The 57,671-nt window shown below is 64.7% G+C and carries 41 protein-coding genes and 1 CRISPR repeat array (1 of these 42 running past the window's edge); of the genes, 6 read left to right on the top strand and 35 right to left on the bottom strand.

The window, feature by feature from the left end; translation table 11 throughout:
* From dnaG to alr, 4 genes are all read right to left on the bottom strand, one after another.
* On the bottom strand, window positions 1-263 hold the 5' portion of the coding sequence (dnaG, locus tag BSTEL_RS02720; protein ID WP_034526834.1) for a DNA primase. It extends 1,837 nt beyond the left edge of the window; only the first 263 of its 2,100 coding nucleotides appear in the window; the start codon lies at window positions 261-263; its stop codon lies beyond the left edge, outside the window.
* A 110-nt stretch (window positions 264-373) separates the two neighbouring features.
* The gene (locus BSTEL_RS02715) at window positions 374-1,684 is read right to left on the bottom strand and encodes a deoxyguanosinetriphosphate triphosphohydrolase (protein WP_051922792.1); all 1,311 of its coding nucleotides are present in this window, start codon (window positions 1,682-1,684) and stop codon (window positions 374-376) included.
* A gap of 44 nt (window positions 1,685-1,728) precedes the next feature.
* Window positions 1,729-2,181, bottom strand: a complete 453-nt coding sequence (locus BSTEL_RS02710; RefSeq protein ID WP_034526832.1) for an HTH domain-containing protein — start codon at window positions 2,179-2,181, stop codon at window positions 1,729-1,731.
* Between the two features lie 396 nt (window positions 2,182-2,577).
* Window positions 2,578-3,936, bottom strand: coding sequence for an alanine racemase (gene alr, locus BSTEL_RS02705; RefSeq protein WP_034526829.1), 1,359 nt, complete (start codon window positions 3,934-3,936; stop codon window positions 2,578-2,580).
* Window positions 3,937-4,242: 306 nt separating this feature from the next.
* Here alr and BSTEL_RS02700 point away from each other — a divergent pair, with 306 nt between their 5' ends.
* Window positions 4,243-5,703, top strand: coding sequence for an amino acid permease (locus BSTEL_RS02700; protein WP_034526827.1), 1,461 nt, complete (start codon window positions 4,243-4,245; stop codon window positions 5,701-5,703).
* A gap of 86 nt (window positions 5,704-5,789) precedes the next feature.
* Here the strand turns inward: BSTEL_RS02700 and BSTEL_RS02695 are convergent, their stop codons facing one another.
* From BSTEL_RS02695 to BSTEL_RS02655, 9 genes are all read right to left on the bottom strand, one after another.
* Window positions 5,790-6,275: a histone acetyltransferase gene (locus BSTEL_RS02695; RefSeq protein ID WP_051922797.1), complete on the bottom strand. Its 486-nt coding sequence runs from the start codon at window positions 6,273-6,275 to the stop codon at window positions 5,790-5,792.
* A gap of 271 nt (window positions 6,276-6,546) precedes the next feature.
* A complete protein-coding gene (locus tag BSTEL_RS02690; protein WP_034526894.1) occupies window positions 6,547-7,038 on the bottom strand; it encodes an S-ribosylhomocysteine lyase in 492 nt (163 codons plus the stop codon).
* 178 nt (window positions 7,039-7,216) lie between these two features.
* Complete coding sequence (locus BSTEL_RS02685) at window positions 7,217-9,325, bottom strand: RecQ family ATP-dependent DNA helicase (protein WP_034526825.1); 2,109 nt, start codon at window positions 9,323-9,325, stop codon at window positions 7,217-7,219.
* A 119-nt stretch (window positions 9,326-9,444) separates the two neighbouring features.
* Window positions 9,445-10,629 (bottom strand): cystathionine gamma-synthase, encoded by a 1,185-nt coding sequence (locus BSTEL_RS02680; RefSeq protein WP_034526823.1) that lies wholly within the window; start codon window positions 10,627-10,629, stop codon window positions 9,445-9,447.
* Between the two features lie 44 nt (window positions 10,630-10,673).
* Window positions 10,674-11,696: a pyridoxal-phosphate dependent enzyme gene (locus BSTEL_RS02675; RefSeq protein WP_034526821.1), complete on the bottom strand. Its 1,023-nt coding sequence runs from the start codon at window positions 11,694-11,696 to the stop codon at window positions 10,674-10,676.
* Between the two features lie 506 nt (window positions 11,697-12,202).
* Window positions 12,203-13,093, bottom strand: a complete 891-nt coding sequence (locus BSTEL_RS02670; protein WP_156963136.1) for a hypothetical protein — start codon at window positions 13,091-13,093, stop codon at window positions 12,203-12,205.
* Between the two features lie 134 nt (window positions 13,094-13,227).
* Window positions 13,228-14,235, bottom strand: coding sequence for a hypothetical protein (locus BSTEL_RS02665; RefSeq protein ID WP_034526814.1), 1,008 nt, complete (start codon window positions 14,233-14,235; stop codon window positions 13,228-13,230).
* Window positions 14,236-14,269: 34 nt separating this feature from the next.
* Window positions 14,270-15,229, bottom strand: coding sequence for an ATP-binding cassette domain-containing protein (locus BSTEL_RS02660; RefSeq protein ID WP_051922790.1), 960 nt, complete (start codon window positions 15,227-15,229; stop codon window positions 14,270-14,272).
* A complete protein-coding gene (locus BSTEL_RS02655; RefSeq protein WP_034526804.1) occupies window positions 15,226-15,594 on the bottom strand; it encodes a GntR family transcriptional regulator in 369 nt (122 codons plus the stop codon). The genes BSTEL_RS02660 and BSTEL_RS02655 overlap by 4 nt, the downstream gene beginning before the upstream one ends.
* Window positions 15,595-15,884: 290 nt before the next feature.
* On the opposite strand from BSTEL_RS02655, the gene BSTEL_RS02650 reads away from it, so the two are divergent.
* Window positions 15,885-16,205, top strand: coding sequence for a type II toxin-antitoxin system Phd/YefM family antitoxin (locus BSTEL_RS02650; RefSeq protein WP_420796387.1), 321 nt, complete (start codon window positions 15,885-15,887; stop codon window positions 16,203-16,205).
* Window positions 16,198-16,509 carry a type II toxin-antitoxin system RelE/ParE family toxin gene (locus BSTEL_RS02645; protein WP_034526802.1) on the top strand — a complete coding sequence of 104 codons (312 nt, stop codon included), beginning with the start codon at window positions 16,198-16,200 and terminating at the stop codon, window positions 16,507-16,509. The genes BSTEL_RS02650 and BSTEL_RS02645 overlap by 8 nt, the downstream gene beginning before the upstream one ends.
* Before the next feature lie 41 nt (window positions 16,510-16,550).
* Here the strand turns inward: BSTEL_RS02645 and BSTEL_RS02640 are convergent, their stop codons facing one another.
* The 5 genes from BSTEL_RS02640 to BSTEL_RS02620 all read right to left on the bottom strand — a co-directional run bounded on the left by BSTEL_RS02640 (window position 16,551) and on the right by BSTEL_RS02620 (window position 22,025).
* Window positions 16,551-17,360 carry an ABC transporter ATP-binding protein gene (locus tag BSTEL_RS02640; RefSeq protein ID WP_034526887.1) on the bottom strand — a complete coding sequence of 270 codons (810 nt, stop codon included), beginning with the start codon at window positions 17,358-17,360 and terminating at the stop codon, window positions 16,551-16,553.
* 68 nt (window positions 17,361-17,428) lie between these two features.
* Complete coding sequence (locus BSTEL_RS02635; protein ID WP_051922789.1) at window positions 17,429-18,289, bottom strand: ATP-binding cassette domain-containing protein; 861 nt, start codon at window positions 18,287-18,289, stop codon at window positions 17,429-17,431.
* The gene (locus BSTEL_RS02630) at window positions 18,279-19,157 is read right to left on the bottom strand and encodes an ABC transporter permease (RefSeq protein ID WP_051922796.1); all 879 of its coding nucleotides are present in this window, start codon (window positions 19,155-19,157) and stop codon (window positions 18,279-18,281) included. Before BSTEL_RS02630 ends, BSTEL_RS02635 begins: the two co-directional genes overlap by 11 nt.
* Window positions 19,158-19,330: 173 nt before the next feature.
* Window positions 19,331-20,296 (bottom strand): ABC transporter permease, encoded by a 966-nt coding sequence (locus tag BSTEL_RS02625; RefSeq protein ID WP_034526798.1) that lies wholly within the window; start codon window positions 20,294-20,296, stop codon window positions 19,331-19,333.
* 7 nt (window positions 20,297-20,303) lie between these two features.
* The gene (locus BSTEL_RS02620; RefSeq protein WP_034526795.1) at window positions 20,304-22,025 is read right to left on the bottom strand and encodes an ABC transporter substrate-binding protein; all 1,722 of its coding nucleotides are present in this window, start codon (window positions 22,023-22,025) and stop codon (window positions 20,304-20,306) included.
* Window positions 22,026-22,263: 238 nt separating this feature from the next.
* Between BSTEL_RS02620 and BSTEL_RS02615 the strand changes: the two genes are divergently transcribed.
* On the top strand, window positions 22,264-23,532 hold the full coding sequence (locus tag BSTEL_RS02615; protein ID WP_156963135.1) for a hypothetical protein: 1,269 nt from the start codon (window positions 22,264-22,266) through the stop codon (window positions 23,530-23,532).
* Window positions 23,533-23,546: 14 nt separating this feature from the next.
* On the opposite strand, the gene BSTEL_RS02610 is transcribed toward BSTEL_RS02615, so the two are convergent.
* From BSTEL_RS02610 to BSTEL_RS02600, 3 genes are all read right to left on the bottom strand, one after another.
* Window positions 23,547-24,200, bottom strand: coding sequence for a peptide deformylase (locus BSTEL_RS02610; RefSeq protein ID WP_034526792.1), 654 nt, complete (start codon window positions 24,198-24,200; stop codon window positions 23,547-23,549).
* 157 nt (window positions 24,201-24,357) lie between these two features.
* Entirely contained in the window at window positions 24,358-25,746 is a 1,389-nt protein-coding gene (gene glmM, locus BSTEL_RS02605; RefSeq protein WP_034526791.1) for a phosphoglucosamine mutase, read from the bottom strand.
* A gap of 184 nt (window positions 25,747-25,930) precedes the next feature.
* Complete coding sequence (locus tag BSTEL_RS02600; RefSeq protein WP_051922795.1) at window positions 25,931-27,187, bottom strand: Nramp family divalent metal transporter; 1,257 nt, start codon at window positions 27,185-27,187, stop codon at window positions 25,931-25,933.
* A 497-nt stretch (window positions 27,188-27,684) separates the two neighbouring features.
* On the opposite strand from BSTEL_RS02600, the gene BSTEL_RS02595 reads away from it, so the two are divergent.
* On the top strand, window positions 27,685-29,058 hold the full coding sequence (locus tag BSTEL_RS02595) for an ATP-binding protein (protein WP_034526789.1): 1,374 nt from the start codon (window positions 27,685-27,687) through the stop codon (window positions 29,056-29,058).
* A 29-nt stretch (window positions 29,059-29,087) separates the two neighbouring features.
* On the opposite strand, the gene BSTEL_RS02590 is transcribed toward BSTEL_RS02595, so the two are convergent.
* The 3 genes from BSTEL_RS02590 to BSTEL_RS02580 all read right to left on the bottom strand — a co-directional run bounded on the left by BSTEL_RS02590 (window position 29,088) and on the right by BSTEL_RS02580 (window position 32,693).
* The gene (locus tag BSTEL_RS02590; protein WP_034526788.1) at window positions 29,088-29,846 is read right to left on the bottom strand and encodes an HNH endonuclease family protein; all 759 of its coding nucleotides are present in this window, start codon (window positions 29,844-29,846) and stop codon (window positions 29,088-29,090) included.
* Window positions 29,843-30,712: an aldo/keto reductase gene (locus tag BSTEL_RS02585; protein WP_034526787.1), complete on the bottom strand. Its 870-nt coding sequence runs from the start codon at window positions 30,710-30,712 to the stop codon at window positions 29,843-29,845. The genes BSTEL_RS02590 and BSTEL_RS02585 overlap by 4 nt, the downstream gene beginning before the upstream one ends.
* A 178-nt stretch (window positions 30,713-30,890) precedes the next feature.
* Complete coding sequence (locus tag BSTEL_RS02580; RefSeq protein WP_034526786.1) at window positions 30,891-32,693, bottom strand: proline--tRNA ligase; 1,803 nt, start codon at window positions 32,691-32,693, stop codon at window positions 30,891-30,893.
* Window positions 32,694-32,832: 139 nt separating this feature from the next.
* Between BSTEL_RS02580 and BSTEL_RS11325 the strand changes: the two genes are divergently transcribed.
* Entirely contained in the window at window positions 32,833-35,115 is a 2,283-nt protein-coding gene (locus BSTEL_RS11325) for an SCO7613 C-terminal domain-containing membrane protein (protein WP_156963133.1), read from the top strand.
* 406 nt (window positions 35,116-35,521) lie between these two features.
* Window positions 35,522-38,823: direct repeats of the CRISPR family, unit length 33 nt; unit sequence ATTTCAATCCACGCCCCTCGTGAGAGGGGCGAC.
* A 309-nt stretch (window positions 38,824-39,132) separates the two neighbouring features.
* Here the strand turns inward: BSTEL_RS11325 and cas2 are convergent.
* The 11 genes from cas2 to BSTEL_RS02520 form a co-directional block, all read right to left on the bottom strand.
* Complete coding sequence (gene cas2 / locus BSTEL_RS11690) at window positions 39,133-39,423, bottom strand: CRISPR-associated endonuclease Cas2 (protein ID WP_084686069.1); 291 nt, start codon at window positions 39,421-39,423, stop codon at window positions 39,133-39,135.
* Between the two features lie 60 nt (window positions 39,424-39,483).
* Complete coding sequence (gene cas1c, locus BSTEL_RS02565; RefSeq protein ID WP_034526783.1) at window positions 39,484-40,515, bottom strand: type I-C CRISPR-associated endonuclease Cas1c; 1,032 nt, start codon at window positions 40,513-40,515, stop codon at window positions 39,484-39,486.
* Window positions 40,499-41,197 carry a CRISPR-associated protein Cas4 gene (cas4, locus tag BSTEL_RS02560; protein WP_034526781.1) on the bottom strand — a complete coding sequence of 233 codons (699 nt, stop codon included), beginning with the start codon at window positions 41,195-41,197 and terminating at the stop codon, window positions 40,499-40,501. The genes cas1c and cas4 overlap by 17 nt, the downstream gene beginning before the upstream one ends.
* Before the next feature lie 98 nt (window positions 41,198-41,295).
* A complete protein-coding gene (cas7c, locus tag BSTEL_RS02555; RefSeq protein WP_034526778.1) occupies window positions 41,296-42,225 on the bottom strand; it encodes a type I-C CRISPR-associated protein Cas7/Csd2 in 930 nt (309 codons plus the stop codon).
* Complete coding sequence (cas8c, locus tag BSTEL_RS02550; RefSeq protein ID WP_034526776.1) at window positions 42,218-44,017, bottom strand: type I-C CRISPR-associated protein Cas8c/Csd1; 1,800 nt, start codon at window positions 44,015-44,017, stop codon at window positions 42,218-42,220. The genes cas7c and cas8c overlap by 8 nt, the downstream gene beginning before the upstream one ends.
* Complete coding sequence (gene cas5c / locus BSTEL_RS02545) at window positions 44,014-44,670, bottom strand: type I-C CRISPR-associated protein Cas5c (RefSeq protein ID WP_156963132.1); 657 nt, start codon at window positions 44,668-44,670, stop codon at window positions 44,014-44,016. The genes cas8c and cas5c overlap by 4 nt, the downstream gene beginning before the upstream one ends.
* Window positions 44,671-44,954: 284 nt before the next feature.
* Window positions 44,955-47,396: a CRISPR-associated helicase/endonuclease Cas3 gene (locus tag BSTEL_RS02540; protein WP_051922787.1), complete on the bottom strand. Its 2,442-nt coding sequence runs from the start codon at window positions 47,394-47,396 to the stop codon at window positions 44,955-44,957.
* A gap of 233 nt (window positions 47,397-47,629) precedes the next feature.
* On the bottom strand, window positions 47,630-50,926 hold the full coding sequence (ileS, locus tag BSTEL_RS02535; protein ID WP_034526772.1) for a mupirocin-resistant isoleucine--tRNA ligase: 3,297 nt from the start codon (window positions 50,924-50,926) through the stop codon (window positions 47,630-47,632).
* 458 nt (window positions 50,927-51,384) lie between these two features.
* Window positions 51,385-52,371, bottom strand: coding sequence for a nucleoside hydrolase (locus tag BSTEL_RS02530; protein WP_034526770.1), 987 nt, complete (start codon window positions 52,369-52,371; stop codon window positions 51,385-51,387).
* 34 nt (window positions 52,372-52,405) lie between these two features.
* The gene (locus BSTEL_RS02525; RefSeq protein ID WP_034526768.1) at window positions 52,406-55,807 is read right to left on the bottom strand and encodes an AAA family ATPase; all 3,402 of its coding nucleotides are present in this window, start codon (window positions 55,805-55,807) and stop codon (window positions 52,406-52,408) included.
* Window position 55,808: 1 nt separating this feature from the next.
* Complete coding sequence (locus BSTEL_RS02520) at window positions 55,809-57,152, bottom strand: metallophosphoesterase family protein (RefSeq protein ID WP_051922786.1); 1,344 nt, start codon at window positions 57,150-57,152, stop codon at window positions 55,809-55,811.
* Window positions 57,153-57,671: the final 519 nt, after the last annotated feature.

Genomic DNA, 57,671 nt, shown 5'->3' with positions numbered 1-57,671 from the left:
TCGACGGCCTCGCGGAAGTCGATGTTCTCCTGCTGTTCGACGAATTTGAACACGTCGCCGCCCAGGCCGCAGCCGAAGCAGTGCCAGACGCCGAGCGCGGGGCGCACGTTGAAGCTGCCGGTCTTCTCGTCGTGGAACGGGCATAGGCCGACGTACGTGCCGGTGCCCGAGGGCTTGAGCGACACGGATGCGGATACGATGTCGTAGAGGTCCGCGGCTGCGCGCACCTTCTCGATGTCTTCCTTCTTGATCATTCCGGCCATGACACACTACCCTACCGCCTTGCCGCGGCACCGGTACGGGTATGCCGGTTTCCGCCGTCGGCGTGTGTCCGTCTTCCGTCAGGCGCGGCGCGCGCCGGCCGGCGGGGCGTTCAGAACAGGATCGAGTGGAGCGCGAGCGCCGAGGAGTCGGTGAGGGAGGCGACCTGGTCGACGGCGACGCGCAGGCGCTCGCCGTCGTTGGCGGCGGTCTCCCAGTCGTCGAGGAACTGGCTTTCGAGGATGTCGCTGGGGCGGGGCGAGTCGGCCATGAGCACGTCGACGAGGTCTTCGACGATGCGGCGCTCCTCCTCGTGCATCGGCTCCTTCTCCCCCGGCGCCATGACGAAATGCACGGCGACGCCCTTCAGCGCGACGATCTCGTACGAGGTCTCCTCGGGGATGACGAGGCTCGCCGAATAGCGGGTGAGCGGACCGGCGCCGTAGGTGTCGCGCGTCGCCTCCTCGACGCTCCACGCGAATCGGCCGATCAGGTCGGAGGTGATGTTCTTGAGCTGCGCCAAGGCCGATCGCGACCCGTTGAAATGGTCGGGGAACATGTCGAGCCGTTTCAGGCGCGCGAACGCCTCGACGAGCCGGTCCGCGTCCCATTGCGGGCCGTACCACGCGCGCGTCTGTCCGACGATCGCGTCGATCGTGCGCGGGTCGGCGAGCGCGATCGGGTTGAACGCGCCGGTGGCGATGGCGTCCTCCACGTCGTGCACCGAGTAGGCGATGTCGTCGGCGAGATCCATGATCATGCATTCCATGGGGCGTGCGGTCGGGTCGGCGAGGCCTTGTTTGAGCCATCGGAAGACGGGTTCGTCGTCCGGGTAGACGCAGTATTTGGCGCTGCGTTCGCCTTTGGGGTGCTTCGCCGCCTCGGCGAGCGTCCACGGGTATTTGACGGCGGCATCGAGCGAGGCGCGCGTGAGGTTCACGCCGGCGGAGCGGCCGTCCGGGTGGAACACCTTGGGTTCGAGGCGGGTGAGGAGGCGCAGCGTCTGCGCGTTGCCTTCGAATCCGCCGATGCTCCGGGCGATGCGGGCGAGCGTCGCCTCGCCGTTGTGGCCGAACGGCGGGTGGCCGAGGTCGTGGGAAAGGCAGGCGCAGTCGACCACGTCCGGGTCGCAGCCGAGGAGTTTGCCGATCTGCCGTCCGATCTGGGCGACTTCGAGCGTGTGGGTGAGGCGGGTGCGGGCGAAGTCGTCGGTGCCGGCGACGAGGATCTGGCTTTTCGCGCCGAGCCGGCGCAGCGCGGACGAGTGGATGAGGCGCGCGCGGTCGCGTTCGAACGCGGTGCGCGACTTCGATTTGGGCGGTTCGGGCGCCCACCGCTCCTCGTCGGAGGCGGTGTAGCCTTCACCGCTCGGGATGCGTTCGACGCGGCTTTCCGGTTCGTCCCCGTATCGGCTGGATTCCATGACGCACCTCCCCTGCCCTCCAGCCTAGCAAGCCCGGCGGCCGTCTATTTCGCGGGCCGTTCGCCGACTTCGGCGCGGAGCCGTTCGACCTCGGATTCGAGGTGTTCGATGAGCAGCACCTGCTGGGAGATGAGCAGGTCGCGCAGGTCGCGTTTGCCGGCGCGCACGTTGAGTTCCGGCGTGAACGGCTTCGCGAGGCGACCGTCCGCCCGCGCCGCTCCCGGTTCATTCCCATCCGCGCCCCCGACGGTTTCGGGGGCGTCCGGCATCGAACGCCATCGCGCGATGCAGCGTTCGATGCGCTTGTAGCCGATCAGGGACGCGTCCAGTCCGGCGTCGCGGAAGATGCGGACGGGCGATTCGCCGGCGTGGTACCGGCGCATACATTCGCGGCGGAACGCCTCGGAGTAGCGTATCCGCCCGTTGGATACGCGCGCGACGGCGGGCAGTGACCGCAGGTATGCGATCTCCTCGTTGGTGAACGTTCCGGTTCCCATGACGGCCTCCTTTCGACGTATCCGATCGCCGTGCCGCCGTCGGCACGGCCTCGACGGCATGGCAATACCATCATTGATAGCTTGCGATGCGGAGTACCGGTACATATCTACCGGAAAATTCCCCGCATCGCGACACGCCGCGAACAATGGCTCTTCTTCGTCGCATGGTATCGGGATTTCCCCCGTAACGAACACCCCCGTAACACCCGTATTGGAAGCGCTTATACCCCCGTTATCACTATGGATTCCATGAACGCTCTATGGTTCACACACATACCCCCGAATAAGGGGAAACACCGAAAAAGAATGGGGACTCCCCCTTCACGTAAGGGGGAGTCCCCGGAAAAGTCGCGGACCGTGCCGAACGTCACGGGACAGCCCGCGCCGCCCGCGGCGCTACAGCAGCGAGGCCGGATCGAGCTTGGCGAGATCGGCCTCGGGCAGCACCTCGGCGGCATGCTCGTACAGGCGCGGGATGCGGTTGCGCAGGCAGGTGAAGATCTCATAGCTGATGGTGTCGGCGGCGCGGGCCCAGTCGTCGGCGGTCGGTTCGGCGAACTCCTCGCCGCGGCCCGGTCCGAACAGTTCGACCGTGTCGCCCTCGCGCACGCCGAGCGTGGCGGCCGAACCGTGCAGGTCGAGGATGAACTGGTCCATGCACACGCGGCCGGAGACGCGGTACAGCTTCGGGCCTTCGGCGGTCATCACGCGAACCGGGCCGCCCGGCTTCTCCACATGCTTGGCGCCCTGCATGTCGAATCCGGAGGCGGAACGGTGGATGCCGTCCGCGTAGCCGAGCGGCACGATCGCGGTGGACGTGTCGTCGGGGGTGAGGTAGGTGCGGCCGTAGGAGATGCCGTGGCCGGCCTCCACGTCCTTGACGGTGCCGAGCTGCGCCTGAAGCCGCATCGCCGGCTTCAGCGCGTAGCTGGACGGCGTGCCCATCGCCGGGTCCGGCTCGTAGCCGTACAGGCCGATGCCCGGACGGGTGAGCTCGAAGTGGATCTCCGGGCGGGACAGCGTGGCCGCCGTGTTCGCGAGATGGCGGATCTCGGGGGCGATGCCCGCGGCCTCCATGCGGGCGGTGAACGCCTTGAAGTTCTCGATCTGACGGTCGGTGGAGGCGACGAACTCGGGCACGTCCGGGCTGTCGGCCACGGCGAGGTGGCTCCACTGGCCGACGATGTGCAGCACGCCATCCTTGGCGAGCGGGACGAGCTTGGCGAGCGCCGCGTCGAAGCCCTCCGGCGTGAAGCCGTTGCGGCCGAAGCCGGAGTCGACCTTCACGTGCACGCGCGCCGTCCTGCCGAGCTTGCGGGCGGCGGCGGCCACCGCGTCGATGCCGGGCAGGGAGCCGACGGACACGTCGATGTCGTTGGCGATGAGCTCGTCGAACGGGACTTCGGTGCCGTTGTAGACCCACGTGAGGATGTGGCAGCGGTCGGGGCCGATGCCGAGCTTCCTCAGCAGCAGCGCCTCATGCGACTGGGCGGTGCCGAGCCAGGTGGCGCCGCCGGCGAGCGCCGCGAGCGCGGCGGGCAGGAGGCCGTGGCCGTAGGCGTCGGCCTTGACGACGCCCATCACGGCGGTGCCGGAGTGGGGGCCGCCGACCACACTCACCAGGTGCGCCATGTTGTCGCGCATGGCCTTGAGGTCGACGATGGCCTGCGCGGGGTAGCGGCGTCGGGCGGCCGCGTAGTTGGCCCTGCCCTTCTCCGAGCTGAATTCGATTTCGGGAGCTGCGTTCATACTCATGGTGCCCCATTGTCGCGCGGCATGGTGACGTGCCCGTTTCCTCGCCCACATGGCGACCGTCGCGGTGGCTCCGGGCGACGAACGACCCGCACCGCCCATCCATGTTCCGCACCGTATCGTGAGACGCGCCACGCCGTTTTCCGGCAGTCCATGTACACTCGCTTTCCACGGTTTGTTTGCCGTTTTCCCGCCCGTAACGTTCGGGGGCAACAATCGACCGTGTTCAAGACTCCCGGCGTTGAGGCGTGCCGGGGTCCCGGAATTCCGTCCGGCCAAGCCCATTCCACGTGTTCATGAGAGAAGACCATGAATCTGTTCCGTAAGAAAACGGTGGATCAGCTTGTCGCCGATTCCACCCCGCTCAAGCGCACGATGCGCACGTTCGACCTGACGATGCTCGGCATCGGCGCGATCATCGGCACCGGCATCTTCGTCCTGACCGGCAAGGGTGCGCTCACCGCGGGCCCGGCCCTGTCCGTGTCGTTCCTGCTGGCCGCGATCTGCTGCGGTTTCGCCGGCCTGTGCTACGCCGAGTTCGCGTCTATGGCCCCCGTGTCCGGATCCGCGTATTCGTACGCGTATCTGGCGTTCGGCGAACTCATCGCGTTCGTGATCGGCTGGAATCTGATCCTCGAATACGCCCTGCAGGCGGCCACCGTGTCCGCAGGCTGGGCCGGCTACTTCAACAAGCTGCTCGGTCAGTTCGGCCTGAGCCTGCCGGTCGAGCTGACGGCCGCCTACGGCACCACGCCGGGCGTGACCACCTACTTCAACCTGCCCGGCTTCGTGGTCGTGCTGCTCATCACCTGGGTGCTGTCCATCGGCATCAACCAGACGAAGAAGACCAACGACATCATGGTGATGATCAAGCTCGCGATCATCGCGCTGTTCATCATCTGCGCCGTGTGGTACGTCAAGCCGTCCAACTGGCAGCCGTTCTCCCCGTACGGCATCTACACGTTCCAGCCCGGCTCCACCCAGCCGTACGGCATCCTGCCGGCCGCGTCCATCGTGTTCTTCAGCTTCATCGGCTTCGACGCCGTCTCCTCCTCCGCCGAGGAGACCATCGAGCCGAACAAGACGCTGCCGCGCGGCATCCTCCTGTCGCTCGCCGTCTCCACGGTGATCTACATCATCATGACGCTCGTGATGACCGGCATCGTGCCCTACCAGGAGTTCGCGAAGTTCATCGACGCCCCGGTCGCCGGCGTGATCCTGTACACCGGCATGAACTGGCTGGCCGTGATCGTCAACATCGGCGCGCTCGTCGGCATGACCACGGTGATGCTCGTCCAGCTATACGGCCAGTCGCGCATCTGCTACGCGATGGGCCGCGACGGCCTGTTCCCGAAGTTCTTCAGCGAGGTGCATCCGAAGCATCGCACGCCGTTCAAGGGCACCTGGTTCTTCGGCATCCTCACCGCGATCGCCGGCGGCTTCATCAACATCAACATCCTGTTCGAGCTGGTGAACATCGGCACGCTGTCCGCGTTCATCATCGTCTCCGCCGGCGTGCTGTGGATGCGCAGGACCGCCCCGGACGCGCACCGCGGCTTCAAGGCGCCGGGCGTGCCGGTCGTGCCGGCGCTGTCCATCATCTTCTGCCTGGTGTTCATCGCCGGCCTGAACTGGGAGACCTGGGTGCGGTTCGCGATCTGGCTGGCCATCGGCCTGGCCGTCTACTTCGGCTACAGCCGCCGCCACTCCAAGCTGGAGGGCGCGGGCAACGCCGGTGCCCCGCAGGTCGCCGCGGCGAAGGCCGAATAGCCGCCACGTCCGCCCGATACGACGAAGCCCCTCGACGCCCATGCAATGGGCCGAGGGGCTTTCCCGTAAATTCGGAGCAATGCTCCCTACCATTCGTGGCGTTGGTAGGCGATGCGCGTCGTATCCGTCGGCCGATCCAGCAACTGGATGAGCCCGCAGCGGGCGAAGCCGGCCGACTCGAACACGTGCTGCATGGCCTTGTTGTTCGGATGCGTGTCGGCACGCACGTTGCCGTAGTGCTTGAGCGTCCATTCGATGCAGTCGCGCGCGGCATGGCGCACCAGACCGGCCGACGTAATGCGGTGGATGGTCACATACGCATCATCGTCAAGCCAGGCTCCATCGATCTGCCTATAGGTGGGGTCCTCCCCCGAGCAGACCGCGAACTGCGCAAGGATGCGCTCGTCTCCGTCCTGCACATCGACGAGCAGCATCATGCGGTGTTCGGCGATGTCCTCCCTGACGACCTCCTCGCGCGGGAACGTGTTCCCCCATTGCGTGGGGTTGCCGTTGCGCGCCATCAGCTCGCGCGCACGCGCATAGTTCTTCAGGATCTGCGGCAGATCCTGCATGGTTGCATGGCGGAAACGACGGGACGTCGCATTGGAGTCGGACACCACACCTCACCTCACGGTCGCGCGAGAGCCCCGCACGGGGATTCGATCGGAAACAATCAACTGACGCGCTACGCTACCATGCCCGCCTCACAAACGCCGCGTGTTTCCTGTGATGCGGCTGGACGGCGCCCGTATGGAGACGCAAAGCGCCCGTCCGCCTTGCACGGCGGACGGGCGCGGACGGGTGACGACGTGCATCGCGCGGGCATCGCCGCGGATCCGGCGATCAGACGACCTTGCGTTCGAACGGGTCGGAGCTGATGCCCTTGGCGAGGATGTCCTTGCACCATTCCTTCGCGGTGAACAGGCTGTGGTCGCGGTAGTTGCCGCAGCTTTCGATCGTGGTGGCGGGCACGTCGTCCCACGTGGCCTTGTACGCGATGAACTCCAGCGACTCCTTCAACGCCTTGGCGACCTCCTCGGTGGGATGCTCGCCCCAGGTGAGCAGGTGGAAGCCGGTGCGGCAGCCGAACGGCGAGCAGTCGATGTAGCCGTCGATGCGTTCGCGCAGCAGCACGGCGATCGTGTGCTCGATCGTGTGCAGTCCGGCCGTCGGGATCGCGTTCTCGTTCGGCTGCACGAGACGCAGGTCGTAATTGGAGATCACGTCGCCGTGCGGCCCCTTCTCCGTGTCGATGTAGCGCACGTACGGCGCCTTCACCTTCGTATGGTCGAGCTGGAAGCTTTCCACCACCGGCTTGTCGGTCTTCTCCGCCATGTTCGTTCCTTTCCGCATACGCCGCCCTTCGGCGCGCTCCTGCACGCCGCCGGCGTATCCGCCGCCCATCCTAGTCGTCGATCGCCCGCGAAGACGCATCGCACCCGGCCGGCGTTATAGACGCTCGTTATAGACGGGATAGACGGAATCGGCGGGACGGCGGAATCGCCGGGACGGCTCAGGACGCGCCGCCGAACGCGGCGATCTCATCCATGAACCGGCGTCCGTACGCCTGAAGCTTGCGTTCGCCCACGCCGGAGACGGCGAGGAACTGCGCGTCGGTGACCGGCCTGATGCGCGCCATGTCGCGCAACGACCGGTCGGAGAACACGATGTACGGCGGTTTGCCGATCTCCTGCGCGATGGTCTTGCGCAATCCGCGCAGACGCTGGAACAGCGCCTCCTCCTCGTCGCCGGGCACGTATGCATCCGCGTCGACGGGACCGTTCGTGCCCGCCGCGCCGAACACGGTGGAGGACGGCGTGCCGGCGGAGACGCCGAGACGGCGCATCCGACCGCCGTCCGCCGCGCCGGAGCCGGAACGCGCGGTCCTGCGTTCCACGCGTTTGATCTCGTAGCGGAAGTCCGGCGAGACCGTCTCCGCCGCCCGCGGACCGAAACCGACGATCGGCAGGCGCCCGTCGGCGATGACGAGATGGCCGTCGGTGGCCATCTGGCTGAGCACGTCGCGCACCCGCGCCTCCGACTCGTCCTTCAACGTGCCGAAGCTGGGCATGCGCTCCGGTTTGAGCCAGGCGAGATCCTGCGCCTGCGAGCCGCGCAGGATCCTCACGATCTTGCCCGAGCCCACCCCGCGACGCACCGGGCGCGGCGTCGTCTCGTGCCCCTGCTCGTCGTGGTCGAACATCACGTCGTGCACGCAACGGCTGATGTTGCGCGCGATGACGGTCACGTCGATGGTGGTGAACGTGCGTTCGCAGCAGTTCGCGCACGCGCCGCACGTGGCGTGCGCGGCAGTCTCACCCGCCTCTCCGGATGCGCCCGAACCGCCGATGCCGGACTTCGCGGCCCCCGGATCGGACTCCTGCCCGAAGTAGCGGGTCATGTAGCGATGGAGACATTCGGTGGTGCGGCAGTATCCGATCATGCCGTCGAGCAGGCGACGCCGGTTGCGTCGCGCGATCTCCTGCTCCTCGGAGGTCATGCGGTCGTTGTCATAGTCCGAATCCAGCAGGCGACGGCGCGTGACGATGTCGGACTCGTTCCACAGCAGCGTGCAGCGGCTGGGTTCGCCGTCGCGGCCCGCACGTCCGGCCTCCTGATAGTAGGATTCGATGGATTCGGGCATGTTGTGGTGGATCACGTAGCGCACGTTCGACTTGTCGATGCCCATGCCGAACGCGTTCGTGGCGACGACGACCGGCACCCGGTCGGTCACGAAGTCGCGTTGGGCCGCATTGCGCATGTCCGCGGCCATGCCGGCATGGTAGGCGACGGCGATGGGGCCGCGCTCCCCCGCGCCCGTGCCGGGGCGCTGCGGGACCGACTGGTTCAGCGTGTCGGCGAGCTGCTCGGTCTCCTTGCGCGTAGCGCAGTACACGATGCCGGATTCGTCCGGATGTGAGGCCACGTAGTCCACAATCCACGCGGCCTTGCGTTTGCGCTCCATGTTGATGACATCGAAGTACAGGTTCGGCCGGTCGAATCCGGTGACCGTCACCTGCGGCGAGGCGAGGCCGAGCAGATCGACGATGTCGCGGCGCACCTTCTCGGTGGCGGTGGCGGTGAACGCGCCGACGACCGGACGGCGCGGCAACGAGCGGATGAAGTCGCCGATGCCGAGATACGAGGAGCGGAAGTCCTGCCCCCATTGGGAGACGCAGTGCGCCTCGTCGACGGCGACGAGCGCGATCGGCGTGCGCATGGCGAAATCACGGAACCGCCCGGTCTCCAGGCGTTCCGGGGCGACGTACAGGATCCTCACCTGCCCGTCCGCCGCCTGGGCGAGCACCATCGACTGCTCGTCCGGCGTCTGCGTGCCGTTGACGAACGCCGCCGGCAATCCCTGGTCGTTCAACGAGTCGACCTGATCCTGCATGAGGGAGATAAGCGGCGAGATGACGACGGTGACGCCGGGCAACAAGGCGGCCGGTATCTGGTAGCACACGGATTTGCCGGCGCCGGTGGGCATGACGGCGAGCACGTCGCGCCCATGAAGAAGCGCGTCGACCACGCCGTCCTGCCCGGGGCGGAACGACTCATAGCCGAAGTACCGTTCCAGCGCCCCGAGCGCCGCCGCATGCGTGTCAGCCGTCTGTCCAGTCATGGTTCCACCATACATTCCCCATGGTGCGGCAACACACTTTCTCCACAACGGCGGAATGAAGCCGTTTTGGGCCACCGCACCATGGGATGTTCACCGCACCATGGGGTATGCGGGTGGGGTCACAGCTGGGCCAGCGCCTGGTCGAGGTCGGCGATGAGGTCGTCGGCGTCCTCGATGCCGACGGAGATGCGGATCAGGTTGTCGGGCACCTGCAGGGTGGTGCCGGACACGGAGGCGTGGGTCATGGCGGCGGGCACCTCGATGAGGCTTTCGACGCCGCCGAGCGATTCGGCGAGCGTGAAGATGGTCGTATGGTCGACGAGGCGCTTCGCCGCCTCGGCGCCGGCGGCGAGCTGCACGGAGACGATGCCGCCGAATCCGCCGTGCATCTGGCGTGCGGCGATCTCGTGGCCCGGATGGGATTCGAGACCCGGGTACCAGACGCGTTCGATCACGTCGGACGGCTGGGATTCGAGCCACTGGGCGACCTTGAGCGCGTTGGCGGAGTGGCGCTTGACGCGCAGATCGAGGGTCTTGAGGCCTCGGATGTCGAGCCAGGAGTCGAACGGGGAGGGCACGGCGCCGGCCGCGTTCTGCAGGAACGCGACCTGGTCGCGCACGTCGGGGTCGTTGAGGACGACGGCGCCGCCGACCACGTCGGAGTGGCCGCCGATGTACTTGGTGGTCGAGTAGACGACCGCGTCGGCGCCGTCGTCGAGCGGATGCTGGAGGGCGGGCGAGGCGAACGTGTTGTCGACGACGACCTTGGCGCCGTGCTTGTGCGCGAGTTCGGCGGTGAGCGCGATGTCGGTGATGTTGAGCAGCGGGTTGGACGGGGTCTCGACCCAGATGTAGCGGTACGGCTTGGCGGCGAGCGCCGCTTCGACGGCCTGCGGGTCGGTGATGTCGACCACGTCGAGGCCGACGCCCCACGGCACGAACACCTTGGCGAGCAGACGGTAGGTGCCGCCGTACACGTCGTTGCCGAGGAGGATGTTGTCGCCGGGCTTCAGGGTGGAGCGCAGGAGCACGTCGATGGCGGCGAGGCCGGAGGAGAAGGAGAGCGCGTATTTCGCGCCTTCGACGGCGGCGAGCTGTTCGTCGAAGCTGGTGCGCGTCGGGTTGATGGAACGGGAGTAGTCGTGCCCGCCGCGCAGGCCGAGCACGCCGTCCTGCTTGAACGTGGAGGTGGCGTAGATCGGTGTGACAACGGCGCCGGTGGTGGGGTCGGGTTCCTGCCCGGCGTGGATGGCGCGGGTGGCGAGGGCGGTTTCGGCGAACTGGGCGTTGTATGCGGCGGTCATGATGATTGGTTCCTTTCGACTGATGATGTATATGCTATGCGGGTTTACAGGTACTGTTCGGCGAGGGAGGGACGGGCGGTGCGTTCGACCACGTCGCCGTAGCCGTTGGCGCGCATCCAGTCGTCGTCGAAGATCTTCTCAAGGTAGCTGCGGCCGGAGTCGGGGGCGAGCACGACGACGAGCTGGTTCTCGTCGAGGTCGTGCTCCTTCGCGTACTTGACGGCGCTGGCGACGGCCATGCCGGAGGATCCGCCGACGAGCAGCGCCTCCTCGCCGGCGAGGCGGCGGGTCATCTCGAACGCTTCGGCGTCGTCCGCCTTGACGATCTCGTCGGGGATGGAACGGTCGTAGGCCTTCGGGTAGAAGTCCTCGCCGACGCCTTCGATGTCGTACTGGTGGACGTCGGCGGGGTCGGCCGCGGAGTAGATGGAGCCTTCCGGGTCGGAGCCGACGACCACGACGCGCCCGTCGGACGCCTCCTTGAGGTAGCGTCCAGTGCCGGAGATGGTACCGCCGGTGCCGATGCCGGCCACGAAGTGCGTGATCTTGCCATCGGTGTCGCGCCAGATTTCGGGGCCGGTGGTGGCGTAGTGGCTGGCCGGGCCGTTCGGATTATCGTACTGGTTGGGCCGGTAGCCGCCGGGGATGGCCTTGGCGAGGCGTTCGGCCACCTGGTAGTAGGAGCGCGGATCGTCGGGGCCGGCGTCGGTGGGGGTGACGACCACTTCGGCACCGTATGCGCGCAGCACGGCGCGCTTCGATTCGGAGACCTTATCGGGCAGGGTGAAGATGGTGCGGTAGCCGCGCTGCTGGGCGACCATGGCGAGGCCGACGCCGGTGTTGCCGGACGTGGGTTCGACGATGACGCCGCCGGGCTTCAGTTCGCCAGAGCGTTCGGCCGCGTCGATGATGCGCGCGGCGATGCGGTCCTTGGAGGAGCCGCCCGGGTTCATGTATTCGATCTTCACGGCGATGGTGGCGCGGACGCCGTCTTCGGTGGGGATGTGGTTGAGCCTGACGAGCGGGGTGTTCCCGATGAGGTCGGCGGTGCTGTTCGCGATGGTCATGATCGTCTCGTTTCCTTGTGGGTCAGGGTTTGGTGGTTCGATCCGTTGTGGATGGAATGTCGTCGTCGTGAACCGGCGTTCCCCTGCGAGACGGTCTGGATGTGCTGCGTTGTCGATGATGACGGGCGTCCGTGTGCCGTGCGCGACGTGTGCCGCGATCGTGCGTCGTGATGTTCGATGATGTTTCCTTCGCGGATTCCGTCATGAGTATCGGCACCCCCAACGTGCCAATACTCCACGTGCACGCCGGTATGGTTCTGCCCGTTTGAAATCCGAAACGAAAATCGCGGCGATTCCCCTGCCGCATTCGAATGCCCTGTCTCAAGTTATGCGTCACTGACCGTCCGCCCGGGGGCGTCGGTTAGCGACAACAACACAAGAGAATCTGCATGCCTCACACCATACCACCTCCTTCCCAGCCAGCGTGTCGAGGACGTCCACATAACGAGAACGCCGCGGATCGCCCATGAAGGGGATCCGCGGCGTTCCAAGGGGTCAAGGCCGATTCAGATGAGCCACCGCCGTGCGGCGTGGACTTCACGTCGCATCGTGAGCCGACGGACGACGGCCACACAGACTACGAACAGCACCACCGCCTCGACGAGCGGGATCCACGCGACGTACAGATGCCATTCATCCCAGTTCGATTCGTACCGGATGACCTCGCCGGTCATGGCCTGCGCCAGCCATGCCAGCTTCACGGAGCCGTTGAACAGGAACAGCCGCATCACCACCACGTAGGCGACGACGACCACACCCACGGACACCGCAAGCCGTTTCGCCCCGCCCGAACACGCCCATGCAACGGCCGCACCGGCCAGCAACCCCAGCGCCGCGGCGGCGAGCATCAGCGCGAAACAGGCCACGCCCATGAACAGCCATCCGCCGGGGATGATGCCCGACACCTTCGAGGCACCGCCCGTGGAGAACGGAACGTACTGCCACGCGTACAGGAACCGGTAGGAGAACGGCGTCTGGTAGAGGTCGTTGCCCCACCAGCCGTAGACCGGCGATGCGCCGGCCGTCACCTCGACGGAATCCTGCCAGACACGATCCACCAACCCGTATTCCAGCACGGTCATCGCCACGGCCGACAGGACCGCCGCGACCACGCCGCACATGGCCGGTGCGACCGCCAGCGAGCGCCGGTCCACGCCGTGGCACAGTTCCGGCCCCACGAACGCCAGGAACCAGACCAGCCCGGCGGCGAACAGCATCAGACCCATCAATGATTCGATGTCGGCCGCACCGGCGCCCATCATGGTGTCGAGCGCGTACGGCATCCGCACATGCCAGTGACCCTGCAAGGCGAGGTACCGTACGCCGCCGCCGATCGCGGCCATCACGACGCCTACGCCGAGCACCGCCGCATACAGTCCCGCGCATCGCCGCATCATGACGCGAGTCTGCCGGCCGGTCCGATGGCGCCGCGTCTTCCGCACCACCATCGTCGCCCCATCGCCCCGCGCACCGTCACGTATACCGGGTGAAATGCCGAGCGCCGTCTTCGTCACTGTCGATCCCACCGCAATCACCTCGTCTTTCCTTCGCCGCCGGCCTTCGCTGCGACGAGCCGTACGGAATGGACCTCATGCCGCGCCGTGAGCCGTCTCGCCACCGCCGCGCACACCGCGAACAGCAGCAGCGATTCGACGAGCGGCAGCCACGCGTACAACAATGCGAGTTCCATATGGCTCACGTCGTATTCGTTGTAGAGCGAATCGCCTCGCGTCAGGCGTATCCACAGCGGACTGAGCACGCCCACCCATCCGGACCATGTAGGGTCGCGCGTCGCCTCCATCCACGGGAGCACCACCAGCACACCCGCGGCGTAGGCGGCAATCAGAACCGCGACCGCACCGGCGATGCGCCGCGCCCCGCCGTCGAGCACCCACATGAGCGCCGCTCCGGCGAGCATGCCGAGGGCCGTGGCGGCGATCATCATCGCGAGGAAGATGACGCAGGCGAGCAGGAACGGCGGGAGCCCGGCATGTCTGATGTCGGCGTACGGATCGCGTGTCTCGAAGGGATTGCAGCCGACCCACGCATTCGCGAAGCGGTTGATGCGGCTCATCATGACGCCGTTGCCCAGCCAGCCGTCCGCCCACACCCAGCCGTCGTCGTGCCCCGGCGTGAACACCGTGCCGTCGCCGTACCAGGAATTCGGGCCATCGATCCGATACAACGGAAGACTGCCGAAGTAGGTGCCGGCATACGCCAACGGCACCAGCAGCACGGTCGAGGCGACCGCCGTGAACAATCCGATGCCGCCGGACGTCGCGGCGAACGAACGCCGGGAGACGCCGTGGCACAGCATCCGGTCGAAGAAGAGCACGTACCATGCGACCGCACCGAGGAACAGCATCGTCGCCGTGAGCCAGTCCAATCGGAACGGAGAGACGGAGGCGCTGCCGGTCAACGGATTGACCCACAGGAACCCGAGTCGCTGCGACGCCAGATACAATCCCCATCGCATGGCCGCCAGCAACAGGATCACGGCGAGCAGCGTCACGGCCGCCGGCAGAGCGTCCCGCCTCATCGCGCGGGATTGAATCCCGTTCGGAGGGTGTCCGTTACGCATCGCGATCGCCTCCCATCACAGTCGAACCGGCCGTGGCGGCATCCCCGGCGGCGTTTCCCGTATCACCGGCACCCGAAGCCTTCCCCGCCGTGCCGCCGTCGCCAGTGACACGGATGAAGTAGTCCTGCAGGCCGAGGCCGCTGACGGCGATGCCGTCGGGCACGTCGCGTTCGTCCACGTGGCCGCGCACGGTGACGGTGGCAAGCCTGCCCATGCGTTCGACCGCGACCGGCTGCAGTCCTTCCGCGTGGACGAACGCGTTCACGCGCGCCTCGTCGCCGACGAGCACGGTGGCGCGGGAGGCGACGTCGCCGGCGTCGAACGCATCGACGACGCGGCCGCGGTCGAGGATGACGGCGCGTTCGACGACCTGCGCGACCTCGTCGATGATGTGCGTGGAGACGACGATGACGCGCGGGCGTTCGGCGAACGATTCGATGAGGAGACGGTAGAAGCGCTCGCGGTTCGCCGCGTCGAGCCCGTTGACCGGCTCGTCGAGCAGCAGCACGTCGACGGGCAGGCACAGTCCGGCGACGAGGCGCACGATCTGGCGCTGGCCGAGTGAGAGACCGCCGTATGAGGCGTTCTCCTTGATGCCGAACGCGGCGAGCATGCGCGCGGCCGCCTCGCCGTCGATGCCGCCGCAGTAGCGGCCTTCGCGCTTGAGGAACGATGAGACGCGCATGCCGAACAGGAACGGCAGCGTCTCGTTGACGAGATGGATGCGCGCCTGCGCGTGCTCGTTGTCACGCACGTTCTCGCCGTCGAGTTCGACGTCGCCGGACGTGGGCAGGAGCCGGTTGGCGATGGTGGCGAGCAGCGTGCTTTTGCCGGCGCCGTTGCGGCCGAACAGGCCGTGGATGCCCGGTTCGAGCGTGAGGTTCACGTGGTCGAGGGCCGGCGCGGACGCCTTGTGGAAGGTTTTGGTCAGGTCGTTGATGATGAGGCTCATGATCGGTACCCCTTGTCGATGATGTCCTTGAGTTCGTCGGCGCCGATGCCGAGTCGTTTCGCTTCGGCGATGAACGCGCCGACGTGCGTGGTGAGGAATTCGTCGCGTTTGGCGTCGCCGGCCTTGCGTCTGGCCCCGGCGGTGACGAACATGCCGAGTCCGCGGCGCTTCTCCAGCAGCCCCTGGTCGACGAGCAGGTTCATGCCTTTGAGCACGGTGGCCGGGTTGATTTTGTACGTGGTGGAGATCTCCGTGGTGCTGGGCACCTGCTCGCCTTCGGCGAAGGCCCCGGAGACGATCGCCTCGCCCAGCTGTTCGGCCACCTGCCGGAACAACGGCGTGGTCCCTGAAAAATCGAATCTCACGGTATGGCGCACCTCCTTACGGTCGAATGAATGATCCGATACAAGCAACCTCGTTAGTTAGTCGGTTAGTTACTTGTGTAACTAACCATATAACCAACCCGCCAAAACGTCAAGTCCTCTATGGAAACACCCCCACAGCACGACACGCCTGCCGCAAGACGGTATTTATGATATATTTATCAGTATTACATTGCATATCAATATAAATATCGCATTGACGAACGAGGGAGCCTACGACCGCCAAGGCGCAGTGCCGCCGCCCACCTGCCTCAGCAAAGGAGCAATTGAGCATGATTACGCTAAAATATGGCATGGAGGTGGTTCCCATGCCCAATCAGATGATTCGCCCTGTATCCGACCTACGCAACAATTTCGCGGATGTCAGCCGCACCGTGCACGAGACCGGCCAACCGGTGTTCCTGACGAAAAACGGATTCGGCGACATGGTGGTGCTCAGTATGGAGGCGTATGAGAATCTCCAATTCGACAGCCACGTGTACGACATGCTGCTTGAAGGCGAGCGCGAGGCCGAGACGACAGGCAAACGATTCAGCCCGAAAGAGGCGCTGGCATCCATGCGCGCCGCAATCGATGGGGCGGCGCATGTATGAGGTGGAGATTCTTCCGCGGGCATTGGGCGATATGAATGAGGCGGTGTCCTATATAGCCCGCACATTGCACAGCCCGAATGCGGCACAGTCCCTCGCAGTCGGCCTGAACGCCGCCATCGAGGGACTGTCCGAATACCCGTATTCCCACCCCGCCTACGTCCCGATACGCTCTTTGCGACATGAATACCGCCGCATCATGGTCGGCAACTACGCGGTGTTCTACTGGGTCGACGAAGCAGCGTCCACCGTCACGGTCGCCAGAGTCGTCTACGCCAAGCGCGACCTGAACCATCAACTGCGGTGACGGCACGTAGCTTCACCGCTGCGGAACGCCACGGTGAGGCGCTACAGCGAGGCGGCCTCGATGAGACGGCGCGTGTAGTCGGACCGCGGCGACCCCAGCACCTGCGCAGTGGTGCCGGTCTCCTCGACGCAGCCGTCGTGCAGTACGAGGATGCGGTCGGCGATGTGCTGGACGACGCCCAGATCGTGCGAGACGACAATCAGCGCCGGACGCTCGCCCGGGGCATCACCCAGGGCACCGGCACCACTCGTCTTCTCATCCGAACCGTGCACGATCGACTGCAGCGTCTCCAAGATCCGCACGCGGGCGGCCACGTCGATGGCGCTCATCGGCTCGTCGGCGAGAATCACCTTCGGCTCGTTGACGATGGCGCGTGCGATGGCGACGCGCTGAGCCTGCCCACCGGACAGGTCGCACGGATACCGACCTAAAAATTCGCGCGGGTCGAGGCCGACGCGCGCCAACGCCTGCACGGTCTTCGCCCCCACCTCGTCGAATGCGTAGCCGAGCGCGCGCCGGCGCAGCCACAACGGTTCCGACACGGAACGTTCCACCGTCCACCGTGGGTCGAGCGAGCCGTACGGATCCTGGAACACGATCGACGATTCGGCGCGCAGGGCGCGCATGCCGGCGGAGCCATGCGAGACCAGCTCACCCCGGTACGCAATCTCACCGGAATCGGTGGTGCCGAGCCCCAGCATGATGCGCGTCAGCGTGGTCTTGCCCGAACCGGAGGCGCCGATCACGGCGAGGCACTCCCCCGCACTCACCTCGGCGGACACGTCGAACAGCACCTGGCGGCGCGCGGGTCGCGCGAACAGCCGCGTCAGACCGCGCAGTCCGGTGTGCATGTCACGCGTGGCGAACGACGCGTCGATGTGACGGGCGGCGAGCAACGACTGGGATTGGATCGGTTCGGTCATCGTTGTACCCCCTCGGTCGGTTGCGCCGCCAGCTCTCCCCCACCGGAGATGCGACCGGATGCGTCGGAGCGCAGCGTGAGCGCGCGTGCGGCGGCGACGAGTTCACGGGTCGGCGCGGCTCCGGGCGCATCAAGCAGGTCGGCGGTCGATCCGGATTCGACGATGCGTCCCGCATCGAGCACATAGCACCGCGTGGTGGCGCGTTGCAGCACGGCGAAATCATGGGTGATGAACAGCATGGACGCGCCCGCGTCGTCGACGAGCGAGACGAGCAGGTCGACGATCTGGCGTTGCGTGATCGAGTCGAGCGCGGTGGTCGGCTCGTCGGCGATGATGAGTCGTGGCGACGTGACGAGCGCCGCTGCGATGCCGACGCGCTGCCGCTGTCCGCCCGACAGCTCGTGCGGCCGTTTGAGCAGCGCATCCTGCGGCAGGCCGACCTTGTCGAGCATCGCCTTGATGCGGTCCACGCGTTCGGCGAGCGTCAGATCGTAGTGCAGGTAGAGCGGCAGTCCGATGATCTGCGCGACGGTCATCACGGGGTTGAGCGCGCGCGTCGGGTTCTGGAACATGACGCCCACGTATCGCCCGCGCAGGTCGGCGAGCGTGCGCTCGTCCGCGTAGACGGACGCAGCACCGCCCGACGTGAGGATCGCCGCATCACCCATCGTGATCGCGCCGGACAACGCCGCCTCGCGCGGCAGCAGTCCCAGCAGCGACTTCGCGATCATCGACTTGCCGGAGCCGGACGACCCGATAAGGCCGACGCGCTCCCCATCGCCGATATGCAGGTCCACGCCGTGCACAATCTCCCTCGCGCCGAGCGCGACGTGCAGATCATGGATGTCAACGGCCATCGGAAGCCTCCTCTCGACCTGCGTCATGCGGAACCGTCGTCGCGACCATCGCACGCAACGCGGGATTCGCGACCGGGTCGGCCGCGTCGCGCAACGCGTCGCCGAACAGGTTCAACGCGACGACGACGAGCGTGACGACGAGTCCCGGCCACAGGACGGTCAGCGGGAACACGTTGATGAGTTTGACCGATGTGGCGAGCGAATGTCCCCAACTGGGCACGCCCGCGCCGACGCCCACGCCAAGATACGTGAGTCCCGCCTCGGCGAGCACGGACGTTCCGGCGGACATGGACAGCTGCACGGCGAGCACCGGCGTGATGTTCGGCACGATGTGCCTCACAAGCACGTCGAATCCGCACATGCCGTTCGAGCGCGCCGATTCGACGTATTGCGAGCGTGCGGCGAGCAGGGCGGCGGGACGGGCGACGCGGGCGAGGTTCAGCCCGTAGGCGATCGAGCATGCGCCGACGACGACCGCGGCGGATGCGCCGAACGGCACGGCGAGCAGGAGCGCGATGAGCACGGTGGGGATGGAGATGAGCGCGTCGACGACGGCGACGGACACGGAGGCGAGCGCGTGCGACCTGGAGACCATGAGCCCGACGAGCAGCAGTCCCAGCGCGCCCGAGCAGACGACGGTGAGCGCGGCGATGGCGAGGTTCGTGCGTGAACCGGCCATGAGCCAGCTCAGCACGTCGGCGCCGGTGCCGTCGGTGCCGAGCCAGTGCGCGGACGACGGCACGGCCCACACGTGGTAGCCGTCGGTCTCCAGCAGCGGCCTCGGCGTCCAGAACAGGGAGACGAACGCGACGAGCAACCAGATTCCGAGCGCGACGAGCGCGTAGCGTCCGGCACCGTGCGACCACATGGTGCGCATGGTCACGGCGATGCGCCGTGAGACCACCCTCCGGCGCTGCGCGCCACCTCCCGCCAGCGGGAGGCAATTCCCCACGGCCGGCGGATTATTCTCGTCCCCGCTGGCGGGGGCTGTCGGCGGAGCCGACTGGGGGTGGTCAACGGCGGCAATCCCACGCATGTCCATCATTCCTCCTCCGCCGCGAGACGCGGGTCGAGCGCGCGGTGCGCCAGGTCGACGATGAGGCCGAGCGTCAGGAAGAACGCGGCCAGCAGGAACAGTTCGCTCTGCACGGCGACGAGGTCGCGGTTGCCGACGTCGCCGACGAGCAGCGCGCCGAGCCCTGGCAGGGCGAACAGGTTCTCGATGACCATCACGCCGGTGATCATCGAGGCGAACGTCAATCCGACGACGGAGACGAGCTGCGGGGTGGCGAGACGGAGTCCGACACGCAGCAGCGCCTGTGTGCGCGTCATGCCGCACGCCATCGCCATGTCGACCGGACCGCCTTCCGCGGCGATGTCCTCCAGGGCGGCGCGTGTGTAGCGCATGATGCCGGCGGCCGCGACGAATCCGGTGGCGAACGCGGGCAGGATGAGCGAGGCGAACGCACGTCCGGGCGCGCCCGCCCAACCGTCGGCGGGGAATCCCTGCGAGGGCAGTACACCCAGCAGTCCCACGCCCTGGCCGAACAGCAGAAGCAGGAGCAGGCCGCTCCACAGGGCGGGCACGGCGCCGCCCGCGATGGCGAGCACGTGGAAGAATCCACGCAGGCGCGGGTTACGTGTGATGACGGCGGCGCAGCCGAGCGGCAGGCCGACGGCGAGCGCGACGACGAGACTCATGACGATGAGCGGGAACGTGATCGCGGCGCGCCTGCCGACCTGCGCGGCGACCGCGCGGCCGGTCAGCGCGGACATGCCGAGATCGCCGTGCAGCAGTCCGCCCGCCCAGTCGAGGTATTGGATGGGGTACGGCCGGTCGAGGCCGAATTCGGTGCGCAGTTCGGCCACGCGCGAGGCGGTCGCGTTGGTGCCGGCCATGACGACGGCCACGTCGCCCGGCAGGATGCGCAGCGCGGCGAACACGAGCACGGAGATGCCGAACAGCGCCGCGGCGAACAGCAGCAACCGCCGTATCACGAATCGCATCGATGACTCACTTCTCGTAGGTGATCTGCCACAGGGGCAGCACGGTCTGGCTGAGGTTCTGCGGGAAGCCGTGGACGCCCTTCGCGTAGGCGATGGTGACGCGCCAGCTGAACAGCCAGTCGGCGGGGGCGTCTTCGGAGACGATCTTCGCGGCCTTCGCGAGATAGTCGGAGGCTTCCTCGTCCGTGGTGGCGGCGAGCGCCTTCGCGTACAGGTCCTGCACCTGCTTGTTGTCGTAATGGTAGTAGTAGCTGGGGGTGGCCCACTTGTAGAAGTCGTGGCTTTCGGCGTGGTCGACGAGGGAGAGCTCGTAGTCGCCGTTGGTGTGCACGTCCTGCAGCCAGGTGGAGAACTCCACGAGATTGACGTGCAGGTCGATGCCGATGGGTGCCAGCTGGCTTTGCAGCTGTTCGCCGAGTTCGCTGCCGTACACGTTCGCGTAGGTGAGAGTGATCTCGAGCGGATGGTCCTCGCTGTAGCCGGCCTCCTTCATGAGCTTCTTGGCCTTGGCCTCATCGTGCGGGTAGACACCGGACAGGTCCTCGTAGCCGGGGTCGACCTTGGGGATCGGGCCGCCGAGCTTCGCGTCGACGCCGCCGCGCGAGGCGATGAGCTGCTTGTGGTCGATGGCGTAACGGATGGCCTGACGCACGCGCTTGTCCTTGAGCTTGGCGTCGGTCATGTTGAACGCGAGCACGAACTTGTCGGAGCCGTCACCCGCCTTGACCACGTACTCAGGGTTGTCGCGGAACGGCCCGGCGAGGGTGGCGGTGATCGGCGAGAGCACCTGCACGTCGCCGCTCTTGAGGGCGTTGATGCCGGCGTTGTCGTCGGGTAGGAACCGGATGATCACGTTCTCGGTCTTCGCCTTATGCGCGGTGCCCCAATACTTCGGGTTGGCTTTGAACACGATCTTGTCGCTCGGGTCGAAGGATTCGACCGTGTATGGGCCGGAGCCGAGCGCGCCGGTCTTCTCGTCCCAGGTCGCGTCCTTGTCGTAGACGAGGCCTGGGCGGCCGGTCAGGTACCACAGCATGTTCGAGTCGGGAGCGGAGAGCGTGAGCTTCACCGTGTGCGCGTCGACGGCCTCGGCCTTGTCGAGGTTGGCGACCTGGTCGTAGTTGTAGTATTTCCGCGCCTTGAGCTCGTTGATGGACCAGGCCACGTCCTCGGCGTCGAGCGTGTCGCCGTTGGAGAAGTTCATGTGGTCGTTGAGGTGGAACGTGTAGGTGAGTCCGTCCTTGGACACGTCCCAGCTTTTCGCGAGGCCGGGATGCACTTTGTTGTCGGAGCCGCGGGAGACGAGGCTTTCGTACACGTTGCCGATGAGGATCTGTTCGAGCGCGGAACCGGACTGGTGACGGATGTCAAGGTTCACGGGGGCGAGTTTCAGCCCGATGGCGACGGTGTCCGCCGTCTTCGCCGCGGACGCGCCGCCGGTGCCGTCCGCACCATCCTGCTTGTTCGTGAAGAACGCGTTGACGCCGACGACGAGCGCCGCGACGACGATGACGGCGATCAGCGACCACAGCCATGCCTTCGACTTGCCGCCGCCCTGTCGTTTCGATGATTTCGCGCGGCCTTCGAGGCTCGCGTCGGTGCTGGCCGCGCCGGCAGTGATGCCGTTCGTCGTGCCGTCTTGTGCCGTGACGCCGTTCGCCGCGTCGTCTTTCGTCGTATCGTCGCTGGTTGCGCCGGCTTCGCCGTGCACACCGTCATGCTGGGACATGCAATGCTCCCTTGTCGTGGGCGCACGCGGATGCGGGCATGCTTGCGCCCCCGCGAATCCACGCGCGTGAATCGTGATGTGAATCGTCGGTTGACCGCCCGTGCGGGTCGATCACCGCGTCCCACTATAGACCACCCGGGCACCCGCCATGCATGCGGCGATGGCGTTTGCGCGGATACGGCGGTATGCTGGAGGAAGCCGCATCGTTCAACGAGGACACGGCAAGAAGGGGACCGACATGAGCCAGCCATATCCGCCGCCGCAGTATCCGTCACCGCAATATCCGCAGCAACCGGGCGGATGGTATCCGCAGTATTCCGGTGGCCCGGGGTATCCGGGCGGACCGCAGTATCCGTATGGGGGCGGTCCGATGCCGCCGCGCCGCCCTCCACGCAAAAGCAACGGCACGACGGTCGCCGTGGTCGCGATCTCCGTGGTCGTGGTGGTGGTGCTCGCGATCGGTCTCGTGTTCGCCGGCATCGCGTGGAAGGTGAACGCGGTCCGGCGTGATCTGACGAGCGCCGTCGAGAACGGCTACGGGAGTTCGGGGGATTCCGGCGGTTCCTCGGGCGGTTCGGGCAGTTCGGGAGGTTCGACTGGCGACAGCGACGGCGGAAGCCTGCCGGACGACGGCAAGGACATCGTCCCCTGCTCCGCTTCGAAGCAGTACGCCTCGTACACGCAGCTCGTGAACGACACGTACGACAAGTACGAGCAGAAGATCGAGGCGGGCACGATCTTCGACGATCTGAACCTGCCCGCCACGCAGGAGTCCGCCGACTACGTCCATGATTTCATGATCATCCTCACGGACCGCAAGTCGGCGCTGCGGTTCGGCTGCGAGATCACCACGAGCGTGGACGAGCTCGACGACATCTACGAGACGAAGTCGGGCGAGGTGAAGGAGCTGGAACGCAAGCTCAACGCGCACGAGGACTTCGGCATCACGATCCGCATCAAACGTTCCGACGGCTCGGTCTACGAGTCGGACGGCGGAGCCCCGCCGGAGCAGACGATCGCCGACGTGGAGAACGCGATCCGCGCGGTGCCGGTCACGGCCGGCGCGGACGGCACGTATCTGGGCGTGGGAGAGAGCATCGTCAAGGCGGCCGGACTGTCCGCCAACTACGATTTCCAGCAGATCTACCAGTATTGTTCGCGCACCGGCAGCGACGAGTACACGATGGCCGCGTTCTGCGCGGCGAACCCGAGCGTGATCTACGTGAACCAGGCGCACGCGGGCTACTCGTCCAACATCACGACCCCGTATTATGCGGACGTGATCAAGCATGAGATGGGCCATGCGCTCGTCTACCGGCAGTGCGGCACGACCCGCCCGCCGGTCGGCGTGAACGGCGAGGCGCTGGCGAACAGCTACGCGCTCAAGTATCTCGGGGGGAACCGGGAGAACCTGCAACGCAATACGCAGGACTTCCCGGAGTACACGATGTCGGATGCGAGCGACCAGGCGGCCGAGCATGTGCACAACAAGCAGTGCACGGGCTGACCGCCCGATCACCGCTACAGTTCGAAGCCGAGCTCCTCGGCGGCCGCGGTGGGCACCGGATCCTCGCACCAGAAGTCCTCGAGGTTCTCCGTGGTGGTGAGGGACCGGATCTCCGCCCGGTCGATGTAGAGTTCGCCGCTCAGATGGTCGGTCTCATGTTGGAAGATGCGCGCCGGCCAGCCGTGCAGCCGCTCCTTGTGGTGGGCGCCGTCCTCGTCGTCCCATTCGGCCTCGATGTCGAGCCAGCGGCGGCGCACCGCCTGATAGCCTTCGAAGCTCAGGCAGCCCTCGTAGAAGCTGGCGGTCTTCTCCCCCACCGGCGTGTACTTCGGGTTGATGATCGCGTGGAACGGGAATTCGGCGATCTCGCGCGGATCGTCCTCGTCGTCGCGCACATGGTCCTCGACGACGGCGAGCGCGAGACCGAGGCCGATCTGGGGGCCGGCGAGTCCCACGCCGGGGGCTTCGAGCATCGTCGTGCGCATCACGTCGATGAGCTTGGCGAGCGTGCGCTTGGACAGCTGACCCGTGTAGGCGGCGCATTGGACGCGCAGCACCGGTTCGCCGGCTTCGACGATCGGCAGGATACCCTCCTTGCCGCCGGATTTGATGAGTTTCTCGACGTCGCGGTTGAGCGCGAGGTCGACCTTCGTGTTCTTGCCGAACATGTATCTGTCCTTTGCCGCTCCCGCTGGCGGGAGCCGTCGAACGAAGTGAGACCGAGGGTGGTCCGGTCTCCTGGCCCCGAACCACCCTCAGTCAGCCTGCGGCTGCCAGCTCCCGCCAGCGGGAGCCAAGGGGCAGCGCGGCATGATCATCGGATGGCTACAGGGCGAGTTCCTCGGCGACGACCTTGGCGAGGCGGTCGCACACCTCGTCGGCCTGCTCCTGCGTGGCGGCCTCGGCCATGACGCGCACGAGCGGCTCGGTGCCGGAGGGGCGCAGCAGCACGCGGCCGGTCTCGCCGAGCAGCTTCGTCTCCTTCTCGACGGCGGCCTGCACCTTGGCGTTGGTGGTGGCGGCCATCTTGTCGACGTTCGGCACGTTGACGAGCGTCTGCGGCAGCTGCGGGAAGTCGGCGGCCAGCTCCTTGAGGCTCTTGCCGGAGCGGACGACCTCGTTGCACAGGGTGAGGGCGGTCAGCGTGCCGTCGCCGGTGGTCGCGAACTCGCGGTTGATGACGTGGCCGGACTGTTCGCCGCCCAGCGTGTAGCCGCCGCGCAGCATCTCCTCAAGCACGTAGCGGTCGCCGACGGCGGTCTGCACGGTCTTGATGCCCATGTCCTTCAGAGCGAGCTTCAGGCCGAGGTTGCTCATCACGGTGACGACGAGCGTGTTGTCGGCGAGCTTGCCGGCCTCCTTCTTGGCGCGCGCGAGGATGCCCATGATCTGGTCGCCGTTGACCATGTTGCCGTCCTCGTCCACGGCGAGGCAGCGGTCGGCGTCGCCGTCGAACGCGACGCCCATGACCGCGTCGGTGGCCTTGACCATGGCCTGCAGCTGCTCCGGATGGGTGGAGCCGGCATGCTTGTTGATGTTGTAGCCGTCCGGGGAGGCGTTGATGACGATCACGTCGGCGCCGGCGCGGCGCAGCGCCTCGGGGGCGACGACGGAGGTGGCGCCGTTCGCGCAGTCCGCCACGATCTTGAGGCCACGCAGCGGCTTCGGCTGCGTCTTGTCCGGGTTGAGCGGGGCGATCGAGGAGACCAGATGGTCAATGTACAGGTTGGTGGCGGTCACCGTGTCGTGGCTGACGCGGCCCACGCCGGCGCCGGTCGGGCGATCCCAGTCCTGGCCGAGCACCGCCTCGATCTCGTCCTCCTTCGCGTCGGGCAGCTTGAAGCCGCCGCGTGCGAAGAACTTGATGCCGTTGTCGGGCATCGGGTTGTGGGAGGCGGAGATCACGGCGCCCATCTCCACGTTGAGCACGGAGGTGAGGAACGCGACGCCCGGCGTCGGGATGATGCCCGCGTCGATCACGTCGAAGCCGCCGGCCGCCATGCCGGCGGACAGCGCGGAGGCGAGGAAGTCGCCGGACACGCGCGTGTCACGGCCGACGAGCGCGCGGCGGCGTCCCTCCGGCTGGTTCTCGTCCTTCTGGCCCGCCTTGCCCAGCACGCGCACGGCGGCGTCGCCCAGGTCGAGCGCGAGGCGCGCGGTCAGATCGCGGTTCGCCAGTCCGCGGACACCATCGGTTCCAAACATCTTCGGCATTGTTCTGCATCCTTCATTCGAATATCCGGACATCCTCGGGGCGTCGCGCGGCGCACGCCGCAGGACGGACATGCGCGGGCGCGCCCCGTTACCCTGCCCCATGGTAATCGGCGCGCGCCGGCAAATCACCCGGTTCGTCCGATTGCCGCCCAAATCGGCCACATTCGGAGCCGGGACGTATCGGCTAGGCGATGCCCAGCAGCGTGAGCACGATGAGCAGCACGTTGAGCGCGACGATCAGCGCGGCCACGGCGATGAAGATCGCATGTTTGATCGGACCGTCCACGTACTTGCCCATGAGCTTCCTGTCGTGTGTGTAGCGCAGCAGCGGAATGATCGCGAACGGGATGCCGATTGAGAGGATCACCTGGCCGATGACCAGCGCCTCGGTGGGGTTCGGAGCGAACCACAGCACGATCAGGCCCGGCACGAGCGTGACCACGCGGCATGCCCACATCGGCGCCTTGATGCGCAGCAATCCGTGCATGATCTCCGAACCCGCGTAGGTGCCGACCGACGTGGAGCTCAGCGACGAGGCGAGCAGGCCGATCGAGAAGATCGTGCCGATCACCGGGCCGAGCACGCTCACGATCGCATGCTGCGCGCCGCTGATCGAATCGGTGCCCTTCATGCCGTACAGCGAGTTCGCGGCGAGGATGAGCAGCGCGAGGTTCACGGTGCCGGCGAGCACGAGCGCCCAGAACACGTCGATCTTCGAGCCGTGCAGCAGCTCGCGCGTGGTGGGGCGTTCCTCGCCGCCCGCGTAATGGTCGTTGACCAGTGTCGAATGTAGGTAGATCGCGTGCGGCATGACGGTCGCGCCGAGCATCGAGGCGGCCATCAGCACGGAATCACGGTTCGAGAACCGCGGGACCAGGCCGCCGAGCACGTCGGCCGGCGCGGGAGGCGCGATGAACAGTCCCGCGATGAACCCGAACGTGATGACCAGCAGCAGTGCGATCACCATCTTCTCGAACAGGCGGTGCGTGCGCCCGCCCTCGAACATGAGCAGCACGGTGGAGACGATGCCGATCACCACGCCTCCCGCGAACAGCGGCAGGCCGAACAGCAGGTTCAGCGCGATCGCGCCGCCGATCAGCTCCGCCAGATCGGTGGCGATGGCGATCACCTCCGCCTGCATGAAGAACATGAAGCGCCCGGCGTCGCTCATGCGCGAGCCGAGCAGTTCGGGCAGCGAACGCCCGGTGACGATGCCGAGCTTCGCGGACTGGTATTGGATGAGCACGCTCATCGCGTTCGCGACGACCAGCACCCACATGAGCATGTACCCGTAGCGGGCGCCGGAGGTCACGTTCGCGGCCACGTTGCCCGGATCGACGTAGGCGACGGCAGCCACGAACGCAGGTCCCAGGATGCTCGCCAGCGAATGGCCGTGGCGAACGACGCCCGCCTCGTGACGTGCGCGCTGGCGTTCCTTCACCAGCTCCGATTCGACGCGTTCCGGCCCGCCGGCCTTCACGTAGTCGCGGTGCTTGTCGACGCTGTGCCGGCGTCCGTAGCCTTTGCCGGCGGATGCGGCGGCCGCGGCGCGCACCGCGTGCCCGCGTCCGTAGCCGCGTCCCTGCCGTCGCGCGTTCGCGACGGTCGGATCGTTCGTCGCCTTCGCGCCGTCCACGACGCGATCATCGTTCAACGCCTTGCGCGCCGCATTATCCTCAATACCGGTATCCTGCACTTGCCGCACTCCCCCTCGCGATTACCGCACACCGGTATAGCGCACCCATATTGCGCGACGCAACCCGCCGCCCCGCGCACAACCCCATCTCCCTCATACAATGTGTCAAACTTATGGAATCTCCCTCATATAATCGTGGAATAATCACAGAAGTCACTCAGGAAATGTGCTTCACCACGATAATCTCCCTCATGAAAGTGTACAATCGGCCATATGGCAACGATTCGTGAAAGGTGAGGAGCATGACCTATCTCAAACGCCATGCGGACGACTTCCTCGGAGCATGGAAATCGGACCCGCACCGGCTTCCCCTCATCGTCAAGGGACCGCGCCAGGTCGGCAAGACCGAGACGATCCGTCGTTTCGCGCGCGCCCACTACGCGAACGTCGTGGAGATCAACTTCGTGGAGGAACCGAAATACCGCGCGATCACGGCGGACGGCTACGGCGCGGACGCCGTCGTCCGCAGCATCTCCCTCATCGATCCGTCGAAACGGTTCCTCCCCGGCGAGACGCTCCTGTTCTTCGACGAGATCCAAGCGCATCCGGATATCGCGACCACGCTCAAGTTCTTCGCGATCGACGGGCGATTCGACGTGATCTGCAGCGGTTCGATGCTCGGCATCGGGTATCGGCGGATCGAAAGCAACAGCGTCGGCTACAAGACCGACTACGAGATGTATTCGATGGATTTCGAGGAATACCTGTGGGCGCGCGGATACGGCGAGGACACCGCGGACGGGATGCTCGCCCACCTGTGCGAGGCTCGGCCGTTCAGCCAGGTGGAGATGAGCACCTTCTCCTCGCTGTTCCTCGACTACTGCGTGCTCGGCGGCATGCCCGCGGTCGTCGCCTCGTCCATCCGCACCGGGACCTTCGAAGGCACGCTGCGGATGCAACGGCAGCTCATCGTCGACTATCAGGAGGACATCCGCAAGTACGTCGAGGGGCTCGACCAGGCGCGCATCCTCAACGTGTTCAACCACATCCCCGTGCAGCTTGCCAAGGAGAACAAGAAGTTCCAGATCAGCAAGGTGGCGCGCGGCGCCCGGTTCAGGGACTATCGCGGATGCGTCGAATGGCTGGAGTCGTCCGGCATGGTGAACGTCTGCCGCTGCCTGTCCTACCCGGAGCTGCCGCTCAAAGGCAACTACGACGAGAACAAGTTCAAGCTCTATTTCGGAGACACCGGCCTGTTCGTCGCCATGCTGGACGACGAGGCGAGCGACGATCTTCGCGCCAACCGCAACCTCGGCGTCTACAAGGGCGCGTTGTATGAGAGCATCGCCGCCGAGGCATTACATAAATCCGGCTATGGACTCTACTACTACAAGAAGGAGGATTCCACGCTGGAACAGGACTTCTTCGTACGCACCCACGAATGGCTGGTGCCGGTCGAAGTGAAGGCGCGCAAGGGCACGGCGAAGTCGATGCGCACGCTCATCGCCTCGGACTCGTACCCGGAGATCCGGTTCGGCGTCAAACTGCATGCCGGCAACATCGGCAGCAGCGAACACGTGTTCACCGCGCCGTATTTCACCACGTTCCTGCTGCGTCGGCTGCTGCGCGAATACGATGCGGGGCGCGCGCCGCTGCTGGACGATCCGGAGCGCTGAATCATCGGCATCGGATCGCCGGCGCCGTCTCACTGGTCGGCGGGGACCGTCTGGCCGGGGCAGGCGTGGAGGACGGCGAGCATCGCGTCCTTTTCGGCCGACGTGACGGTGAGACCGTATTTCGATTTGACGCCGATCTGCCGCGCCACGTAGTCGCATCGGTAGGCGCCGTTCGTCGGCAGCCAGTATGCGGCGGACGCGGATCCCTTCTCCTGATTGGCGGGGCCGTCGACCGCGAGCAGATTGTACGGGTCGTTGCCGTAGCGGTATCGTTTCGCCGTGTCCCAGCCGCGCGCGCCCGACTGCCACGCGTTCTCCAACGCGACCACGTGGTCGATCTGCACGGCGGCGGACGTGGTCGCGCCGCGCGTGAACCGGATCGTCCTGCCGGTGTACGGGTCGTCGAGCGTGCCGGACGCGACCGTGCACGCGTACCGGCCGGTCGCGCCCTTGAACGTGACATCCTTCAGGTCGCGGGCGAGGATGTCCTCGCGGATGTCGCAGCCGTCGCCGTCATCGTCGGTCTCACGGTAGCCGAACGCGTCACGGCTGTAGCCGGACGCGTTCGGATCGTCGTCGACGGCGAGCGTGGCGAGCACGTCGGCGGCCTGTCCGGTCGCCGCCCGCTCGCCGGTGATCTTCGCGACGGTCGGACTGATCTCCGGCAATCCGAGACCGACCACCGCGCCGGCGAGCGCCGCGAGGATGACGAGGATCAGCAGACGCTCGACGAGCCGTTCCGCGCTGAAGCGGCGACGACGGAAACGCGAATGATGACGACGGCTCACGCGTAGGTGAAGGTGAGGGGGTCGTGACCGGCGCGGGTGGGACCGTCGAGCGCGTCGATCGCGGCGTGTTCGGCCGGTTCGAGCACGAAACCGAACAGGTCGAGGTTCTGGCGCTGACGGTCCGCGTGCACGGACTTGGGGATGATGATCGTGCCGTTCTCGATATGCCAGCGCAGGATCACCTGAGCGGGCGTGACGCCGTGCGCCGCGGCGATGCGCTCGATCGTGCCGTCGCCGGCATTGAGGTCGGCGCCGCGGGCCATCGGCGAATACGCTTCGACGGCGATGCCGTGCGCCTTGCAGAAGGCGACGACCTCGCGCTGCTGCCACGTGGGGTGCAGTTCGATCTGGTCGATGGCCGGCCATTCGCCGGTCTCCTCGTGCAGCCTCTCCAGGTGCTCGGGCAGGAAGTTGCACACGCCGAGCGTCTTGACGCGGCCCTCCTCGCGCAGCTTCGTGAACGCCTTCCACGTCTCGCCGCTGCGCCAGTCGAACGGCGTGGGCCAGTGGATCATGTACATGTCCACGTAGTCGACCTGGAGCTTGGCGAGGGAGTCGTCGAACGCCTTGAGCGCGGAATCGTAGCCCTGCTGGGAGTCGCGCAGCTTGGTGGTGAGCCACAGACTCTTGCGCTGCTCGCCCGTGTTGTAGCCGGTGGCGGCGAGCGCGCGGCCCACGCCCGCCTCGTTGTTGTAGCCGGCGGCGCCGTCGATGTGGCGGTAGCCGGCTTCGAGCGCGCTTTCGACGACGGGCACGACGCCTTCGTCGTCGATGCGCAGCACGCCGAGGCCGATCTGCGGGATGAGATGCCCGTCGTTCAGGGTGACGAGGGGCGTGTGGAAGGTCTTCGCGGGGGTGTTCGTCATGATGGTTGTCTCCTTATCCGTCTTCCTCATCATAGGTGCCATCGTCGCCGTTACCGCCGTTACCACAAGTGCCGTGGCCCGCGGGAGGCGGGCCACGGCACTTGGCGGATTGCTGTCACGTGATCGACGTCACGTGATCGGCGTCACGGCGATTGCGATGAATCGCGACGATCGCGGCTTACAGGCGCTCGAGCAGCTCCTTGACGGCGTCGGCGGCCGGGACGACCACCTTGTTCTCGCCGTCGCGGTCGCGGATCTCGATGGTGCCGTCGTTGACGAAGTCGCGGCCGACCACGGCGATGACGGGCACGCCGATGAGCTCGGCGTCCTTGAACTTGACGCCCGGGGAGACCTTCTTGCGGTCGTCGTAGATGACCTCGACGCCGTTCGCCTCGAGCTCTTCGACCAGCTTCTCCGCGCCGTCGAACGCCTCGGCGTTCTTGCCGGTGGCGACCACGTGCACCTGGGCGGGGGCGCAGACCTTCGGCCAGGCGAGGCCGCGCTCGTCGTGATGCGTCTCGGCGATGCAGGCGAGCACGCGGGAGACGCCGATGCCGTAGCAGCCCATCCACACGGGGACGGCCTTGCCGTTCTGGTCGAGGACCTTGAGGCCCAGGGCCTTCGAATACTTGAGACCGAGCTGGAAGACCTGGCCGATCTCGACGCCGCGCTCGAAGCTCAGCGGGCCGGAGCCGTCCGGGCTCATGTCGCCGTGGCGGACCTCGACGGCCTCGACGGTGCCGTCGGCCTCGAAGTCACGGCCGTAGACGAGATCGTAGTAGTCGACCTCATGCTCGTCGGCGCCGGTGAACCAGGCGGAGCCCTTGACCACGTGGGCGTCCACGAAGTAGCGGCACGGGTTCTCGACGCCGGCCTTCTCGGCCTGCGGGCCGAGCACCATCGGTCCGATGTAGCCGAGCACCAGCTCCGGGTGCTTCTTGAGATCGTCCTCGGTGGCCTCCTCGATCTCGGCGGGCGCGAACTGCGCTTCGAGACGCTTCATGTCGACCGTGCGGTCGCCGGGCACGCCGACGACGACGACTTCGCGCCACGGCTCGTCGTGCTCCTCGTCCTCGGGGTGCTTGATGGTGATCGCCACGTTCTTGAGGATGTCGGAGGCGGACCATTCGCGGCCGTCGGCGCGCGGATGGTCGGCGTTGGCGCGTCCGATCATCTTGTCGATGGTCTTCGCGTCCGGCGTGGCCTCCTTGTGCGCGGCCGGGGTGTCGGACGCGTCGATCTCGGGCAGTTCGGGCGTGTGCAGCGCCTCCACGTTCCACGCCTTGCCGGACGGGGCGAGCGCGAACGTGTCCTCGCCGATCGGCATCGGCGCGAGGAACTCCTCGGACGCGGAGCCGCCCATCGGGCCGGACATCGCGAACACCGGCACGTACTTCAGGTCGAGACGCTGGAAGACGCGCTCGTAGGCGCCGCGCTCGTCGTAGTACGCCTTCTTCAGGCCCTCCTCGTCGATGCTGAACGAGTAGGCATCCTTCATGATGAACTCGCGGCCGCGAATCAGGCCCGCGCGCGGACGGAACTCGTCGCGGTACTTGGTCTGAATCTGGTAGAGCGTGACCGGCAGATCCTTGTAGGACGAGTACATGTCCTTGACGAGGAGGGTGAACATCTCCTCGTGGGTCGGGGCCAACAGGTAGTCGGCCTTGTGACGGTCCTTGAGACGGAAGATGTTGTCGCCGTACTCCTCCCAACGGTGGGTGGCCTCATACGGTTCGCGCGGCAGCAGGGCCGGGAAGTGCACCTCCTGGGCGCCGATGCCGGCCATCTCCTCGCGGATGATCTCCTCGATCTTGTTGAGGACCTTGAGGCCCAGCGGCAGCCAGGTCCAGATGCCGGGCGCGGCCTTGCGGATGTAGCCGGCGCGCTGCAGCAGCTTCGCCGAATCAACGTCGGCGTCGGCGGGGTCCTCGCGCAGCGTGCGCAGGAACAAAGTAGACATACGAAGGGTATTGGAAGTCATGCGCTCCACGATAGCACTAACCGCGGTTCTCCCCCTGCCGCCGGCGGCTTCCGGGCCGCCCCACGGCGACAGGTGACGAATCTTGGAATTTCGTCAGCCACGTGGGAGAATGGAGGGGGATATACGAAGGGGACAAGCAATGACGCAACAGCAATCACCGCAACCAGCACAACCAGCACAAGCGCCGCCATCCGCGCAATCGCCGACGACGCCGCAACCACAGCAGTCACCGCAGCCACCAGCGGCACCGGGATTCCCCCAATCACCGACGCCACCGGCACCATCACAACCGCAGCCATCCGCCCGACCGGACGCACCCGCGCAGCCGCCGCGCCGGTCCACCATCCAGACGCTGCTGCTCGTGCTCGGCGTCATACTCGTCGTCATCGCCGTGTTCGCGTTCGCATGGTTCGCCTACGGACTGCTCGGCGACGTGGGCCGCGCCGCATGCGTGATCGTGGTCGGCGCGGTCGCCGTCGTCGTGGCCGTCGTGCTCACGCCGCGGCTGCGCGTCACCGCGGAGGGACTCGCGTGGGCGGGACTCATCGCGCTCGCCATCGGCGCGATCCTCATCTCCACGATCGGCGGGCCGCGCGTCTCCGGCGAGCTCGCGTCGCTCGCCGCCGGTGCGCTGCTGTTCGCCGTCGCGGGCGCGGGTCTCGGACTGCGGCGCATCCCATTGCCCGGCGGATTGCCGCCGTTGCGCGCGTATTCGCTGTACGCCGTGTTCGCGATGCCGGTCGCCGTCATGCTGATGGCGTATGCGCTGCCGCTTCCGGACCATGCGCAACGGTTCACCGTCGAAAGCACGCTCGCGGGCATCACGGCGGTCCTGCTCGCGGCGTTGCCGTCCACGGACGCACGCCGTCGAGCGCCGGATTTCGAACGCATCGCCGCACTCGTCGTCGCCACGGTGGCGCTCGTCCTCGCGTCGGTCGCGTTCATCACGACCGTCGACTACGGGCACGACCTGTGGACGACGACGGCGCTGCTGCCCGTCGTGGTCGCCGCGTGGGCGGGTGTGCTCGCCGTCACCTATGTGCGCACGATGACGCGCACCGGACGGCCGATGCCGACCGGACTGCGGTTCGTGCCGGTCAGCGCGATCATCTGGGTGCTGTCGATCTCGACCACGCTGATTCTGCGTATGCTGCCGACATCGATGGACTTGGAGACCCGACGCATGTGGGCGTATCTGCCGGCGGTCCTCGTGGCCGCCGCGGCGGCGATCGCCGCATGCGTGCTGCCGGGGCCGCGGGAGGGGGATGCACTTGAGGCGGAAGCGGCTGGGAAAGACGCGACCGCGGGGAAGGACGGCGGCAGGCCGGTCGTGAGTCCGGCGGAACGGGTGGCGGCGGCGTTGAACGGTTCGATGGTGCTGCTCATCATGGTGTGCGGGGAATTCGGACGTGAGGGGATTCCGCCGCTCGTGACGTCGATGGCCGCGTTCGTGGGACTGCTCGCCGCGACGGCCTTCGCGTGGATGCGTGCGACCGCGCCGACGCGCAAGCCCGAACGGGTGAGACGCGACACCGCGGCGCGTCCGACGGGACCGTATGCGATGACGCCGCCTCTGATGGGACCGTATCCGGAAGGGCCGTATCCGGAGGGACCATACGCCGTGGCACCACAACCGGTATCGCAGCAACCGGTACCACAGCAAGCGGCGGCGCCCCGACCGGCGTTGTATCCGGATCCGTCTCCGGCGACGCAATATCCGGCGGCACAGTATCCGCCGTCGCCGTACCCGCCTGCGTACGCGAATTCGCCGTATCCGACGACGCCGTATCCGTCGGCACCACACCCGATGCAGCAGCCGCTGATGACGCAACCTGCGGTTGCACAGCCGACGACGTTGCAACCGCAGGTCGTGATGGTGACGAAGGCGCGGGGCGTGGATTTCGTCGGCGTGATCATCACATCGTTCACCGTGTTGGCGACCGTGTTCCTGTTCTTCGACACGCTGATTGCGCCGCGGCCGTATGCGCCGGCCGATCTTATCTGCGGCGCGGTCGGCGCGGTGGCGTTGGCCGCCGGCGTCCGGTGGATGATGGCGTGGCCGCGCGTGCGCAGTTGGACGGCTCTATGGCCGGGACTCACCCTGCTCATGGTGCCGTCGTTGTTGGTGAGCTGGACTTCGCCGTTGTCGTTCCCGCGGGCGCTCATCCTGTTCGGCATCGCTTTGGCGGTGCTGCTGTGGGGTGCGGTTCGTGGGCTTCAGGCGCCGCTCATCTACGGCACGGTGGTGCTCGTGGCGCATCTGGTCACCGTGTTGTGGCCGTGGCTGGCCGTGTTCTCGCGACAGTTCTGGTGGGTGTGGCTGCTCATCGGCGGCGTGATCCTCATCGTGGCCGCCGCCCGCTACGAGGCGAGCCTGAAGACGATGCGCACGCTGGCCACCCGCATCGGCCAGCTGCGGTGAGTCGGAGCCACCATGCGGTAGTTGCAGTAGTTGCGGTAGCGGATGCGGCGGCGATGTGGTTTCGCCGGAGGCTGGAGCGACCGGGCGACGGGCTCGGGTTTGCCTATTCGACCGGACTTGCTCGACTCGTGCCGAACAAGTCCGGTCGAACAACCTAATCGAACAACCCGAGCGACGTCCCATAGTGGGACACAGCCAATAGCAGGTCGGTGTCCGATTGGACACTCGCTCCAAGCCAGTTGGGCGGTCCCGCAGTCGACGAGACCGACTGGTCTGAATCGTCGGCGCCCCTACCACAAGGACTCCAAAAGGACATGAAAACGTGCAGGGCCGTTGACCGACCCAGTCCACGCCCCTCGTGAAAGGGAGCAACCAACGCGGCCGGCCAGATGACTTTCCTCGGCTGATTCCAATCCACGCCCCTCTCGAGAAGGACGACCTCGCCGCGTTATGCACGTACGCACCGCCCCTTAATTTCAATCCACGCCCCTCGTGAGAGGGGCGACGAGCGCCGCCAACGCACCGGCATGCTCCCAGTCATTTCAATCCACGCCCCTCGTGAGAGGGGCGACCTCGCGGACGCATTGCGATAGACTGGACGACAGATTTCAATCCACGCCCCTCGTGAGAGGGGCGACCCATCGAAAAAGCATTATCCCAAGTACAAGGAATTTCAATCCACGCCCCTCGTGAGAAGGGCGACTATGGGCGGGGTCGCGGGGCGCGGCAGCTGCTCATTTCAATCCACGCCCCTCGTGAGAGGGGCGACGTCGCCGCTGCGCGTGATCTTCGCCATCTTGTCATTTCAATCCACGCCCCTCGTGAGAGGGGCGACGGAATTCCACGATAGGATGATCGGAGATTTCAGAATTTCAATCCACGCCCCTCGTGAGAGGGGCGACCTTGTCCGAGCCGTTCCACCGCGCCCAATACAGGTATTTCAATCCACGCCCCTCGTGAGAGGGGCGACAGCACGCCGACCAATGGGACGACAACCAATACCGATTTCAATCCACGCCCCTCGTGAGAGGGGCGACTCCATGCCGTGAACTCGGTCCACTTGTCCGTGAGATTTCAATCCACGCCCCTCGTGAGAGGGGCGACAACCAAGATGCCTTTTCATGTCACAGCTCCCGGAATTTCAATCCACGCCCCTCGTGAGAGGGGCGACGTCGGATTGTCCCGATACTCATACTCGGTATAGGATTTCAATCCACGCCCCTCGTGAGAGGGGCGACTATACGCGTATACGCGTATACACGCCCGATAGAATTTCAATCCACGCCCCTCGTGAGAGGGGCGACCGCGGCCGGCAGCACACGGCCACGCGGCCGCGAGATTTCAATCCACGCCCCTCGTGAGAGGGGCGACATGTGACGCGGTGCCCTGGCGTAACAGGTCGATATTTCAATCCACGCCCCTCGTGAGAGGGGCGACAAGCCCCAAGTGACCAGCGGCACCGGCTTCCTGATTTCAATCCACGCCCCTCGTGAGAGGGGCGACCGGCGATGTCTTCCAGCGTCGGCGGGAACCGGTGATTTCAATCCACGCCCCTCGTGAGAGGGGCGACTCACCCTGATTTCCCCGCCGTCGATGTCGATGGAATTTCAATCCACGCCCCTCGTGAGAGGGGCGACTCCCCGTCCGCTGCCGCAACGGCAACGCGTTACGATTTCAATCCACGCCCCTCGTGAGAGGGGCGACTGCGCGTCGATGTTCTCACCCAACGAGGGCATTATTTCAATCCACGCCCCTCGTGAGAGGGGCGACCGGGGTCATCATCCAACGGCAACCCGTAATCGATATTTCAATCCACGCCCCTCGTGAGAGGGGCGACGTTCATGGCCGTGAAACGGCAGAAGCCCGACCACATTTCAATCCACGCCCCTCGTGAGAGGGGCGACCGTGCGTACAGTTCGCCGGTGAACGTGTCCCGAACATTTCAATCCACGCCCCTCGTGAGAGGGGCGACGCGTCATGCCGGTGGCCGGCAGCGCGGCATGCTGATTTCAATCCACGCCCCTCGTGAGAGGGGCGACCCAACACCGTTGCCCGTACTGACGGACGTTGCTGATTTCAATCCACGCCCCTCGTGAGAGGGGCGACGCTCGGCGACCTTGAACAATATCTCGGACGCGGGTATTTCAATCCACGCCCTTCGTGAGAGGGGCGACTCGTGGCGGTCGCGGCGGCGAGCGTGTCCGTGGTATTTCAATCCACGCCCCTCGTGAGAGGGGCGACCCCCATCGAAGCCGTCAAGCAATGGGCCGTGGAATTTCAATCCACGCCCCTCGTGAGAGGGGCGACGACTTGCCGTCGGGTCCCTTCGCGGTCGCGAACATTTCAATCCACGCCCCTCGTGAGAGGGGCGACCACCAAGACCAACGAGATCACCGTCATTACTAAATTTCAATCCACGCCCCTCGTGAGAGGGGCGACCAACGCCTGACGTTCGCCCTGATTCGACGGGGTATTTCAATCCACGCCCCTCGTGAGAGGGGCGACTGGTGATGGCCGTGACCTGTTCGGCCCATTTCTCATTTCAATCCACGCCCCTCGTGAGAGGGGCGACCTTCCTGCGCCTTGTCCTCGGCCTTCATCTGCACATTTCAATCCACGCCCCTCGTGAGAGGGGCGACCCGACCATTCGAGCATTTTCGACGCGCTGTCTCCATTTCAATCCACGCCCCTCGTGAGAGGGGCGACCCGTCGCGCAACGTATCATAATCACTCATTTCATATTTCAATCCACGCCCCTCGTGAGAGGGGCGACGTAGCCCTGATTCGGGGTCGTCCGGGCCTGCTGATTTCAATCCACGCCCCTCGTGAGAGGGGCGACTGTTGGTTCTCCTTTTCCGTGGGGTGTTGTTCGAATTTCAATCCACGCCCCTCGTGAGAGGGGCGACTTGCCACGCCCCCGACCATCTCGCGATCTTCTCATTTCAATCCACGCCCCTCGTGAGAGGGGCGACAGATCCTCGAACACCTGTGCAACTACGCGGACGAATTTCAATCCACGCCCCTCGTGAGAGGGGCGACTGACCTCGTGGACGACATCGACGTGGAGACGCCGATTTCAATCCACGCCCCTCGTGAGAGGGGCGACAACGATCCCCCTTTTCAGAGCGGAACAGTCCAAATTTCAATCCACGCCCCTCGTGAGAGGGGCGACCTAGAGCGGTCTCGATGCCCTGTGCCATGGCCTTATTTCAATCCACGCCCCTCGTGAGAGGGGCGACGCGTCATGCCGGTGGCCGGCAGCGCGGCATGCTGATTTCAATCCACGCCCCTCGTGAGAGGGGCGACCGTTTCGGGATGTCGCCGGCACGGCAGCGGTCCAATTTCAATCCACGCCCCTCGTGAGAGGGGCGACTCGGCGGCGACGGCCTGAAACAACTGCCGTTCACATTTCAATCCACGCCCCTCGTGAGAGGGGCGACGTAATCCGCCGGGTCGTTGTTGTACGGGCAACATTTCAATCCACGCCCCTCGTGAGAGGGGCGACTCGCACCTCCAGCGTCTCCGCGCTCGGGTCGGTGACATTTCAATCCACGCCCCTCGTGAGAGGGGCGACATGGGCGGTACCGCACGGTGCACAGCTGGTGCGTATTTCAATCCACGCCCCTCGTGAGAGGGGCGACCTCAATGCGTCCAGTCATCATTCCTTCTATTTTTATTTCAATCCACGCCCCTCGTGAGAGGGGCGACAGCGAAATTGGACAGCATATTTCACGATATGGAACATGCTGTCCAACTCCGAGCCTTAGCATACCGCATACGCTGCCGGATTGCTCTACATACGGCCAACCTAGGCACACAACATTTAATACCGCACACAGAAAATGTCCACTATTCGGTTATCAAACAGCATGGGGAACACAATCAGCCCCAAGAACCTCTTTTTGAATGGTGCGAAAGGTGGTCCTTCCGATGAGAGCTTGCCTGTCGCACCGATACCACGGGAAGCGGGACAAGAAACACCTCATCATCATCAATGACAACGCCACCAGTAGACGCTCAGAGCATCATCACCTCATCAACTGGTATATGACGCTGTCGGCCGCGATATTCAATTTTCTTGGAATAATTCGAACCGAGATTGTAATAGCGTAAACTATCGAGTGTTTCATCCATGATTGCCGCTAAATCATGCTTGAGTATCAGATAATCAGAAGGAGTCACCGAACACTCGAAAACGCTATTTTGTACTCGTTGCCCATATTTCATACATGTCTTCGCCACATTTCGAAGCCGCCGTCTACCCGCCGCGGTCTCCGTATTGACGTCATATGCCACGACAACCATCATCGTGCAGCACACCTTGATTCCGACATCATCTCACTCCGTCATACTCACACAATTCCATATTTATTTCCACATGAACGGCGGATAAGCATCTAAATCACCACGAACAGCCCTGGCCAGCAACAATGACTGGACGTACGGCACCAATCCCCATTGGATTTTCTCACCGAGGAATGGGTGTGTGATTGTCTCCTGCTTTCTTTTCTGCCACGCCGCGAGCACGGTCTTTCGGCCACTATCAGAAAGAAAGACTCCGCCATTCTCACGCACTTCGAATTGCGAAGGTTTGATTGCCCCCGTATTGACCAACGTCAGCGAGAATCGGTCAGCTATGACAGGGCGAAACTCCTCCATCAGATCCAAAGCAAGAGATGCCCTTCCGGGTCTGTCGACGTGCAGGAATCCCACATAGGGGTCAAGCCCGACTCCCTGCAATCCAGCAAGACAATCGTTCGTCAGCAGAGAGTATACGAATGATAGCAATGCGTTCATTCTATCCATAGGAGGCCTACGGCTTCGCTCTTGGAAAAAGAAGTCGTCTTTGCTACGTAGAATCAGATCATCAAAAGCATAGAAGTAGTCTTTGGCAGCCAATCCTTCTATACCACGCAGTTCCTCGATGGACATACAATCGCGTACGCCCGACAACGCCTGACGCAATCGCTCACTTTGCGCAGTTATACGTTCACCGTTGACGCGCAATGCATGATCGCGCTTGGTACGTTCGAGAACCCAGCGACAGTTGTATATCTTCCCGATGATGAATGATCGAGCATAGGACAAAGCCATGCTCTCATCATCCGCGAAACGGAACTGCTCACGTCGGAGGAGAACGTTACGGCTTTTTTCGCCAAGTACAGAACAGTAGTATCGCCCTCTTGGAGAAAAGAACGAAAGACCCACACCGAATTCGGCACACTTACCCATCAACGCCGGCGAAGCTCCTTTATAGGAGAAGCTCATAATGCCTTCCAAGGATCTGAGTGGAATCTGGCCGATCGTGGAATCATTTTGCTGCACGACGACGTTATCGTTCTTCAAGGACAGATAGGCATCTTCACTGGTGACATATAACGTGTTAAGCAGCTGCTTCATTTTCGTCACTCCTTTTCGTGCTTTCCGCCTTCAATCTATCTTCGATGAACTGTCTGGCGGATTGCGTTTTGACTAGATTCGGCAAGCAGACGTCACGTAACGAACACGCACGGCAGGACTTCGATGGTCTGACCTTTGGCGTGTGTCCCCGGTTGATCAGGTCATGCATCTCATGCGTCATTGCAACGATCCGCTCTCTCAGCGACGAATCAAAACAAACCCGCTCCCGATGCTTCGTCTGCTGATAGAACAGTGCGCCTTCGGGAATCGTACATGCCAGCATTTCTTCCAGACACATGGCTTCGGCGCATAGCTGAAGCCGATCGGCATCCTGCTGTTTGGGCCTGCCATGCTTGTATTCCACAGGGTAAGGCGACCAGGTACCATTTCTTCCATGTAGAGGCACTCCATCAGGGGATTTGCGGAATTCGACTACGTCGCAGGCGCCGGTGATGCCCAGTCTCCGCGAAAACACGCGTAAGTCACGCATGATGAGCAGATCACCACGGGTTTCCGACTCACCATAGTCATGTGCGCGCTCATGCTCCAACGATCCGGCGGTGGTCAGATAGTTATCCTGCCATTGCTGCTCAATATGAATCAACGCCCATTGCCGTCTGCAGAATGCGAAGTGCTGGAGGCCGGAAAGAGCCAACCAATCGTCCTCAGGATAATCCGACATAAATGCTCCTCCCAATCTAAGCCGATGCCACACTCCCAGCACGTACACGCCGTGGTTGGAAGGCCCACGCAGGACCTCCCAACCATTCATCCACGACGTCACAGCTCGTGGTCAACCAATTCGTCTACCGTCACCGAAGACGGAATCACCGACTCATCCACCTTGATGTCGTAATCACCGAAGCTGCGTGCGACTGCCACATCATCACGTCTACGCACATCGATGGCGTCAAACAGCTTCCACGACGGGGCGTCTCCGAGCGCGCTACCATGTTTGAACACGTACAACTTGCGGACAGCCATGTTTCCACGCGCGGCGGATCGGTCGAATTCGAACATGTTCAGAATCGCCCGCCACAGCATTTCGAGGTCCTCGTTGCAGAAGCCGGTGACGTTCTGGGCCAGCTTGGCCGATACGTAACCGTTCATACGATACAGTCCGTACGGAACGATGAATTTGTTGCCCATCGTGTTGTTCTTCTCCGCGGCGTCGGCTTCAGTGGTCACGGCAATACGGGTGATGGAAATCTCCTGCACGTCGATGGGGTCGATGGAACGGGCGAAACCCAGCTGAACCGGCCCACGCACCTGACCGCAGGCAAGATTGCCTTTGACGAACGTGGTCATCACGGCACCGAACGTCCTGATGTCGAAGAAGTTCTCGCACATGTAATCGCGCAGTCTACGATCCAGCTCGGGATCGTTCTTCTTCATGGCCTTGATTTCCTTGGCAAGATCCTTGTTCCCGACAGACTTGATGCCTTCAGTCTCCAGAGCCTCGGCATCCAGCCGGTTCAGGGTACGTCTGTTCTGGATGTAGATCCGCCACGGGAATCGTTCATCCATCGCCAGCTGCACATAGTCTCGAATCTTGCGCTTGATGCAGACATCCGTAACCAAACCGTTTCCGGTTTCGATGTCGACGCGTGGCATGTTGCCGGAATCCGGATCGCCGTTCGGATTGCCGTTCTCCACGTCGAAGAGGATGGTGAAATCATAGCGGTTTTCAATGGGCGTGCGCTCAGTCATGGTCGGCTCCTTGTCCGTCATCGCTCTGGTTCTTGTTCTTCCTGCTGAATCGTCGTTGGTTTTCGAAATAGTAGCCGAGTTGGAAGGCCCCCTGCTCCTCAAGTGACAATCGGACCGGATAGCGATCTCCCACCTTTTCGGCGAGTTCGTCGCGAAGTGCAGCGAGATTCCTCTTCCGACCCTCGTACTCCCAAGCCTTCCTCATATGAGACGCCTCCAGCCTTCCCAGAATCGGGAATATACGGGCGGGAGTCGCGGCTGCGCCGGTGAAGTACCTGTCCTTGATTGTGGTCTTGACCCCAGGTATGGCCGCCAACTGAATCTGCTCGTAGACGGAGAACAGGCGACCGAGCACATACGGCAGGTAGTCGCTCTCTGTATTGATGTCCATTCGCAGCACCTCCTTAAATTGCTCATTGGTTGTTTTGCGTAAGTAATATGCCTTGATGATTGCCGCCTTGTCGGGGGAAACGTCTCGTTCGGCATTGATCCGACGTTCCACGGCATTGATCAGGGTCACCGGATATGCGGTTCCGTTCAGTATCGCCTTCATGACCGCTCCGGCCATTTCAGCCGATACCTTCGCATTCCTGCTCTGCTGCCTGATGGTCTGGTTAAGCAACCGCCATGTCGGCAGAAAAACCGTCGTATCGTATCCAGGCCGCAGAATCTCGGTGTCCCGATAGTGCCGCTCGATGTTACGGGCGAAGGTGCCGAATGTGTCGGTCAGATAATACCGGACCGACAACCGTGCTGCGTTGGGCGTCAACGCAAGCACATGAAACTCTTCGTCGGGATTGAGACGAATACCGTTGTAGTCATATGGCCGTCCCTGAGACAGCGCACGGGTCGCCGCCTTGACCGCCGACTCGTCCAATTCGCCGGATACGGATCGTCCGGTAGGATCACCCTGCCAATGCCCGAACAGATCGGGATACCCGGCATCGCCGCAGCGCGCCCATGATACGACCGTATCGTCACCGATGCGTTGAACCCGATCCCGATCCAGGAGCAACACGTTCAACGCCGTCGTATATTCATAGGCTTCCCTTTTGCTCATCGGGGCGTTCTCGTTCTGCTCGGCACCATACGAGCAGAACGCCGGGGCGTTGAACGACACCAACGATGCGCCGGATGATTGCGCTCCCGCGACGCCCTTAATCTTGGGATGGATCTTCGCCGGGATGACCTCCCTACCGGAAACCAGACTGGTCACCGTTTCCACCGTCTCCGAACCGTCGCCGCCATCCTCCCGGTCGTAGTAAACGCTCCACGCCTCCTTCACTCCGTCGGCGTCTCCCACGAAATCCGTATGCGCTCCATCGGTGTATTGCAGGATAAAGTTCATCGACAGAGCGGCTTCCCATGATTCCTCTCCCATCAGCCGACGGGCGGTCTCCCATTGGGCGTCACGGACGAAGAACGCACGTACGGCCGCGGCCGCGGGACCTTCAACATCGTGCAATACGAGACGATGGAGTTCCCCGCACGCCTTGAACGACTTCGCCGCGCGTTCGGGCTTGCCTTTGGCGTCATAGCCGAGCATGTACGCCACGGTATCGCAGAGGAAATTCGCGGCGATGCCCGACGAACGGGTGACACGGGCGGGGACCGGAATGATGTTCTTCGGCTTCTTCCCGCTGAAGTCCCCCAACGGTCGCACCGAGACCAACGTTCCGCCGTCATCGATGACCAGCCCGTACGGAACGTTGACATTGTCGTACCCGTATGCCGGCGCCTGTTGTTTGGATACCAGAACGTCGTATTCCTTGCAGAGATCCCCGATAATCATGATCGAACCTCCGCCGACGTAACATCCATCACGCCATCATCCAACGCGGCGCGGAAAAACAACGGCTTGGGATGGAAGGGATCGCGATAATCAAAGTCATACAACATGTAACCCAAATCACGATGTCTCCGTTCGAAGCCCACAGGCTCGTCGCTTCCCGCCCACAAGCGAAAGTCCACGGGGAATTCCCGGGTTCCGAAATAGGGATGATGGAAGCACTGCCCCTTGGCAGCGCGACGCATGAAGATGCTTTGGAACTTCGCCGCGGAATCGTTGGGCGACAGTTTGCCCCGCTCCAGCTCGAAATGCGCGTCGATCACATACCTGACATCACGCAGCACCGTGGACGACCGTTGCTGGATGGACTCCGAAGCGTAGATCGCACCGCCATCGCCACGACCTTCCGCCATAGAACGGATTTTGCTTGTACTGATGATGCTGTCGACCTCATTGCGACGAATGTTGTCGAACCTGATGGGATTGAGCACGTGGATGCGGTCGACCCGCCAATGCAGACCGGGATGCCAGAAGATGGCCTCCAGTATGCCGCGCGCCGCCGATGGCGTCATGACGTCGTAGGTGACGCGCTCGGTCTTCATCTCCGGACGCGTGAAGAGCGCGTAATCCCCCCACACTTCCAAACGTATCGGCATTGCCCCTCCTTTCATTAGGTTGATAGCCGATGAGGAACTTCATTGTTGATGTCCAAGTATACGGCATGTGTTAATAAAAACAAATGTGAATATAATGGTGTGTCTTCACACCCAAACCATGATGCGGTACCATATTGGCAGCATCTTGGCAGTACACGCGCCTCCTAAAGGGACACGGTTGTTCGAGATGACAGTCGCCTTTCATAGGTGTGGATTGAAATACATTGGTTTTCATTCGTATGTCAACCCCGTGCGTCCGGCTAATGGTCGGACGCACGGCGCAATTACATGAAGATGCCGTCCGCGGAAACATCGGCCAGTCTCAATCCCAGTCGCGCCGAGTACAACCCCATGTCCCGCAGAATGAAGCACTCCTCCTCGACGTCCCTCCCATATCCGACCGGCAGCACCGCCCCGGCCGAACGCAGTAGTTCAAGATGCTTCGGCCATACCTCGACCGCATATTTGCCCAGCCTGCGGAAGAGCATCCGATCGATGTCCCCTTGTTCCAGACGGGCGCACAACCTCGCTCCCTCATCGGTGTCCGCATCCGCCAACGGGATATACACCGGCACGGTCGGAGTGTCAATGAGCCTGAACTGTCTGGCGATGCGCTCGAAAGGCATGGGAACACTCGTATCCCAACCATGCAGGGGCAGAATATGCCGCTTATCCAATGCATCGTTCCCGATGCCTCTGACAGCGACACCGTCGCGCATCTTCAGCAGATTCTCGAAATAACTGCGGATCGCATCGTTCGACGCCAAATCCGGATACCGTTCTGCGACCTCGTGGAACACCGCGATGTTCTGCGTGAGGAATGGCGCGCAACCACCCTCCGTGGAGAATACGTACACCAAGCTAGTCTTCGCCGCGTGCCTGCCCTCTCGATTGCAGCGGCCCGCCGTCTGGATGATGGAGTCGAGTCCGGTCTCTTCTCGGTATGCAACAGGGAAATCGACATCCACACCGGCTTCAATCAGGGATGTAGACACCACTTGGCACATCACATCAGCCGCGAGACGTTCACGAATCTCGGCGAGCAGGCGTCTACGGTCGGCTGCGCATTGCAGCGTGGTTAGGCAATAGACGCCCTCGTCACCGTTCTCCGCAAGCCGGCCATAGATATACTGTGCTTTCTTGCGCGTGTTCACGACGCATAGGGCCTGCCCATGTCCCTTCAATCGGTCGGCGAGCGCATCCAGTTCGATGTCACCGATCCGTTCGATTGTCACACGACGGAACACTTCGCGATCAGTCTGCGAGAACGGTGAAATCTCGGGAATCCTCGTGTCTCTCCCAAGCACCTGGTCGAACAGCGGCTTGAGCTCCGGCTGTGTAGCGGTGCACAGCACCGCCGTAACGCCGTATCGTTCCACCAGTTCCGCAATGGCCTTGATGCAGGGATGCAGGTAGGGTACCGGCAACGTCTGTGCCTCATCGAACACAATGACCGAATTCGCGATGTTGTGCAGCTTGCGACAACGGGATGTCTTGTTCGAATACAGGCTTTCGAAGAACTGCACGGCCGTGGTGACCACGATCGGCATGTTCCAGTTCTCCGCGGCGAGCGAGCGTTTGAGGTCGATCTCGCTCATGTCGGATTCATCCTTCAGCTGGTACGGCGCTTCGGCGTAGTGCGGCAACACGGCATCCGGCCCGAAAATCCGCTCGAAATTGCCGACGTTCTGGTCGATGATCGACGTATAGGGGATTACATAAATGATTCGCCGCAACCCATGCGTACGTGCATGTTCCAGAGCGAATGCGATTGACGCGAACGTCTTGCCGCTGCCGGTCGGCGCCGTAAGCGTATACAGACCTCGTCCGCATGATGCGTCCCTTCCCCAATCCAGACATCGCGTCAACAGTTCGCATCGTTTGGCATCAAGAGACGTCTTGTCGGACTTGTCGAGATAGTTCCGGGCCGCATGCTCCATGATGTCGGTCAGACGTCCGATCCGGCAACGATCGGTATCCTCACATTCGGAAGCGACCGCCGACGCCGTCTCACACAGCAGTTTCCACGAGGGCGCACACCCCTCTGCCATTGCCACAGGATCGAGACGATTCCTCACCCGTTCCAGCATGTCGTGTTCGGCGCGTTCCCCACGACCGGAAGTGAAGTACTCCGCGTCAAGCCGGTCCCCATCCACCAACGCCGAAAGCAGCATGCGTGTCAACATCATGTCAGAGTAATGGGACCGTTCACCGATTCCTGCACCATGCTTCCGAGCCGGAGTGGTCGATATTTCCTCTTGAAACGCCTGCCGGGGAACACACAGCTGTGTTTCCCACGCCTCGGACAGCGCCAGGGGACTCCGCTCGCCAGCCGCGAACGCCTTGTTCATACGACCGCTGAAGGTCGACCCGTCCAACTCCCCCGGGCCTCCCACATCAGCCAGTCCGGCGTGATGACCGGCCACCGCCATCGATGCCTCGGGACGACCGTTCCGCACCAGCAGCATGGCCCCAGCCGTCGAATGGTCGACCCGTCCCGAGTGTTCGGGATCGAGAATCCTTCGTTGGAAGGCATCGGAGTATTTGCCGAGATCATGAAACAGCCCGGCCAACAACCCGTCATTCAAATGCCCAACCCCCTGCGCGAACCCTCCAGACAGACATCCAGTCATGGCCAGATGCTCCACGCAGGTTTCATAACCGTGTTCACTGGTCCGCGCGTAAAACATATCTCCCCGGGATTTGATTCCGCCGCTATCCTGCATCGCCGACCTCCTTGCTCGAGATGATGTTTCATGCCGTGATTTCGCTTTCACCATAACTGCGCTGTAGAGCAACCGGTACATATCTACCGGAAATTGCTAAAGAAAAATCCGGATGCCTTGTCTCCAAGACATCCGGATTTCTCAATATCGGCTTAATAAAGCCAATCTATCGGCGTGTCGCACACGTCGCACGCGTCACGCACACACCGCGATCATCACCGTAATCGCAAGCCTCACGCCTTCGCCACCTCAGCCGCGAGCTCCTCACCCGAGACCACGTCGAACGTGTCGGCCTTGGTCTCCGCGGCGATCAGGTCGCGGAACTGCTCGACCTTGGCGACGGCGTCGGCCGGCACAACCAGCTTGAGCGCGATGTGGTCGGCCACGTCGAAGCCGGCGGACTTGCGGGCGTCCTGCACGACGCGGATTGCGTCGCGCGCGTAGCCTTCGGCCTCCAGCTCGGGGGTGAGCGCGGTGTCGAGGATCACGAAGCCGCCGGTCGGCAGCGCGGCGGACACGGACACGGCCTCCTCGGCGGCGTCCTTCTCCTCCACGCGGTTGATCAGCTCGTACTCGCCGTCCTGCAGCGCGATCTCGCCGGACGGCGTCTCGACGACCGGGGCGCCGGTCGCGGCGTCGACGTGCCAATCACCGGACTTGGACGCCTTGATCGCGAACTGGACGTCCTTGCGCAGGCGCTTGCCGGCGACGCGCGCGTTGACGCGCAGCTCGTGCACGATCTTGAGGCCCTGCGAGGCGGCGTCCTCCAGCGTGCAGAACTCCACGTCCTTCACGTTGAGCTCGGACTTGAGCACTTCGGCGTAGGCGCGCACGGCGTCCACGTCCTCGGCGACCACGGTGAGCTTGGAGAGCGGCTGGCGCACGCGGATCTTCGCGGCCTTGCGCAGCGACAGGGTGCCGGAGACGACCTCGCGCACCTTCTCCATGGCCGCGACGAGCGCCGGATCGTCGACGAGCACACGGCCCAGATCGGTATCCTCACCGGTCTTCTCGTCCACGACGAACGGCCAGTCGGCCAGATGCACGGACTCGCCGCCGGTCAGGCCGCGCCACACGGACTCGGCCTCCATCGGGGCGAGCGGCGCGAGCACGCGCATGAACGCCTCAAGCACCGTGTACAGCGTGTTGAACGCGTTCTCGTCCTTGGCGAGGAAGCGGTCACGGCTGTTGCGGATGTACCAGTTGGTGAGCACGTCGATGAAGTCGGAGGCGGCGTCGCACGCGTCGGAGATCGCGAACTCGTTGAGCGACTTCTCGGCGGCGAGCACGAGACGGCGGGTGCGGGCCAGCAGGTAACGGTCCAGCTGCGGCAGGGACGCGATCTCGTCGGCACGAAGCTGGCGCGCGTCGTAGCCGGCGGCGTTCGCGTACAGGGTGAAGAAGTAGTAGGAGCTCCACACGGGCAGCATGACCTGGCGGACCGTGTCGCGGATGCCCTCGGCGGTGACGATCAGGTTGCCGCCGCGAAGAATCGGCGACGACATGAGGAACCAGCGCATCGCGTCGGAACCGTACTTGTCGAACACGCCGTTCACGTCCGGGTAGTTGCGCAGGTGCTTCGACATCTTCTGGCCGTCGGAGCCGAGCACGATGCCGTGGCAGATCACGTTCTTGAACGCCGGACGGTCGAACAGGGCGGTCGCCATCACGTGCAGCAGGTAGAACCAGCCGCGCGTCTGGCCGATGTATTCGACGATGTAGTCGGCCGGGAAGTGCTGTTCGAACTTCTCCTTGTTCTCGAACGGGTAATGGAACTGCGCGAACGACATGGAGCCGGATTCGAACCAGCAGTCGAGCACGTCGGAGATGCGGCGCATCGTGGACTTGCCGGTCGGGTCGTCCGGGTTCGGACGGGTCAGGTTGTCGATCCACGGACGGTGCATGTTGATGTTGCCGTCCTTGTCGCGCGGGTAGTCGCCGAAGTCGGCCTTCAGCTCCTCAAGCGAGCCGTACACGTCGACGCGCGGGTGCTTCGGGTCGTCGGACACCCACACCGGGATCGGGGATCCCCAGAAGCGGTTGCGGGAAATCGACCAGTCGCGCGCGTTGGCGAGCCACTTGCCGAACTGGCCGTCCTTCACGTTGCCGGGAATCCAGTTGATCTGCTGGTTGAGTTCGAGCAGACGCGGCTTGATCTTCGTGACGGACACGAACCAGGAGCTCACCGGCTTGTAGATGAGCGGCGTGGCGCAGCGCCAGCAGTGCGGGTAGGAGTGCACGTAGCTCTTCTCCTGGAAGAGGATGGCGCGGCGCTCCTCGGGGATCTCGGCGAGCGGGCCGGACGCGTTGCGCAGGTCGCGCAGGATCGGCTTGTTCGCGTCGAACACGTACATGCCCTCGTAGTCGGGGCACTGCGCGGTGAAGCGGCAGCCTTCGTCGAGCACGTCGGTGCTCTTGACGCCCTTCGCGTTGAGCGTGTTCATATCGTCCTCGCCGTAGGGGGCCTGGTGGACGAGGCCGGTGCCCTCGACGGTGTCGACGTAGTCGGCGGTGAAGATCGTGTAGCCGTTCGGGCCGGGCACGTTGCCTTCGGTCTCGGCCTTCTCGCCGGCGAAGTACGGGAAGACCGGCCAGTAGCGGCGGCCCTCCAACTCGGCGCCCTTGAGCTCGCGCACGATCTCGTAGTTAGGCCCAAGTTCCTTCTCGTAGTGCGGCAGCAGGGCCTTGCCGAAGTAGAACTTCTTGCCCGCGTACTTGCCTTCGGTGGGCTTGACCTCGACATAGTCGATGTCGGCGCCGACGACGATCGCGAAGTTGGTGGGGACGGTCCACGGGGTGGTGGTCCAAAACACGGCGTAGGCGTCCTCGTCGCGCAGCTTGACGGCGACGGAGACGGTGGTGTCCTGACGGTCCTGGTACACGTCAGCGTCCATGCGCAGCTCGTGCGCGGACAGCGGCGTGCGGTCCTTCGGGCAGTACGGCAGCACGCGGTAGCCCTGGTAGGCGAGGCCCTTGTCGTACAGCTGCTTGAACGCCCACATCACCGACTCCATGTACGGGATGTTCAGCGTCTTGTAGCCGTGCTCGAAGTCCACCCAGCGGGCCTGACGGTGCACGTAGTCCTGCCATTCGTGCGTGTACTTGAGCACGGAGGCGCGGCAGGCGTCGTTGAACTTGTCGATGCCCATCTTCTCGATCTGGTCGACCGAGTCGATGCCGAGCTCCTTCTGCGCTTCGAGCTCGGCGGGCAGACCGTGCGTGTCCCAGCCGAACACGCGGTTGACCTTGCGGCCCTTCATGGTCTGGTAGCGCGGGATCACGTCCTTCGCGTAGCCGGTCAGCAGGTGGCCGTAGTGCGGCAGGCCGTTCGCGAACGGCGGGCCGTCGAAGAACACAAACTCGTTCTGGCTGTGGTCGCCGGAGGGGTTGCGTTCCACCGACTTCTGGAAGGTGCCGTCCTTGTCCCAGTAGTCGAGGACGGTCTCCTCCATGTGGGGGAAGCTGGGGTTCGGCGCGACGTGCGCGGTCTCGCCGCCCTCGTTCGCCTTGGGATATACGTTGTCGCTCACCGTGTGGCTCCTCGTGATGCGTCGTTGGTTCCGTTACGAGGACGACTTTGGTTCCGGCGTCCCTGCGCCCGTCGCCTTGCGACGTGCGTGCGTTCCGCCGGCACCGCCACCGCGGTACCACCTCGCTTGCCGCGCGCGGATTCGCGTCTCCAGGAGACGCACGTCACGTCGCGACCGCTTGAGTTCGGCTGTGTCGGGCCGATCCCGTCGGTTCTAATAAGCGTGGGACCCGTTGCGCGATGACCGCGTCGACCGCGGCACCGTCACGACGATTCCCTCGCCGTTCTTCCGAAGACTCCCCGCTGATGACGGATCATCGCCTTGACTTCGGTTGCATATCGTAGCACGCCGCATGCCCGGCGCAAGACGTGTCTCAGACGCCGCGTCCTGCGCCCGCATGCCGTGCCGTGTGAGGCACGCCGCCGCACGTGCCGTGTCTCACGCGACGATTCACTCGTCTACCGCTCCCCCGCCGCGACGGCGCCGACGCGCGTCGTGAATTCGCCGAGGAACCGGGCGACGTCCACGCCGACCGCCGCGTCGACGGTCTTCTCGGCCGTGTTGAGTCGGTCGTAGTCGCCGATGGTGCGTCCGCGCGTCGGCCCGTCCAGGTCGACTTTCAGGTTGATAGGCAGCGTGGTGACGAGCGTCGGGTCGAGTGCGACGGCCACGGCGAGCGGGTCGTGCAGCCCGCAGCCGCCCATGCCGGGCGCACTGACCGCATACGCGTCGATGTAGTAGTCGGTCATGTCGGCGAGGAACCGTCCGGCGGGCGTGCCGGTTTCGCGCCAGACCTCGGTCTCGCGTTTGGTGAGCAGCGTCTGCATGGTCACGTCGAGTCCGATCATGGTCACGTGCGCACCGGAGCGGAAGATCCGGTCGGCGGCTTCCGGGTCCTGCGCGATGTTGGCCTCCGTCCACGCGTTCACGTTGCCGGGGACGGTGAGCGCGCCGCCCATCATCACGATGCCGCCGATCATGCCTCCGATGCGCGGCTCGCGTTCGAGTACGGCGGCGATGGTGGTCATCGCGCCGGTCGGCACGAGCCACAGGTCCTTGCCGTAGGTTTCCGCCGCGTCGATGATGAAGTCGACGGACGGTTCCGTCGCGGCTTCGCGCGTGGAATCGGGGATGTCGACCTCGCCGATGCCGTTGTGCCCGTGGATGAACGCGGAGCCTTGGCTCACGGTGAACGTGCCGTCGCCGCCGTTCGCCTCGTCGGCGGCGATCGGATGGTCGACGCCCCGATGCACGGGGATGTCGGGGCGCCCGAACAGTTCGGTGACGGCGAGCGCGTTGCGCACGCCCTGCGTGACGGTCACGTTGCCGTAGGTGCCGGTGATGCCGATGAGGTCGGCGTCGGGGCTGCCGAGCGCGTAGGCGATGGCGAGCGTGTCGTCGATGCCCGTGTCGAGGTCGAGGATGAGTTTCTTCCTGTCGGTCATGTTTGTCGTCCCGTCTTCCTGCCGTGTGACGGCTTCAGGCTATCACCTCCAATCGGCTTTCCCTGTCGGGTGTGACGCGGCTGACGCTGATGCGTTCGGCGATCTGGTCCTTGAGCCAGTCGACGTGGGAGATGATGCCCACGTCGCGGGTGCGGCTGATGCGGCGCAGCATGTCCATCACGTCGGCGAGGTAGTCCTGCGAGAGGGTGCCGAAGCCTTCGTCGACGAACAGCGTGTCCATGCTGATGCCGCCGTTCTCCGCTTGGATGATGTCGGCGAGCGCCAAGGCGAGCGCGAGGGAGACGAAGAACGTCTCACCGCCGGAGAGGGTTCCGGGGTTGCGTTCCTGTTCGGTGCGCCGGTCGAACACGGTGATGCCGAGTCCGGTCTTCCTGTTGCCGTTGGCGGCCGCTTCGGTCACGAGCCGCAGCTCGTAGACGCCGCCTTGGATGTCGTTCAGGAGTTCGTTGGCGCGGTCGAGCACGTCGCGGAACCGTTCGGTGACGGCGTAGGTGGTGAGTGTGAGCCCGTTGCTGGCGCCTGACGCCTTGTTGTCTCCGGCGGCGAGGGCGGCCATGCGTTCCAGTGGCGCGAACCGTGTGGCCTGTTCCGCCCATGTGCCGGCGGTCCGTTCCATCCTTTTCGCCTGCGTATGCCAGTCCTGTGCGAGCGCGGTGAGCGCGCCGATGCGGCGATCGGTTTCGGCGGCGCGCCGTTCGGCTTCCTGCGTGGCGGCGGCCAATGCGCCCGTGTCGATGGCGGCGATCGCTTCGCCCAGTGGGGTCGGCTCGCCGGTCTCCGTGTAGGCGGTGGGGGTGCTCGGCTCCCCTGCAGCTCCCTCGGTGTGCGGGTCCACCGTGTCGGGGCCGGCCTCGGCGATGCCCAGTTCACGCGCGTCGTCGCCGCCGATGCCTGTGAGGACTTCTTTCAGCTCGTTGCGCGACCGTGTGAGGTTGGCTGTGGCCGTGTGCAACACGTCCTCGTGGCGGCGGATGCGCTGTCGGATCGCGTCTTGTTCCCGTTCGTCCAGTCCGGCCGCAGCCGCCTCGCCCATGGTGGCGAAGTGTGCGCTTTCCTCGATCGCGCGGTCGCGTTTCGCCGTGGCTTCCATGGTGGTGCGCGCTGCGGCGTCCGCCTGGGCTTGGGCCTGCGTGTGCCGGCGTTCCAGTTCGGCGCGCTGGTCGATGAGGCGTTTGAGCCGTGCGGCCTCATGTTCCGCCTGTTCGGCCGTGTCCAGCTGGTGTCGGGCGGCCGCGCGTTCCGCCGCCACCGTCGCCTTAGTGTGTCCTTCGGCTCGCTTGGCGGCGGCCGTCGCGGTGTTGCCGGTCTCCTCGGCTTTCGCTTCGGCTGCCGCGAGCGTGGTGTGCGCCTGCTGCGCTTTCGCCGTGGCCGCGGTGATGCGCTGCTGCGTGTCGCGGAGTTCGTCGCGTTGTTGCCGCGCTTCGTCCAATGCCCGGATGCTGGCGGTGATGACCCGGATTCGGGCGTCGGTCTGTTCGATGCCGGCGCCTTCGCTTTGTTCGCGGTGCGTGTCGATCTGCTGACGGATGGCCCGCATGTCGGCTCGCGCCTGTTCCGCGGCGTCCCGCAGTTCGGCGACATGCTGTTTCATGTCGTCGAGTTCCTGGGCATCGGCCACGCTGTCGGGGGCGACGGCCGGTGACGGATGGTCGAGGCTGCCGCATACGGGGCATGGTTCGCCGTCTTCGAGGCCGATGGCGTACTGGACCACGCCGGAGCGTCTGATGTCGTTCTCGACGCGGGCGAGCGAGCGTTCCGCGCGCTGCTGCGCCGCTTCCGCGTCCTTGCAGCGTTGTTCAAGTCCGGGAAGCGTTGCGGCGAGGGTCTCGGCCTGTTCGGCGTGCCCGCGCATGCGCCGCACGTGGTCGAGCTTCTGCGTGAGGCCTTGTTCGCCGCCCAGTCGTTCGGTGATTTCCTGCAGCCGGTGTTCGATGTCTTCCGCTTTCGGCAGGTCGGCCAGAGCGCGCTGAGCTTGGTCATCACGTTCGCGCGCCTGCTCGACCGTCAGCAGAGCACGCTCATGCTGTGCTTTTGCCTGTTCGGCGGCGTCGATGAGCCGTTCATGCGCATCGGCCTGTTCGAGACGGCCATGCGCCGCTTCGGCCCCGGCCGCCTTCTGCAACGCCTGTTCACGCTGTCGCTCGAGTCCGCCGGCGTCCGGCAGCCGTTCCAGCTGTTCCTGCAGCGCTTCGGCCTGCCGTTCCTGCCTGAGCTGTTCCTCATGGGCCGTCGTCACGGTCTTGTCGAGGTCGAGGATCGGCTGCGCTTCGACGGCGAGCGCCAGATCGTGACGGGACCGTTCGATTGCCGGTCCGTCGGCCTGTACGTCGCGCAACGCCCGGATGTCGCGCAGTTCCTTCGTCGCCGCGGCCCGCAACGCTTCGGCGTCCGCCTGCGTCGACCGCGCATGGTCGAGTTCCCGCGCCGCGCGCCTGTTCTCCGTCTCGCCGTCGCCGAGCAGTTTCCGACATTCGACGTCGATGCCGGCGACCGTCTCGTGGAGGCTCCGCAGGATCTCGTCCGGTTCGCGCGCCGGGTAGGCGAGCTTGTCGGCATCCTCACGGTCCAATCCCCAGCGTGCGTTGGACAGGATCTCCAAGCCGTGTTCAGGACCGTCGTTCCCCTCCTCTACGAGGCCCCGTTGTTCGAGGATGCGCGTGGCGGTGGTTCTAGCCGTGGCGATGCCGCCGGCGAGACGGATCCCCTCCTGGACCATGCCGGTCTTCATGGTTTTGCGGCGTTCGACGAGTTCGTTCTGGATGGTCTCGTAGATGCTCGCGCCGAACAGGTTCTCGATGAGCTCGGTGCGCTTCTCGGGGGCGAGGGACAGGAACATGGCGAACTGTCCTTGCGCGAGCATGATGGTGCGCGAGAACTGTTCACGGTCCAATCCGATGATCCGCGTGATCTCCGGGCGCACGTCGCCCGCGCGCGAGGTGATCGCCTCGGAGTGCCCGGCCTCGCCCGCATAGGCGAAGTACCGTTCCGGATCGTTGCCGGGAGCTTCGACCAGCGCGGCGATGCCGCGGTCGATCCTCATGAGTTTGCCGGTGGCGTTGTGCGAAGTGAACCCTTCGCCGCGATCCTTCGGACGATCGTATTTCGGAGTGCGTCGCACCTCGTAGTAGTCATCACCGGATCGGAAGATCAGATCGACGTAGGTTTCGGTCCGCTCGCCCATGAGGAACCGGGAGCGGACGCGCTGGCCGTCGCCGCCGGCGTCCAATATGCTCTTCTCGTTGCCGGAGACGTTGCCGTACAGGGCGAACGTGACGCAGTCGAGGATCGTGGTCTTGCCGGCGCCGGTCTCCCCGTCGATGAGGAACATGCGCGAACGGGTCAATGCGGCGAAGTCGATGGCGTATTCACCCTTGTAGGGCCCGAATCCGCCGAATTTCATGGCGATAAGCTTCATCTCAATGCTCCTTCCGTGTGCCGCCGTCGATGGCATCGGAGCTGCCGGCATCGCCGGACCCGACCTCGCCCGCATGTTCGGCATGCTTCGCATGCGCGGCCTCCACCGCCGATTCCAGCACCTTCCGCTCCTCCTCGCCGGGCCCACGGCCGAGCTGGTGACGCACGAACTGGTCGAGCACGTCCATTTCCGAGGTCGCCTTGCGCAGATCCACGGCGCGTCTTGCGGTCGTGTCGGCCCGACGTTCGTAGACGATGCTCTTCTCCAGGGCGTGCGTATACCGGTCGTCGATCTTCTGGTAGAGCCCGTGCGGGAATTCGGCGGCGTGCACGGTGACGGACACCCAGTCGTCGCGGTGTTCGCTGGCAAGGTCGCCGAGAATCTCTTCCACCGTGCCGTCCAATCGCACGAACGCGGGTTCGCCGGAATCCACATCCATCGTGCGAAGGTCCGCTACGCCGCCGTCGGCGACGTCGAACAGCACCACGCTTTTGCCGTTGCCCTCCACCGGCGGCACGCGGCTTTCGGAGAACGAGTAGGCGAGCAGGGAGCCACTGTAGCGTGCCTGCGGCGTGCGGTCGAGCTTGAACACGGATTCGTCGACCGGCAGGTCGGGCACGTTCACCCGCTGCGGCCGGTGCAAATGCCCGAGCGCCAGATAGTCGAGACCGCTATGGGAGAAGAGGCCGGCCGGCACGCTGTCGACGCCGCCCACGGCGATGCCCCGCTCGGAATCGCTGGGCGCGGCGCCGGAGACGAACGCGTGCGCCATGAGCACGGCAGCCACATGCGGGTCGGCGGCACGCCGTGCGGCGAGATCGCGCGTGACGAGCTCCATCGCCGCGCGCATCACGCCCTCATGCGAGCGCGGGATGCGATAGTCGACGCCCGCCTGCCCCAACAGCAGTTGCAAGCCAGAACGCGCCGTGTCCGGATCAAGATACGGCAGCGCGTACACGGCGAGCTCGTCGTCGCCGCGCGTGACCGTCACCGGTCGCGCGATGGCGTCGAGCCCGCAACGCACGTGCACGTTCGGACGCATCAGGCCGGAGCCTGCTCCGAGACGGATCGCTGAATCATGGTTGCCGGGCGTGATGACGACCTCCAACGGCCGGCCGTCGACCTCAAGCCTGCCGAGACAGGCGAACATCTCGTCGAACAGTCGGATCGCCTCGGCGGACGGCACGGACAGATCGTACACGTCACCGGACACGCACAGCACGTCCACATGCTCACGTTCGATCACGTCGATCAGCCACTCCAGCGCCCTGCGCTGGTAGTCGAGCAGATCCACGCCTTTGAACCTGCGCCCGATATGCCAGTCGGAGGTGTGCAGCACCCTCATGCCAGCTCCTTTCGTTCCGCCGGGGGCCGCCCGCGACATCGATGCGCCGCACGGCCCGCCGGATCCGTTGCCTTCACCCACCGTAACCGGACAATCAGCAACCGGTAGATATGTACCGGTTTTTCGTGTCATCGAATCGCCGGCCCACTAACTATTGAACAGACACAATACAAGCGGGTGATCGCGAGGGTGGTCCTGTCGGCGCACACCACCCCCACCCGCTTCGCGGGAGCCCCCGCCGGCGGGGGCGGGGGAGTCCCACGCCCGCGTGTGCGCGGCCCGGCGCCTCAGTTTCACGGCGTCCGTGAGCTGGATGACCCCGCACCCGCGTGTGCGCGGCCCGGCGCGTCCGGGGTCCGATGCGGCTGGTCTCCCGCCCCCGTGGGCGTGGGCGTGGCCTTGTGTTCCTCCCGCTGGCGGGAGGTGGCGCGCGCGGCGCGTCGGAGGGTGGTCCGGGGGTTGGCGGTCGGCTCCGGGCCGGCCGTCGGCCGGTGCCGCTCCCGCCCGGCTGCGCCGGGA

The sequence above is a fragment of the Bifidobacterium stellenboschense genome (assembly GCF_000741785.1).
GTDB lineage: Bacteria > Actinomycetota > Actinomycetes > Actinomycetales > Bifidobacteriaceae > Bifidobacterium > Bifidobacterium stellenboschense.
The sequence above is the reverse complement of the archived record's forward strand: the minus strand, read 5'-3'. Positions and strand labels throughout refer to the sequence as shown.

What these genes read in the sequence shown, in the direction of transcription:
- BSTEL_RS02715 (WP_051922792.1), bottom strand. Translation starts at nt 1,684, where the DNA reads ATGGAATCCAGCCGATACGGGGACGAACCGGAAAGCCGCGTCGAACGC.
- BSTEL_RS02710 (WP_034526832.1), bottom strand. Translation starts at nt 2,181, where the DNA reads ATGGGAACCGGAACGTTCACCAACGAGGAGATCGCATACCTGCGGTCA.
- alr (WP_034526829.1), bottom strand. Translation starts at nt 3,936, where the DNA reads ATGAGTATGAACGCAGCTCCCGAAATCGAATTCAGCTCGGAGAAGGGC.
- BSTEL_RS02700 (WP_034526827.1), top strand. Translation starts at nt 4,243, where the DNA reads ATGAATCTGTTCCGTAAGAAAACGGTGGATCAGCTTGTCGCCGATTCC.
- BSTEL_RS02695 (WP_051922797.1), bottom strand. Translation starts at nt 6,275, where the DNA reads ATGCAGGATCTGCCGCAGATCCTGAAGAACTATGCGCGTGCGCGCGAG.
- BSTEL_RS02690 (WP_034526894.1), bottom strand. Translation starts at nt 7,038, where the DNA reads ATGGCGGAGAAGACCGACAAGCCGGTGGTGGAAAGCTTCCAGCTCGAC.
- BSTEL_RS02685 (WP_034526825.1), bottom strand. Translation starts at nt 9,325, where the DNA reads ATGACTGGACAGACGGCTGACACGCATGCGGCGGCGCTCGGGGCGCTG.
- BSTEL_RS02680 (WP_034526823.1), bottom strand. Translation starts at nt 10,629, where the DNA reads ATGACCGCCGCATACAACGCCCAGTTCGCCGAAACCGCCCTCGCCACC.
- BSTEL_RS02675 (WP_034526821.1), bottom strand. Translation starts at nt 11,696, where the DNA reads ATGACCATCGCGAACAGCACCGCCGACCTCATCGGGAACACCCCGCTC.
- BSTEL_RS02670 (WP_156963136.1), bottom strand. Translation starts at nt 13,093, where the DNA reads ATGATGCGGCGATGCGCGGGACTGTATGCGGCGGTGCTCGGCGTAGGC.
- BSTEL_RS02665 (WP_034526814.1), bottom strand. Translation starts at nt 14,235, where the DNA reads ATGAGGCGGGACGCTCTGCCGGCGGCCGTGACGCTGCTCGCCGTGATC.
- BSTEL_RS02660 (WP_051922790.1), bottom strand. Translation starts at nt 15,229, where the DNA reads ATGAGCCTCATCATCAACGACCTGACCAAAACCTTCCACAAGGCGTCC.
- BSTEL_RS02650 (WP_420796387.1), top strand. Translation starts at nt 15,885, where the DNA reads ATGATTACGCTAAAATATGGCATGGAGGTGGTTCCCATGCCCAATCAG.
- BSTEL_RS02645 (WP_034526802.1), top strand. Translation starts at nt 16,198, where the DNA reads ATGTATGAGGTGGAGATTCTTCCGCGGGCATTGGGCGATATGAATGAG.
- BSTEL_RS02640 (WP_034526887.1), bottom strand. Translation starts at nt 17,360, where the DNA reads ATGCACACCGGACTGCGCGGTCTGACGCGGCTGTTCGCGCGACCCGCG.
- BSTEL_RS02635 (WP_051922789.1), bottom strand. Translation starts at nt 18,289, where the DNA reads ATGGCCGTTGACATCCATGATCTGCACGTCGCGCTCGGCGCGAGGGAG.
- BSTEL_RS02630 (WP_051922796.1), bottom strand. Translation starts at nt 19,157, where the DNA reads ATGTGGTCGCACGGTGCCGGACGCTACGCGCTCGTCGCGCTCGGAATC.
- BSTEL_RS02625 (WP_034526798.1), bottom strand. Translation starts at nt 20,296, where the DNA reads ATGCGATTCGTGATACGGCGGTTGCTGCTGTTCGCCGCGGCGCTGTTC.
- BSTEL_RS02620 (WP_034526795.1), bottom strand. Translation starts at nt 22,025, where the DNA reads ATGTCCCAGCATGACGGTGTGCACGGCGAAGCCGGCGCAACCAGCGAC.
- BSTEL_RS02615 (WP_156963135.1), top strand. Translation starts at nt 22,264, where the DNA reads ATGAGCCAGCCATATCCGCCGCCGCAGTATCCGTCACCGCAATATCCG.
- BSTEL_RS02610 (WP_034526792.1), bottom strand. Translation starts at nt 24,200, where the DNA reads ATGTTCGGCAAGAACACGAAGGTCGACCTCGCGCTCAACCGCGACGTC.
- glmM (WP_034526791.1), bottom strand. Translation starts at nt 25,746, where the DNA reads ATGCCGAAGATGTTTGGAACCGATGGTGTCCGCGGACTGGCGAACCGC.
- BSTEL_RS02595 (WP_034526789.1), top strand. Translation starts at nt 27,685, where the DNA reads ATGACCTATCTCAAACGCCATGCGGACGACTTCCTCGGAGCATGGAAA.
- BSTEL_RS02585 (WP_034526787.1), bottom strand. Translation starts at nt 30,712, where the DNA reads ATGACGAACACCCCCGCGAAGACCTTCCACACGCCCCTCGTCACCCTG.
- BSTEL_RS02580 (WP_034526786.1), bottom strand. Translation starts at nt 32,693, where the DNA reads ATGACTTCCAATACCCTTCGTATGTCTACTTTGTTCCTGCGCACGCTG.
- BSTEL_RS11325 (WP_156963133.1), top strand. Translation starts at nt 32,833, where the DNA reads ATGACGCAACAGCAATCACCGCAACCAGCACAACCAGCACAAGCGCCG.
- cas2 (WP_084686069.1), bottom strand. Translation starts at nt 39,423, where the DNA reads ATGATGGTTGTCGTGGCATATGACGTCAATACGGAGACCGCGGCGGGT.
- cas1c (WP_034526783.1), bottom strand. Translation starts at nt 40,515, where the DNA reads ATGAAGCAGCTGCTTAACACGTTATATGTCACCAGTGAAGATGCCTAT.
- cas4 (WP_034526781.1), bottom strand. Translation starts at nt 41,197, where the DNA reads ATGTCGGATTATCCTGAGGACGATTGGTTGGCTCTTTCCGGCCTCCAG.
- cas7c (WP_034526778.1), bottom strand. Translation starts at nt 42,225, where the DNA reads ATGACTGAGCGCACGCCCATTGAAAACCGCTATGATTTCACCATCCTC.
- cas8c (WP_034526776.1), bottom strand. Translation starts at nt 44,017, where the DNA reads ATGATTATCGGGGATCTCTGCAAGGAATACGACGTTCTGGTATCCAAA.
- cas5c (WP_156963132.1), bottom strand. Translation starts at nt 44,670, where the DNA reads ATGCCGATACGTTTGGAAGTGTGGGGGGATTACGCGCTCTTCACGCGT.
- BSTEL_RS02540 (WP_051922787.1), bottom strand. Translation starts at nt 47,396, where the DNA reads ATGCAGGATAGCGGCGGAATCAAATCCCGGGGAGATATGTTTTACGCG.
- BSTEL_RS02530 (WP_034526770.1), bottom strand. Translation starts at nt 52,371, where the DNA reads ATGACCGACAGGAAGAAACTCATCCTCGACCTCGACACGGGCATCGAC.
- BSTEL_RS02525 (WP_034526768.1), bottom strand. Translation starts at nt 55,807, where the DNA reads ATGAAGCTTATCGCCATGAAATTCGGCGGATTCGGGCCCTACAAGGGT.
- BSTEL_RS02520 (WP_051922786.1), bottom strand. Translation starts at nt 57,152, where the DNA reads ATGAGGGTGCTGCACACCTCCGACTGGCATATCGGGCGCAGGTTCAAA.